Origin of the sequence: Salmonella sp. SAL03688 (genome assembly GCF_046551895.1) — a bacterium.
GTDB lineage: Bacteria > Pseudomonadota > Gammaproteobacteria > Enterobacterales > Enterobacteriaceae > Salmonella > Salmonella enterica.
Genome location: NZ_JBGDVI010000018.1, coordinates 57,672 through 104,695 on the forward strand (window position 1 = coordinate 57,672; position 47,024 = coordinate 104,695).

The 47,024-nt window shown below is 50.7% G+C and carries 50 protein-coding genes and 2 pseudogenes (1 of these 52 only partly in view); 19 read left to right on the plus strand and 33 right to left on the minus strand.

The annotated features are described in order from the left end of the window. Together astA and ACLJR2_RS17315 are read right to left on the minus strand one after the other, a co-directional pair. A protein-coding gene (gene astA, locus ACLJR2_RS17310; RefSeq protein WP_001263889.1) for an arginine N-succinyltransferase crosses the window boundary here: on the minus strand, nt 1–627 show its 5' portion. The gene continues 408 nt to the left of window position 1, outside the view; 627 of the gene's 1,035 nt are visible here — the first part of the coding sequence; its start codon is at nt 625–627; its stop codon lies off the left edge, out of view. Beyond that, nucleotides 618–1,844: an aspartate aminotransferase family protein gene (locus ACLJR2_RS17315; protein WP_001534648.1), complete on the minus strand. Its 1,227-nt coding sequence runs from the start codon at nt 1,842–1,844 to the stop codon at nt 618–620. Before ACLJR2_RS17315 ends, astA begins: the two co-directional genes overlap by 10 nt. A 445-nt stretch (nt 1,845–2,289) precedes the next feature. Here ACLJR2_RS17315 and xthA point away from each other — a divergent pair, with 445 nt between their 5' ends. Continuing rightward, the gene (xthA, locus tag ACLJR2_RS17320; protein ID WP_000673951.1) at nt 2,290–3,096 is read left to right on the plus strand and encodes an exodeoxyribonuclease III; all 807 of its coding nucleotides are present in this window, start codon (nt 2,290–2,292) and stop codon (nt 3,094–3,096) included. Between the two features lie 72 nt (nt 3,097–3,168). Next, on the plus strand, nt 3,169–3,585 hold the full coding sequence (locus tag ACLJR2_RS17325; protein WP_000592138.1) for a pyrimidine (deoxy)nucleoside triphosphate diphosphatase: 417 nt from the start codon (nt 3,169–3,171) through the stop codon (nt 3,583–3,585). Here the strand turns inward: ACLJR2_RS17325 and ACLJR2_RS17330 are convergent. Beyond that, on the minus strand, nt 3,545–3,820 hold the full coding sequence (locus ACLJR2_RS17330; protein WP_000336847.1) for a YnjH family protein: 276 nt from the start codon (nt 3,818–3,820) through the stop codon (nt 3,545–3,547). The two genes, ACLJR2_RS17325 and ACLJR2_RS17330, sit on opposite strands and share 41 nt — an antisense overlap. Nucleotides 3,821–4,058: 238 nt before the next feature. Between ACLJR2_RS17330 and gdhA the strand changes: the two genes are divergently transcribed. Beyond that, complete coding sequence (gene gdhA / locus ACLJR2_RS17335; protein ID WP_000372865.1) at nt 4,059–5,402, plus strand: NADP-specific glutamate dehydrogenase; 1,344 nt, start codon at nt 4,059–4,061, stop codon at nt 5,400–5,402. A gap of 29 nt (nt 5,403–5,431) precedes the next feature. Here the strand turns inward: gdhA and topB are convergent, their stop codons facing one another. From topB to ACLJR2_RS17350, 3 genes are all read right to left on the minus strand, one after another. After that, nucleotides 5,432–7,381 (minus strand): DNA topoisomerase III, encoded by a 1,950-nt coding sequence (topB, locus tag ACLJR2_RS17340; protein ID WP_001235859.1) that lies wholly within the window; start codon nt 7,379–7,381, stop codon nt 5,432–5,434. Nucleotides 7,382–7,385: 4 nt separating this feature from the next. Beyond that, nucleotides 7,386–8,429, minus strand: a complete 1,044-nt coding sequence (gene selD / locus ACLJR2_RS17345) for a selenide, water dikinase SelD (RefSeq protein ID WP_001294900.1) — start codon at nt 8,427–8,429, stop codon at nt 7,386–7,388. Nucleotides 8,430–8,546: 117 nt separating this feature from the next. Then, complete coding sequence (locus tag ACLJR2_RS17350; RefSeq protein ID WP_000339311.1) at nt 8,547–9,098, minus strand: NAD(P)H nitroreductase; 552 nt, start codon at nt 9,096–9,098, stop codon at nt 8,547–8,549. 173 nt (nt 9,099–9,271) lie between these two features. On the opposite strand from ACLJR2_RS17350, the gene sppA reads away from it, so the two are divergent. From sppA to pncA, 3 genes are all read left to right on the plus strand, one after another. Continuing rightward, complete coding sequence (sppA, locus tag ACLJR2_RS17355; RefSeq protein WP_001259874.1) at nt 9,272–11,128, plus strand: signal peptide peptidase SppA; 1,857 nt, start codon at nt 9,272–9,274, stop codon at nt 11,126–11,128. Between the two features lie 95 nt (nt 11,129–11,223). Then, nucleotides 11,224–12,240 carry an asparaginase gene (ansA, locus tag ACLJR2_RS17360; protein ID WP_001170134.1) on the plus strand — a complete coding sequence of 339 codons (1,017 nt, stop codon included), beginning with the start codon at nt 11,224–11,226 and terminating at the stop codon, nt 12,238–12,240. A 26-nt stretch (nt 12,241–12,266) separates the two neighbouring features. Beyond that, entirely contained in the window at nt 12,267–12,923 is a 657-nt protein-coding gene (gene pncA, locus ACLJR2_RS17365; RefSeq protein ID WP_001534675.1) for a bifunctional nicotinamidase/pyrazinamidase, read from the plus strand. 102 nt (nt 12,924–13,025) lie between these two features. Here the strand turns inward: pncA and ACLJR2_RS17370 are convergent, their stop codons facing one another. From ACLJR2_RS17370 to ACLJR2_RS17405, 8 genes are all read right to left on the minus strand, one after another. Continuing rightward, nucleotides 13,026–14,384 (minus strand): MFS transporter, encoded by a 1,359-nt coding sequence (locus ACLJR2_RS17370; protein ID WP_000389923.1) that lies wholly within the window; start codon nt 14,382–14,384, stop codon nt 13,026–13,028. Nucleotides 14,385–14,519: 135 nt separating this feature from the next. Beyond that, nucleotides 14,520–15,278 carry a DeoR/GlpR family DNA-binding transcription regulator gene (locus ACLJR2_RS17375; protein ID WP_000719105.1) on the minus strand — a complete coding sequence of 253 codons (759 nt, stop codon included), beginning with the start codon at nt 15,276–15,278 and terminating at the stop codon, nt 14,520–14,522. A 129-nt stretch (nt 15,279–15,407) separates the two neighbouring features. Next, on the minus strand, nt 15,408–16,391 hold the full coding sequence (locus ACLJR2_RS17380; protein WP_000782144.1) for an aldo/keto reductase: 984 nt from the start codon (nt 16,389–16,391) through the stop codon (nt 15,408–15,410). 9 nt (nt 16,392–16,400) lie between these two features. Further along, nucleotides 16,401–17,348: a sugar kinase gene (locus ACLJR2_RS17385; RefSeq protein ID WP_000343332.1), complete on the minus strand. Its 948-nt coding sequence runs from the start codon at nt 17,346–17,348 to the stop codon at nt 16,401–16,403. 4 nt (nt 17,349–17,352) lie between these two features. After that, complete coding sequence (locus tag ACLJR2_RS17390) at nt 17,353–18,189, minus strand: ketose-bisphosphate aldolase (protein ID WP_000878870.1); 837 nt, start codon at nt 18,187–18,189, stop codon at nt 17,353–17,355. Between the two features lie 21 nt (nt 18,190–18,210). After that, on the minus strand, nt 18,211–19,254 hold the full coding sequence (locus ACLJR2_RS17395; protein WP_000798075.1) for an NAD(P)-dependent alcohol dehydrogenase: 1,044 nt from the start codon (nt 19,252–19,254) through the stop codon (nt 18,211–18,213). 10 nt (nt 19,255–19,264) lie between these two features. Then, nucleotides 19,265–20,644: an MFS transporter gene (locus tag ACLJR2_RS17400; protein WP_000435317.1), complete on the minus strand. Its 1,380-nt coding sequence runs from the start codon at nt 20,642–20,644 to the stop codon at nt 19,265–19,267. A gap of 26 nt (nt 20,645–20,670) precedes the next feature. Then, nucleotides 20,671–21,747, minus strand: a complete 1,077-nt coding sequence (locus ACLJR2_RS17405; protein WP_000645180.1) for a zinc-binding dehydrogenase — start codon at nt 21,745–21,747, stop codon at nt 20,671–20,673. A gap of 292 nt (nt 21,748–22,039) precedes the next feature. On the opposite strand from ACLJR2_RS17405, the pseudogene ACLJR2_RS17410 reads away from it, so the two are divergent. Continuing rightward, a pseudogene (locus tag ACLJR2_RS17410) lies at nt 22,040–22,537 on the plus strand (glycosyl hydrolase family 18 protein); the annotation flags it as partial. 102 nt (nt 22,538–22,639) lie between these two features. Here the strand turns inward: ACLJR2_RS17410 and ACLJR2_RS17415 are convergent. Beyond that, nucleotides 22,640–22,918, minus strand: coding sequence for a YeaC family protein (locus ACLJR2_RS17415; protein WP_001046864.1), 279 nt, complete (start codon nt 22,916–22,918; stop codon nt 22,640–22,642). Between the two features lie 41 nt (nt 22,919–22,959). Further along, nucleotides 22,960–23,373, minus strand: a complete 414-nt coding sequence (gene msrB / locus ACLJR2_RS17420; protein ID WP_001519539.1) for a peptide-methionine (R)-S-oxide reductase MsrB — start codon at nt 23,371–23,373, stop codon at nt 22,960–22,962. A gap of 341 nt (nt 23,374–23,714) precedes the next feature. On the opposite strand from msrB, the gene gapA reads away from it, so the two are divergent. Beyond that, a complete protein-coding gene (gene gapA, locus ACLJR2_RS17425; protein WP_000153505.1) occupies nt 23,715–24,710 on the plus strand; it encodes a glyceraldehyde-3-phosphate dehydrogenase in 996 nt (331 codons plus the stop codon). A 334-nt stretch (nt 24,711–25,044) separates the two neighbouring features. Beyond that, nucleotides 25,045–25,929, plus strand: a complete 885-nt coding sequence (locus ACLJR2_RS17430) for a D-hexose-6-phosphate mutarotase (protein ID WP_000608659.1) — start codon at nt 25,045–25,047, stop codon at nt 25,927–25,929. Nucleotides 25,930–26,027: 98 nt separating this feature from the next. Here the strand turns inward: ACLJR2_RS17430 and ACLJR2_RS17435 are convergent, their stop codons facing one another. The 3 genes from ACLJR2_RS17435 to ACLJR2_RS17445 all read right to left on the minus strand — a co-directional run bounded on the left by ACLJR2_RS17435 (nt 26,028) and on the right by ACLJR2_RS17445 (nt 29,214). Further along, nucleotides 26,028–26,885 carry an aldo/keto reductase gene (locus ACLJR2_RS17435; RefSeq protein WP_000843752.1) on the minus strand — a complete coding sequence of 286 codons (858 nt, stop codon included), beginning with the start codon at nt 26,883–26,885 and terminating at the stop codon, nt 26,028–26,030. A 96-nt stretch (nt 26,886–26,981) separates the two neighbouring features. Next, entirely contained in the window at nt 26,982–28,178 is a 1,197-nt protein-coding gene (locus tag ACLJR2_RS17440; protein WP_000029241.1) for an anaerobic sulfatase maturase, read from the minus strand. A 289-nt stretch (nt 28,179–28,467) separates the two neighbouring features. Continuing rightward, nucleotides 28,468–29,214 (minus strand): MipA/OmpV family protein, encoded by a 747-nt coding sequence (locus ACLJR2_RS17445; RefSeq protein WP_000163762.1) that lies wholly within the window; start codon nt 29,212–29,214, stop codon nt 28,468–28,470. A 425-nt stretch (nt 29,215–29,639) separates the two neighbouring features. On the opposite strand from ACLJR2_RS17445, the gene yeaG reads away from it, so the two are divergent. Next, nucleotides 29,640–31,574 carry a PrkA family serine protein kinase gene (gene yeaG, locus ACLJR2_RS17450; RefSeq protein WP_219829033.1) on the plus strand — a complete coding sequence of 645 codons (1,935 nt, stop codon included), beginning with the start codon at nt 29,640–29,642 and terminating at the stop codon, nt 31,572–31,574. Between the two features lie 122 nt (nt 31,575–31,696). Beyond that, a complete protein-coding gene (locus ACLJR2_RS17455; RefSeq protein WP_000219713.1) occupies nt 31,697–32,983 on the plus strand; it encodes a YeaH/YhbH family protein in 1,287 nt (428 codons plus the stop codon). 144 nt (nt 32,984–33,127) lie between these two features. Here ACLJR2_RS17455 and ACLJR2_RS17460 read toward each other — a convergent pair whose 3' ends face one another. Further along, nucleotides 33,128–33,328 (minus strand): hypothetical protein, encoded by a 201-nt coding sequence (locus tag ACLJR2_RS17460; protein ID WP_024134150.1) that lies wholly within the window; start codon nt 33,326–33,328, stop codon nt 33,128–33,130. Between the two features lie 293 nt (nt 33,329–33,621). Here ACLJR2_RS17460 and dgcJ point away from each other — a divergent pair, with 293 nt between their 5' ends. Together dgcJ and ACLJR2_RS17470 are read left to right on the plus strand one after the other, a co-directional pair. Further along, entirely contained in the window at nt 33,622–35,115 is a 1,494-nt protein-coding gene (gene dgcJ, locus ACLJR2_RS17465) for a diguanylate cyclase DgcJ (protein ID WP_001048661.1), read from the plus strand. A gap of 49 nt (nt 35,116–35,164) precedes the next feature. Further along, entirely contained in the window at nt 35,165–35,683 is a 519-nt protein-coding gene (locus ACLJR2_RS17470) for a YbaK/prolyl-tRNA synthetase associated domain-containing protein (protein ID WP_161976003.1), read from the plus strand. On the opposite strand, the gene yoaI is transcribed toward ACLJR2_RS17470, so the two are convergent. Then, nucleotides 35,680–35,787: a small membrane protein YoaI gene (gene yoaI, locus ACLJR2_RS17475; protein ID WP_000272237.1), complete on the minus strand. Its 108-nt coding sequence runs from the start codon at nt 35,785–35,787 to the stop codon at nt 35,680–35,682. The genes ACLJR2_RS17470 and yoaI overlap by 4 nt on opposite strands. A gap of 205 nt (nt 35,788–35,992) precedes the next feature. Between yoaI and ACLJR2_RS17480 the strand changes: the two genes are divergently transcribed. After that, complete coding sequence (locus ACLJR2_RS17480; RefSeq protein ID WP_000460698.1) at nt 35,993–36,439, plus strand: DUF441 domain-containing protein; 447 nt, start codon at nt 35,993–35,995, stop codon at nt 36,437–36,439. Here the strand turns inward: ACLJR2_RS17480 and ACLJR2_RS17485 are convergent. Further along, nucleotides 36,419–37,213 (minus strand): AraC family transcriptional regulator, encoded by a 795-nt coding sequence (locus ACLJR2_RS17485; RefSeq protein WP_000579793.1) that lies wholly within the window; start codon nt 37,211–37,213, stop codon nt 36,419–36,421. The two genes, ACLJR2_RS17480 and ACLJR2_RS17485, sit on opposite strands and share 21 nt — an antisense overlap. A gap of 100 nt (nt 37,214–37,313) precedes the next feature. Between ACLJR2_RS17485 and ACLJR2_RS17490 the strand changes: the two genes are divergently transcribed. Next, a complete protein-coding gene (locus ACLJR2_RS17490) occupies nt 37,314–38,498 on the plus strand; it encodes a CynX/NimT family MFS transporter (RefSeq protein WP_001534685.1) in 1,185 nt (394 codons plus the stop codon). Nucleotides 38,499–38,616: 118 nt separating this feature from the next. Continuing rightward, nucleotides 38,617–38,964 carry a DUF488 domain-containing protein gene (locus tag ACLJR2_RS17495; RefSeq protein ID WP_001222530.1) on the plus strand — a complete coding sequence of 116 codons (348 nt, stop codon included), beginning with the start codon at nt 38,617–38,619 and terminating at the stop codon, nt 38,962–38,964. On the opposite strand, the gene ACLJR2_RS17500 is transcribed toward ACLJR2_RS17495, so the two are convergent. After that, nucleotides 38,950–39,261, minus strand: a complete 312-nt coding sequence (locus tag ACLJR2_RS17500) for a hypothetical protein (RefSeq protein WP_000487126.1) — start codon at nt 39,259–39,261, stop codon at nt 38,950–38,952. The genes ACLJR2_RS17495 and ACLJR2_RS17500 overlap by 15 nt on opposite strands. A gap of 68 nt (nt 39,262–39,329) precedes the next feature. After that, nucleotides 39,330–39,581, minus strand: coding sequence for a DUF333 domain-containing protein (locus tag ACLJR2_RS17505; RefSeq protein ID WP_000673490.1), 252 nt, complete (start codon nt 39,579–39,581; stop codon nt 39,330–39,332). Nucleotides 39,582–39,776: 195 nt separating this feature from the next. On the opposite strand from ACLJR2_RS17505, the gene ACLJR2_RS17510 reads away from it, so the two are divergent. Continuing rightward, nucleotides 39,777–39,875: a YoaK family small membrane protein gene (locus ACLJR2_RS17510; protein WP_001589065.1), complete on the plus strand. Its 99-nt coding sequence runs from the start codon at nt 39,777–39,779 to the stop codon at nt 39,873–39,875. Nucleotides 39,876–40,013: 138 nt separating this feature from the next. Here the strand turns inward: ACLJR2_RS17510 and ACLJR2_RS17515 are convergent, their stop codons facing one another. The 6 genes from ACLJR2_RS17515 to ACLJR2_RS17540 form a co-directional block, all read right to left on the minus strand. After that, entirely contained in the window at nt 40,014–40,262 is a 249-nt protein-coding gene (locus ACLJR2_RS17515) for a GlsB/YeaQ/YmgE family stress response membrane protein (protein WP_000512149.1), read from the minus strand. A gap of 313 nt (nt 40,263–40,575) precedes the next feature. Next, the gene (locus ACLJR2_RS17520; protein ID WP_001532438.1) at nt 40,576–41,217 is read right to left on the minus strand and encodes a hypothetical protein; all 642 of its coding nucleotides are present in this window, start codon (nt 41,215–41,217) and stop codon (nt 40,576–40,578) included. 229 nt (nt 41,218–41,446) lie between these two features. After that, nucleotides 41,447–41,629, minus strand: coding sequence for a DUF1869 domain-containing protein (locus ACLJR2_RS17525; protein WP_000513733.1), 183 nt, complete (start codon nt 41,627–41,629; stop codon nt 41,447–41,449). A 2-nt stretch (nt 41,630–41,631) separates the two neighbouring features. Further along, nucleotides 41,632–41,994 carry a DUF1971 domain-containing protein YeaR gene (gene yeaR / locus ACLJR2_RS17530; RefSeq protein ID WP_001248993.1) on the minus strand — a complete coding sequence of 121 codons (363 nt, stop codon included), beginning with the start codon at nt 41,992–41,994 and terminating at the stop codon, nt 41,632–41,634. Between the two features lie 172 nt (nt 41,995–42,166). Further along, nucleotides 42,167–42,805: a leucine efflux protein LeuE gene (gene leuE / locus ACLJR2_RS17535; RefSeq protein WP_000457190.1), complete on the minus strand. Its 639-nt coding sequence runs from the start codon at nt 42,803–42,805 to the stop codon at nt 42,167–42,169. A 198-nt stretch (nt 42,806–43,003) separates the two neighbouring features. Continuing rightward, a complete protein-coding gene (locus tag ACLJR2_RS17540) occupies nt 43,004–43,549 on the minus strand; it encodes a chorismate mutase (RefSeq protein WP_000617977.1) in 546 nt (181 codons plus the stop codon). 82 nt (nt 43,550–43,631) lie between these two features. On the opposite strand from ACLJR2_RS17540, the pseudogene ACLJR2_RS17545 reads away from it, so the two are divergent. Then, nucleotides 43,632–43,786, plus strand: a pseudogene (locus ACLJR2_RS17545) (hypothetical protein). 78 nt (nt 43,787–43,864) lie between these two features. Continuing rightward, the gene (locus ACLJR2_RS17550) at nt 43,865–44,113 is read left to right on the plus strand and encodes a biofilm/acid-resistance regulator YmgB/AriR (protein ID WP_000208086.1); all 249 of its coding nucleotides are present in this window, start codon (nt 43,865–43,867) and stop codon (nt 44,111–44,113) included. A gap of 254 nt (nt 44,114–44,367) precedes the next feature. Here ACLJR2_RS17550 and ACLJR2_RS17555 read toward each other — a convergent pair whose 3' ends face one another. From ACLJR2_RS17555 to aadA, 3 genes are all read right to left on the minus strand, one after another. Next, on the minus strand, nt 44,368–45,216 hold the full coding sequence (locus ACLJR2_RS17555; protein WP_000190263.1) for a MerR family transcriptional regulator: 849 nt from the start codon (nt 45,214–45,216) through the stop codon (nt 44,368–44,370). A 68-nt stretch (nt 45,217–45,284) separates the two neighbouring features. Then, complete coding sequence (locus ACLJR2_RS17560) at nt 45,285–45,878, minus strand: helix-turn-helix domain-containing protein (RefSeq protein ID WP_001534706.1); 594 nt, start codon at nt 45,876–45,878, stop codon at nt 45,285–45,287. Nucleotides 45,879–46,022: 144 nt separating this feature from the next. Further along, on the minus strand, nt 46,023–46,811 hold the full coding sequence (gene aadA / locus ACLJR2_RS17565) for a cryptic aminoglycoside nucleotidyltransferase ANT(3'')/ANT(9) (RefSeq protein ID WP_106086749.1): 789 nt from the start codon (nt 46,809–46,811) through the stop codon (nt 46,023–46,025). Between the last annotated feature and the right edge of the window lie 213 nt (nt 46,812–47,024).

Genomic DNA, 47,024 nt, shown 5'->3' on the forward strand with positions numbered 1-47,024 from the left:
TTTGGGCATCAGCTCGGCGATAAACGCTTTTTGCCCGGTACCGCATAAAAAATCCGCCCGGCTGAAATCCATAGAGAAAAAGCGTTTGCCGAGACTTTGCCAGAAGGGAGAATAACCGTGCTCGTCAATGACGCCGCGCATTTCCGCCACCACTTTCTCATTGAATTTATCGCGAAACGCGGCCATAAACATAAAGCGCGATTTTGACAACAGGTAGCCGTTACCCTCTTTACGCCATTCGGGATCGAGAAACAGCGTGCACAGCTCACTGCTGCCAGTGTGATCATTACTCAGGAATAATGTTGGCAACGCGTTATATACATTCAGCTCTTTGGAGGCATGAACCAGCGTACCGACACGATAGTTATACCAGGGGTCGTTAAGGCCGACCGCGACCTCAATGGCGCAGATCCCGCCGACCTCACCCGTTTCACTGTCTTCGAGAACGAATACATACCCTTGTTCGCCTTTTGGCAGCTCGCCGGACCAGGTTTTTAGCGCGCGTTCAATGCGGGCCGCCAGCGTCGCTTCATTTGCCGGTAGCGAGGTTAAGCCGCCGCCCGTTTTGCCTGCAAGCTGCATCAGCGCGGCGATATCCGCATGTTCGACAGGACGAATCACCCGCATGATGCGCCTCCCGTCTGAAGGCGTTCGCACGCCAGGGCAAAACGATCAAGCCCGGTGGCTATCTCCTCGTCGCTCACATTTAACGCTGGCGCAAAACGCACCACGTCGCCACCGGCAATGAGCACCATCACGCCTGCTTTTGCCGCTTCCTGGGCGATGAGTTTGGCTTTTCCGGCAAACTCCGTCTGTAGCACACAGCCAAGCAGTAGCCCCAGCCCGCGAATTTCACTGAACATGCCAAAACGCACATTAAGGGTATTTAGACGTTCAATAAACGCATCGTGGCGCTGTCTGACGCCGTTTTGCATCTCCGGCGTATTGATGATATCCAGTACTTTTCCGGCAACTGCCGTCGCCAGCGGATTACCGCCGTAGGTGGTGCCATGCGTGCCTGGCGTCATGACGCTGGCATAGTCTTGCGTGGTCAGCATCGCGCCGATCGGGAAGCCGCCGCCCAACGCTTTAGCGGTCGTCAGGATATCGGGCGTAACGCCATAATGCATATATGCATACAGTTCGCCGGTACGTCCGACGCCCGTCTGCACCTCATCAAAAATCAGTAACGCCTGATGCCGGTCGCACAATTCACGCAGCCCCTGCAAAAAAGCTTTCGTGGCGGGGATCACGCCGCCCTCGCCCTGCACCGGTTCTACGATCACGGCGCAGGTATTGTCATCAATTAGCGCGCTGGCGGAGTTCAGATCGTTATAGGCTGCATGACGAATATCCGGCGGCAGCGGCGCAAAGTCCTGTGAATAGGTGGGTTGACCGCCAGCGCTGACGGTAAAGAGCGTGCGACCATGGAACGCGTTTTTAAAGGCCACAATGCCGCTTTTATGATTGCCGACACGATCGTGGGCATATTTGCGCGCCAGTTTTAATGCTGCTTCATTTGCTTCAGCGCCTGAATTACAAAAGAAAACGCGTTCGGCGAAGGTCGCGTCGATCAGTTTTTTCGCCAGTCGCAGCGCCGGTTCATTGGTGTAACCGTTCCCGGTATGCCAGAAGCGATTCGCCTGTTCATTTAACGCCTCGCGCAGCGCCGGATGCGCATGTCCCAATGCGTTGACCGCGATCCCGCCAGCAAAATCAATATACTCTTTCCCCTGCTGATCCCACAGGCGTGAGCCTTCTCCGCGTACAGGAATAAAAGGCGCGGGAACGTATACTGGCACCATCCATTCATCAAAGTTTTCACGCGTAACTGACAGAGACATAGCGACCTCTTTTGGTAAAAATAAAGTTATTTATATGTTAATTAATATGAGTGTTTGCGCTGTAAATGTAGATTGCAGCATTCGTGCCAGCCAGCGTTAACATTGCATAAACAGAAGTGATAAACGGTAAATCAATGGGTTACAGCGTAGCGATATTCACTTTTACTGCATGAAAAGTGAATATTCCCGCATAATCGGTGGCTAAAAAGAGGAAAAAGCGAAATATTATTCAGTTGCCAAATATAATTCTGGAATTGTGATCTTATACGAAATTTACTGGAAATTACCGCCCCGTTCTGGCGCATCTGCACGCAAACTGTGCCATTTTCGCGCTATAGAAAACACCATACGCTTCCATTGGCCGAATCTGACGATGAGTGGCAGTCACCCGGTAAAATTTCTGCTACCATCCCAACACGATTCACCTTGCAAAGTGGCAGTGACTATGAAATTTGTCTCTTTTAATATCAACGGCCTGCGCGCCCGTCCCCATCAGCTTGAAGCGATTGTCGAAAAACACCAGCCCGATGTGATCGGTCTACAGGAGACAAAAGTCCACGACGAAATGTTCCCGCTCGAAGAGGTCGCGAAGCTGGGCTATAACGTTTTCTATCATGGACAAAAAGGCCATTACGGCGTCGCGCTGCTAACAAAAGCCACGCCCATTTCCGTCAGACGCGGTTTCCCGGATGATGGCGAAGAGGCGCAACGCCGCATTATCATGGCGGAAATCCCCTCGCCGCTGGGTAATATTACCGTCATTAACGGCTATTTCCCGCAGGGGGAAAGCCGGGATCATCCGTTGAAGTTCCCCGCGAAAGCGCAGTTTTACCAGAACTTGCAAAACTATCTTGAAACGGAACTCAAGTGCGATAATCCGGTATTAATTATGGGCGACATGAATATCAGCCCGACCGATCTGGATATTGGCATCGGCGAAGAGAACCGCAAACGCTGGCTGCGTACCGGTAAATGCTCCTTCCTGCCGGAGGAGCGTGAATGGATGTCGCGGTTACTGAAGTGGGGATTAGTGGACACGTTCCGTGAGGCGAATCCGCAAACGATGGATAAATTTTCGTGGTTTGATTACCGCTCAAAAGGTTTCGTGGATAATCGCGGGCTGCGTATCGACCTCTTGCTGGCAAGCGCTCCGCTGGCGGAACGTTGCGCAGAAACCGGTATAGACTACGACATTCGCAGTATGGAAAAACCCTCCGATCATGCGCCGGTCTGGGCGACGTTTCGTGTTTGATTCCGCTTTCTGATTAACCGTAAGGCCGGGATAGCGCGACGCTTCCCGGCAGGAATAACGACCTTAACGACAATGATAAAAAAACTCGATGTTGTTGCCGCCATCATTGAACGCGACGGCAAAATTCTGCTGGCCCAGCGCCCAGATCATGCGGATCAAGCCGGTTTTTGGGAGTTTGCCGGCGGTAAAGTCGAACCCGGCGAAACCCAGCCGCAGGCGCTTATCCGCGAGCTACGCGAAGAGTTAGGGATTGACGCCACGCCCGGCGTCTATATCGCCAGCCATCAACGCGACGTGTCTGGCCGACGAATTCATTTGCACGCCTGGCATGTGCCTGCGTTTAACGGTCTGATACGTGCGCTGGAACATCAGGCATTAGCCTGGTGTACGCCGGAAGAGGCGCTGGAATACCCCCTCGCCCCGGCGGATATTCCGCTATTGCAGGCGTTTATGGCTTTACGCGACGCCAGACTAACGGATTCGTGCTGATGGTTTTTTCGTCACGCTGGCACTGGAGCAAGACGCCTTCCACTTTTATTACCGCGCCTTCGGAGTAATTCTGATCCTGGTAAACGCAGCACTGAATGCAGGGCTGGGACGACTGACCGCGCGTGCTGAAAACTTCCGGCGGGACATTCACCTGAATATCAGGACGACTGTTCTGGTTTGCCAGCCCGACCATTGGCATTATCGCCATCACGGCGACCACGAGGCTTCGGCACATAGGAGTTCCTTATTTTTCTAAGTATATTCTCAGTATAACGGTAAGCCGCCGTGAAAACTTTAATCCTCTTTTGTCATCGCTTTTAGTTATGACCCTCGCCCCGTTATGAATTTACTTAGCAGCGTCATTTTTTTCTTGCTTACCGTCACATTGCTGATGGTATAGTCGAAAACTGCAAATACATATTCTGATAAAACGCAAATACAACCACATTAATATATAAGAGGTTTTTATATCTATGGATCAGACATGTTCTCTGGAATCGTTCCTCAACCATGTACAAAAGCGCGACCCGCATCAAACCGAGTTCGCGCAAGCCGTCCGTGAAGTCATGACCACCCTGTGGCCGTTTCTTGAACAAAACCCCCGTTACCGCCACATGTCTTTACTGGAACGTTTGGTTGAACCAGAGCGCGTAATTCAGTTTCGCGTAGTGTGGCTGGACGACAAAAACCAGGTGCAGGTAAATCGCGCCTGGCGCGTGCAGTTCAACTCTGCTATCGGCCCCTATAAAGGCGGTATGCGCTTCCATCCTTCGGTAAACCTTTCCATCCTTAAGTTCCTCGGCTTTGAGCAAACCTTTAAAAATGCCCTCACCACGTTGCCGATGGGCGGCGGTAAAGGCGGCAGCGATTTCGATCCGAAAGGGAAAAGCGAAGGCGAAGTGATGCGTTTCTGCCAGGCGCTGATGACTGAACTGTATCGCCATTTAGGGCCGGATACCGACGTGCCTGCCGGGGATATCGGCGTGGGCGGGCGCGAAGTGGGCTTTATGGCGGGAATGATGCGCAAGCTTTCCAATAACAGCGCCTGCGTCTTCACCGGCAAAGGGCTTTCCTTCGGCGGAAGCCTGATTCGCCCGGAGGCGACGGGCTATGGCCTGGTCTACTTCACCGAAGCGATGCTTAAACGTCATGGTCTCGGTTTCGAAGGGATGCGCGTCGCCGTGTCCGGCTCCGGCAACGTAGCGCAATACGCCATTGAGAAAGCGATGGCCTTTGGCGCGCGCGTGGTTACCGCGTCGGATTCGAGCGGGACGGTGGTCGATGAAAGTGGCTTCACGCCAGAGAAGCTGGCGCGTCTGTGTGAAATTAAAGCCAGCCGTGACGGTCGCGTCGCTGACTACGCCCGTGAGTTTGGCTTAACCTATCTGGAAGGCCAGCAGCCCTGGAGCGTACCGGTGGATATCGCCCTGCCATGCGCGACGCAGAACGAACTGGACGTTGACGCCGCGCGCGTACTGATTGCCAATGGCGTAAAAGCCGTGGCGGAAGGGGCAAATATGCCAACCACGATTGAAGCGACCGATCTCTTCCTTGAAGCGGGCGTACTGTTTGCGCCGGGTAAAGCCGCCAACGCGGGCGGCGTGGCGACATCGGGGCTGGAAATGGCGCAGAACGCCGCGCGGTTGAGCTGGAAAGCCGAGAAAGTGGACGCCCGTCTGCATCACATTATGCTGGACATCCACCACGCCTGTGTCGAGTACGGCGGCGACAATAAGCATACCAACTACGTTCAGGGCGCCAACATCGCCGGTTTCGTGAAAGTCGCCGACGCCATGCTGGCGCAGGGCGTCATTTAATCCCGTCGTCAGGCCAGATAGCTTTACGCTTATTCGGTCTGACGGCCTGTCTCCTCAGCAGGCGGGCTTTTTTTGCCCGCTCGCTTACGCGGCGCGCTCTTTTTCTTGTCTCCACCGCCTGGCGCGACTATCCCTCTGAAGCGCTTCACCGGCGTGCGCTTAGCCTGCTCGATCAGCTGATATAACGTGCCGACCAGCGGTTGCATAAAATCCTGGTAACGGCACTGTTTTTCGCTGATTTGCGTCAAAACAGATTCCCAGTGCGCGGTCATATCTGGACGGGCCGCCATTTCCGGCAGCGAATGTATTAACGCTTTGCCAGCATCGGTAGAATGAATGTAGCGCCCTTTTTTGGTCAGAAAGCTACGTTTGAACAGCAGCTCAATAATCCCGGCGCGCGTGGCTTCCGTCCCCAGCCCATCGGTCGCGCGCAGGATCTTTTTCAGATCTTTATCCTGCACGAAGCGGGCAATTCCGGTCATCGCGGAAAGCAATGTCGCATCGGTGAAATGACGCGGCGGCTGGGTTTGGCGCTCGACCACTTCCCCCTTTTCACACAGCAACTCATCACCTTTGGCGACAACCGGCAGTGGCGTACCGTCGTTTTCCTCGTCGCGCTCTTTACTGCCCAGTAACGTCCGCCAACCGGCCTCCGCCAGAAAACGCGCTTTGGCGACAAATTTTCCTTTGGCGATTTCCAGTTCAATAACGCATTTACGAAACACCGCGTCCGGGCAGAACTGCATCAGATACTGACGCGCAATCAGGGTGTACACTTTCGCTTCGTTTTCCGTCAGATGGACAGAAGAACTGCGCGCCGTCGGGATAATCGCGTGGTGCGCATCCACTTTTTTGTCATCCCAGCAGCGATTGCGCGTATCAGGATTAACCACAGGCTGCGGCAGTAAATCCGGGGCGTGGACGCTAATCGCGTTCATGACCGCCTGCCGTCCGGCAAAGTGTTCTTCCGGCAGATAACGGCAGTCGGAACGCGGATAGGTAATCAGTTTGTGGGTTTCATAGAGCTTCTGACAAATATCAAGCACGTTTTGCGCGCTCAGGCCAAAGCGTTTGGCGGCTTCAATCTGTAGCGCCGAGAGCGAAAACGGCAGCGGCGCGGATTCTGATTCCCGTTTATCATTATAACTGGTTACCAGCGCGGGCTGACCGTTGATTCGGTTCACTACATGCTCCGCCAGCGGACGATGAAGCAAGCGCCCCTCTTCATCCTGATAAGGTTCGCACGCCTCGCTCGGCTGCCAGATAGCGGTAAAACGCTCGTCGGCAGGCGTAACGATGTGCGCCTTTACTTCAAAGAAGTCTTTGGCGACGAAGTTCTCAATCTCTTCGTCTCGCCGCACCACCAGCCCCAGTACCGGCGTCTGCACGCGTCCCACGGATAACACGCCCTGATAGCCGGCATTCCGGCCCAGGATCGTGTAAGCGCGGGTCATATTAATGCCATACAGCCAGTCCGCTCGCGCTCGCGCCAGCGCGGAGACGCACAGCGGCACGAAGTCGCTGTTCGCTCGCAGCCTGTCAATAGCACGCTCGACCGCCTGCGGGTTAAGGTCGTTTATCAGACAACGCCGCACCTGCTGGCGCTTTTCGGCAGGAAGCTGGAGATAATCCAGCACTTCATCAACCAGAAGCTGCCCTTCGCGATCCGGGTCGCCGGCGTGAATAATTTCACCGGCTTGATGCAAAAAGCGCTTAATCACATTGAGCTGTTTGGTGACGGAAGGACGAGGCTGAAGCTGCCATTTTTCCGGCACGATAGGCAGGTCAGCCAAATTCCAGCGCGCATAACGGCTGTCATACGCATCCGGCTGCGCCTGTTCCAGCAAATGACCAATACACCAGGTGACGACCTGCCCATTTCCGCACTCAATAAAACCATCGCCTTTACGGTGCGGTTTTGGCAGCACATCCGCAATGGCGCGCCCCAGACTCGGTTTTTCGGCAATAAACAACCGCATCAGGTTAACGAATCTCAACCATAGCGCGACCGCCGCGGGCCTCGACCAGTTCACCAATCGCGGTCAGATCGATACCAAATTCCGCCGCAGTGGCTTTAACATCGTCTTCGGCGTCCGGCGTTACCGCCAACAACAGACCGCCTGACGTTTGCGGATCGCACAGCAGGCTACGAACTTCACGCGACATGTCGCCCATCAGATGACCATAGCTGGCGAAGTTGCGCTCTGTGCCGCCCGGTACGGCGCCCAGAGCAATATACTCTTCCACGCCCGGCAGTTTAGGGATGTCCTGATAGCAAAGTAGCGCCTGCACGCCTGCGCCCTGGCACATCTCGCTCAGGTGCCCCAGCAGGCCAAAACCGGTAACGTCAGTCATGGCTTTTACGCCATCGATATTGGCAAACGCCGCGCCAGCAACGTTCATCCGACACATGACTTCCGTCGCCAGCCCCTGATGTTCAGGTTTAAGCAGCGATTTTTTCTCGGCGGTGGTCAACACGCCAATCCCCAACGGTTTGGTCAGAAAGAGTTTGCATCCCGCCTGCGCGGTACTGTTTTTCTTCACCCGTTCGGTCGGCACTACGCCTGTGACCGCGAGACCAAAGATCGGCTCCGGGGCGTCAATAGAGTGTCCGCCCGCCAGCGCGATACCGGCCTGACGGCAGGCAAAGCGCCCCCCCTCGGTCACTTCACGCGCAATATCGGGCGACAGGGTATTAATCGGCCAGCCAAGGATCGCGATCGCCATAATCGGTTTGCCGCCCATCGCAAAAATATCGCTGATGGCGTTTGTTGCCGCAATGCGGCCAAAATCAAACGGGTTGTCGACTATCGGCATAAAGAAGTCGGTGGTGCTGATAATACTGGTGCCATTACCCAGATCGTAAACCGCCGCATCATCGCGGGTTTCATTACCCACCAGCAGGTTCGGGTCGACGAACTTCGCCTGCTCGCTATGCAGGATAGTCTCCAGCACTTTAGGGGAAATTTTACAACCGCAACCAGCGCCGTGGCTGTATTGCGTTAAACGAATGGCTTGCTCGCTCATGGACATCTCCTGTCATTGCATTCGCGCTATGGTAGCGCTCATTCCCTGATGTGGTAAGTATCACTGTCTGAATTACCGCGCCTTTGCTCAGAATCCAGACAGTTTTATCCCTCAGCGTCAGAAATAACGCACAAACGGCGTGGGGTCGGGGGTACTGATCGTCGTTGACGCTTTGAGCTGCGGCGTGCCGAGATAGAGAAAACCAACAATTTTATCCTGAGGGCGGCACTCAAAGGCTTCCCGCACGATAGCGCTCTCCGTTAATGCGCCGCTACGCCAGATACCATTAAACCCTTGCGCAATCGCCGCCATTTGCATCGCCATCACCGCGCATCCGGCAGACATCTCCTGTTCCCACATCGGAACCTTATGGTTTTCTTCGCATTTCGCCACCACGGTAATGATCAGCGGCGCGCGAAACGGCGCATTACGCGCTTTTTCGATCGCTTTCTCATCGCCCCCGGCAGCGACAGCGCCTTGTTCAAGCACGGCGCTGAAGCGGTCGCGCCCCTCTCCTTCAATCACAAAAAAACGCCACGGCTGTAGAGATTTATGATCGGGAACACGCATTCCCGCCCGCAGAATGTTCTGTAATTGCTCTCCGACAGGCGCCGGTTCTGCGAGACGAGAGGCGCTCCGACGGTTGACCAGCAGTTCTAGTGCATCCATTTGATTAACTCCAGCAATGATATTTATTCACAAAATTAACACGGGAGCAGATTTTGTTACAGCGCAGGCAGTGATTCCTGCTGACAACTGCCTGATGGGTCATTACGATAGCCACATCTTAATGCTTTATCCTCACCAAGGTATAAGCGTTGTTACTCAGATAGGGAGAATACATGCGAACCCTGTGGCGATTTATTGCCGGATTTTTTAAATGGACGTGGCGAGTGTTGAACTTCGTCCGTGAAATGGTACTCAACCTGTTCTTTATTTTTCTGGTCCTGGTGGGCGTTGGGATCTGGATGCAGATCGGTAACGGCAGCAACAGTGAGCAAACGGCGCGCGGCGCTCTGCTGCTGGATATTTCCGGCGTCATTGTGGATAAACCGTCCACCAATCACCGTCTGGGCGCGCTGGGTCGCCAGTTATTTGGCGCCAGCTCCGACCGTCTGCAGGAAAACTCCCTGTTTGACATCGTCAACGCTATTCGTCAGGCGAAAGATGACCGTAACATCACTGGTATCGTTCTGGATCTGAAAAACTTCACCGGCGCCGATCAGCCGTCAATGCGCTATATCGGTAAAGCGCTGCGCGAATTCCGCGACAGCGGCAAACCGGTTTTCGCCGTGGGTGAAAACTACAGCCAGGGTCAGTATTACCTCGCCAGTTTCGCCAATAAAATTTGGCTTTCCCCACAGGGTCAGGTAGATCTTCACGGCTTCGCTACGAATGGCCTGTACTACAAAACGCTGCTGGATAAACTGAAAGTCTCTACCCACGTTTTCCGGGTCGGCACCTATAAATCCGCCGTCGAGCCGTTTATCCGCGACGATATGTCGCCCGCCGCCCGCGAGGCCGACAGCCGTTGGATAGGCGAACTGTGGCAGAACTACCTGCATACCGTTTCCGCCAATCGCCAGATTTCGCCGCAACAACTCTTCCCCGGCGCACAGGCTATTATCGACGGGTTAACCAGCGTGGGCGGCGACACCGCCAAATATGCGCTCGACCATAAACTGGTGGACGCCCTCGCCTCCAGTGCAGATGTTGAAAAAGCGCTGACGAAGCAGTTTGGCTGGAGCAAAACCGAAAATAACTATCGCGCGATCAGCTATTACGATTATTCGCTGAAAACGCCTGCGGATACCGGCGGTACTATTGCGGTAATTTTCGCCAATGGCGCGATTATGGATGGCGAAGAAACGCCAGGGAATGTCGGCGGCGACACTACGGCATCGCAGATCCGCGACGCACGTCTTGATCCTAAAGTGAAAGCGATTGTGCTGCGCGTCAATAGCCCAGGCGGGAGCGTCAACGCCTCCGAAGTTATCCGCGCCGAACTGGCGGCGGCAAGAGCGGCTGGCAAACCGGTGGTGGTCTCAATGGGCGGTATGGCGGCCTCCGGCGGTTACTGGATCTCTACGCCAGCAAACTATATCGTGGCCAGCCCCAGCACACTGACGGGTTCAATTGGCATCTTCGGCGTCATCAATACGGTAGAAAACAGCCTGTCGTCGATTGGCGTACACAGCGACGGCGTTTCCACCTCGCCGCTGGCGGATATTTCGATGACCAAAGCGCTGTCACCGGAAGTGCAGCAGATGATGCAACTCAGTATTGAGTACGGCTACAAACGCTTTATCACACTGGTGGCAGACGCGCGTAAGCGTACGCCGGAGCAGATTGATAAAATCGCACAAGGCCATGTCTGGACCGGAGAAGACGCGAAAGCCAATGGTCTGGTGGACAGTCTCGGCGACTTTGACGACGCCGTCGCCAAAGCGGCGGAGCTGGCGAAACTGAAACAGTGGCATCTTGATTACTATCAGGACGAACCGACGGTCCTTGATATGGTCATGGACAGTATGACCGGATCAGTACGCGCCATGCTGCCGGAGGCCATTCAGGCGATGCTCCCGGCGCCGCTCGTTTCCGCCGCCAACACGGTGAAGGCCGAGGGGGATAAACTGGCGGCATTTAACGATCCGCAAAACCGTTATGCGTTCTGTTTGACTTGCGCGAACGTTCGCTAATGCTTCATCAATAGCCATACCGGATGGCGGCGTCTGCTCATAGCCGCCATCCGATAATCATTAATACGTCCTTCGCGACACGACTGAACATTATCATGCAAAAGAAATCAATTTACGTTGCCTATACCGGCGGCACTATCGGTATGCAGCGCTCAGATAAAGGGTATATCCCGGTGTCCGGGCACCTTCAGCGTCAGCTGGCGCTGATGCCGGAATTCCACCGCCCGGAGATGCCGGATTTTACCATCCATGAATATGCCCCGCTGATGGATTCATCAGATATGACGCCGGAAGACTGGCAGCATATCGCTGCAGATATCAAAGCGCACTACGATGAGTATGACGGTTTTGTTATTCTGCATGGCACCGACACGATGGCGTTTACCGCATCGGCGCTCTCTTTCATGCTGGAAAATCTGGGTAAACCGGTTATTGTGACAGGGTCACAAATTCCGCTGGCTGAGCTGCGCTCCGACGGGCAAATTAATTTGCTGAATGCGCTTTATGTCGCCGCCAACTACCCTATTAATGAAGTAACGCTGTTTTTTAATAATCGTCTGTTCCGCGGTAATCGCACGACCAAAGCCCATGCGGATGGGTTTGACGCTTTTGCCTCTCCCAATCTGCCGCCCTTGCTGGAAGCAGGAATTCACATTCGCCGTTTAAATACGCCTCCCGCGCCCTACGGTTCTGGTGAATTAATCGTTCACCCTATTACGCCGCAGCCGATAGGCGTAGTGACGATTTATCCGGGGATTTCCGCCGAGGTAGTACGTAACTTTCTGCGTCAGCCGGTAAAAGCGCTGATTCTGCGCTCTTATGGCGTAGGCAACGCGCCGCAAAATAAAGCGTTTTTACAGGAGCTGAAAGAGGCCAGTTCGCGCGGCATCGTGGTGGTTAACCTGACGCAATGCATGTCAGGGCGAGTCAATATGGGCGGGTACGCTACCGGTAATGCGCTGGCGCACGCTGGCGTGATTGGCGGTGCCGATATGACTGTCGAAGCCACCTTAACCAAACTGCATTATTTGTTAAGCCAGGGTCTGGACACTCAGGCGATTCGTAGCGCGATGGCGCAAAACTTGCGTGGTGAATTGACGCCGGATGATTAAAAAATCCCGACGACAAGGAGAAGATAATGACAAACCGGGCCTTATTACTGGTCGACTTGCAAAATGACTTTTGCGCCGGCGGCGCGCTGGCTGTAGCGGAAGGCGACAGCACCATCGACATCGCCAACGCTCTTATTGACTGGTGCCAGCCCCGGCAGATTCCGGTGCTGGTCAGCCAGGACTGGCATCCCGCGCAGCATGGCAGCTTCGCCAGCCAGCATCAGGCGGAACCCTATAGTCAGGGAAAGCTGGACGGGCTGCCGCAAACGCTCTGGCCGGATCACTGCGTTCAACATACCGACGGCGCGGCGTTACATCCCCTGCTTAACCAACATGCGATTGACGCCTGCATCTATAAAGGTGAAAACCCGCTGATTGATAGCTACAGCGCGTTTTTTGACAACGAACATCGGCAGAAAACTACCCTTGATACCTGGCTTCGCGAGCATGACGTTACCGAGCTTATCGTGATGGGGTTGGCGACCGATTACTGCGTAAAATTTACGGTGCTGGATGCGCTAGAGTTGGGCTATGCCGTTAACGTTATCACCGATGGCTGTCGCGGCGTGAATATTCACCCGCAGGATAGCGCACACGCGTTTATGGAGATGGCGTCGGCAGGCGCGACGCTGTATACGCTGGCAGACTGGGAAGAAACGCAGGGCCAGGCTGTCGCCAGGTAGCGGAGCAGGTATCGTATCCGGTCAATACATCACGCAACGGTGAGACCATTGCACAGATCTTTGGGCCGGATACGTCACGTCAGCGTCGCTACCAGGCAAAGCTCAACGCAGGCTGGAGAGCGCTTCTAACGAAACTCTTCTCGTTTCAATGCCAAAACAAAATAATATCAGCGCGCACGCCGCCAGCAGCATACCCAGCACAACAAAAACGGTGACAGATCCATACCGGGTCAATAAAACCGCCACGCCGTAGGGGGTAAAGACAGCGACGATCCGCCCTACCGCATTCACAAAACCCGATCCGCGTAGTCTAAGGTGCGTAGGCCATAATTCGGGAACGTAAACCGCCGAGGCAAAGCAGACGTACATATACAGAAAGGAAATCATGACTAGTCCATAAACCAGAATGGCCCATTCCTCAGTCTGTATTGAATAAAAATATCCTACTACCGCAATAACGATAAGCAACAGCGAACCAAATAACCGTCTGGGGAAATGGTCAATAATGAGCGCGGCGATAAATATGCCCACTGGCGCGCCAATCATAATGATGGCGGTCATGAAAATAGATTTTGTAACATCAATTCCTGAATTAACAAAAATTGTCGGGATCCATACCGTAATGGTATAAAGCGAAATGTTCATTGCAATCAATACAGTGATCGCCACTAACGTGCGCCGCAGCATTTGTCCTTTGAATAAGAGCCAGAATGTACCGTTTTCAAAGCGCGATTCCATGGATTTATTGCTTTCCTGATGCGGCGGCAAAACAATACTTTTTTCTTTTTCTATTTGCGATTCAATCATGAGAAGCTGCTGTTCAGCCTCGCGTTGCCGCCCTTTACCCGCTAACCACCTGGGCGATTCGATAAAGTACTTTCCTGAAAGAGACCACGCCAGCAGCATCCCTATCCCGCCAAGAAGAAACATCATCCGCCAGCTTAAAAACGCAATGACTACTACGCCAATCCCCGCAGACAGCATCGGTGACCAGTTCCCTACAAAAGAGAGACGCGCGGACCATTTTCCTCGTACAATGGGAGGGATAAACTCGGTAAAAGAAGCATACCCTACCATAATCAATGCCCCCATGCCTGTCCCCATCAGACAACGAAAGAAAATCAGCCAGTACATATTGGGAACAAATGCGGCAGCCGTTGCGGAGATGCCCACAAGCAACAAATTAATGCGAAACGCTTTTCGACGCCCCAGGTAATCCCCAATAAAACCGCCGGTAAGCGAACCAATAAAATAGCCAAGCATCAGTGCCGATGTGAACGCGGCATTAAGATAATTATTCGACCAGCCATTGTTTATCAATTTGGCCAGAACCACATTTCCTGAATAACTCAAAAACCCCGTTAATAGCAGGCCAAAACTAATTATTCCAAAAATACGAAAATGAAACCGGGATAAAGGTAAGCGGTCTAGTCTGGCGCCGATATGATCATTGTCTTCCATCTGGATGGCCTCTAACGCAGCAAAATAATAAATTATTGTCTCGCGGCAAAGGGGTATTTGCCGCACTTGCTATCATCTGCCGTTTTTTTTGGCATAGTCCAGGCGAAAACAATCCAGTCAAGGATAATCTATCGATTAATAGACAAGCTGGATATTATTTTTATCGCAAAATGCGATCCATTCATCACCTGGCGTTTTATTCGTTATCAGGTAATGGATATGACTAAAATCGACCAACCGCACGAACGCTTTACGATCAAATTTTGAGTGGTCCACCAATAACGCCACCTCTGTGGCCTGGCGAATCATCGTTTTTTTGATTTCAGCTTCCGCCTCGTTAGAATCAAGCGCCCCGCTCGCCATATCCAGCCCTTTACAACTCATTACCATAATATCAACATGATAACGGCTGATTATTTCTTTAGTGATACGCCCCTGCAGCGATAGCGTATTTTTATTTAACTCACCGCCCGTAGAAACAAGATTAATGTCCGATTGCGGCAGTTCATGGAAAGCTTCCGCTGAATTAGTTAACAAAGTAAGATCGTTTCGGTCTTTCAGGAGTTTTAGCAATTCCATTACCGTACTGCTGGAGTCGGCGGCCATCGTTGTTTTGTTTTTAATAAACGGAAGCGTATTACGGGCTATAATTTGCTTCTCTTCATAGAACGATTTTGCACGCTTATAAAAATGGATATTGTCAGCCAGCACCGCCGAATTTAATACCGCACCGCCATAAGTTCGAGTCAAAAAGCCTTCATCTTCGAGTTTTTCCAGATCGCGTCGAATTGTCTCTTCGGTTACCTGAAAAATTGAACTCAAGTTAGAGACTGTTACTTTTTTATCATTAGCGACCATTTGTTTGATCGCCTGAATCCTGTCTTTCGCCGCCACGATTACACCTCTGTTTTCGACGTCATGATAAACGTTGAGTATCTCACAGACTATGTTTACTTTCAAAATAAGCCGTTTGAATAACAGATTTTATCTGCATTTCGCCAAAAAAGAGGTGTAATGTATTGCTTATGGATTGTCCAGCGCTTCCGCCATTTGTCTCATCAATAACGCATCGTCATCCGTTAAGGTGATGGACAGCGCAGCGATATTCTCTCGTACCTGCTCCGGCGACGTGGCGCCGCTCAGTATCGAAATCAGTTCGCTTTGTCGCAATATCCACGCCAGCGCCAGCGTCGGGACGGCGCAATGGTATTTGTCGCACAATGGCTGCCACTGCTCCAGCATATCAATAACCCGCAACATATTCTCACGCTGGAACCAGAGTTTATTCACTCGCGCCCCGCCGGGAACATAGTCACGGGTAATGGTGCCGGTTAACAATCCCTGCTCCAGTGGCGAATAAACCTGTACCACGATGCCGTGCTCGCGGCATAGAGGCAGCAGCTCCGTTTCCAGCGCCCGGTCAAGAATGCTGTATTTCGCCTGTATGATGTCCAGCTCGCCATGTTTAAGGTATTCGCGGATATGGCTGACATCTACATTCGCCGCCCCGATAGAACGGATTTTCCCCTCTGCTTTCAGCTCATTGAGCACGCCAACGGTTTCTGCAATCGGCGTAAAAAACGGCGGTACCGACTGCCAGTGGGTCATATAGATATCGATATAATCAATCCCTAGTCGCTGGAGACTGGCATCGACTTCTTTACGAATAGAGTCCGGAGAAAGATTTTTATAAAGCTGGCGATCGCCGACTTTATTGAACAGGCTCCCTTCCCGCTCCCAGACGATCCCGCATTTGGTCTCCACCACCATCTCGTTACGCGGTAATTTTTTCAGCGCCTGGCCGACAATCACTTCGCTATTGCCAAAGTTATAGCCCGGCGCCGTATCAATCAGGTTAATACCGCAACGGTGCGCCTCAACGATAGTATCGATGCAGACCTGCATATCGAGGTTGCCATTCCATGCCGGACCGCCGCCGATAGCCCAGGTGCCGAGTCCCATACGGGAAAGCGCTATATCTGTATTACCTAAAGGTATCATTTTCATCTGCCGCTATTACCCTTCGTATTCATTCAGGAGTTGTTCCACTAGCATTCTGTTTTTCACGCCCGTTGTGGCGCCCACGCTGAGTACCGATATCGCGGCCGTCGCATTGGCGAACCGTGCGCATTCACGCAGCGTTTTTCCCTCCAGCAGCGCGGCGATAAATCCCGATGCAAAATTATCGCCGGCGCCAATAGTGTCGATGGCGGTAATGCCTGCCACCGCAGGCACCTCCATTTTTATATCGGCGCTTTTGATAAAGCAGCCTTTCTTGCCAGTTTTAATCACCACTGTTTTTACGCCACATTGCAAAAAACAATCGGCAATATCATCCAGCGTCTCTTTCCCGGTCAGTTTTTTGGCTTCATCAATATTAGGAAACAGATAATCGACAAAACTTAGCGCTTCGCGAATATCGTCCAGAGTTTCATTCAGCCGCGGTTTGATCATGTCAGCGCAGATAACCAGTTGATGCGCTTTCGCCTGCGTAAAAATAGCCGTTAATGCTTTGCCATCCAGTAGCGGGCTGTTAAAGATACTTGCCAGTGATAACAGCCTGACCTGAGAAAAACGGTCAAAATCGACATCGTTAATATTTAGCTTCCACAGACTGCCGTTACGGTTAGTGACAAAGGTGCGCTCACCATCATCAGTCACCAGCCCAACATTAATTGAGGTATCAATATCAGCATCCTGCTTCAGGCTCTGAATATCGATATTCTCCTTCCGACAGTGGTCGAGAATAAAATATCCTGCCGCATCGTCGCCAACGCGACTCATTAGCGCAGTGCGATGCCCGAGACGCGAAATAATCGTGGCTTCATTAATCGCATCCCCCCCTGTGGTCATGGCAATGCGTTCTAATGGATACGAATCGACATCAAAGATATTTTTACTAACCGGTTGCAAAGGAATGTCGACAATGGCCGCCCCTATGCAAAGAACTTCGATTTCGTCCATATCATCATTCCGCTTTACCATCTGAACCAAACAGTTTGATTTTTTCCAGTGCGCGGGCTTTTACCGCTTTGCGTACTTCGCGTTCCAGATGCAGGAACGGCTGATCCTGATTCTCTTTTACCGCTACCATCGCGGCCTGACACAATTCGGTGTGGATATTGATTTTCGAGATGCCCAGCGAAATGGCTTTTTTGATATCCGCGTCGCTAATACCGGAAGCGCCGTGTAACACTAGCGGTACGGAAACTGCCTGGCGCACGCGCTCCACGACCTCAAAATTCAGTTTTGGTTCAGAGGTGTACACGCCATGCTGGTTGCCGATGGCGACCGCCAGCGAGTCACAACCGGTGCGCGCTACAAATTCCGCCGCCTGATCCGGGTCGGTATAGTGATACCCCGCCAACGCCTCTTCATACACCGTTTCGTTCCCTACGTGCCCTAACTCCGCCTCTACCGGAATACCCAGCGGATGAAAGAAATCAACGGCTTCTTTGGTCAGGCGAATATTTTCTTCAAAATCAAAGGATGAAGCGTCACGCATCAGCGAGTTCATGCCGTGCGTCCAGGCATTATGGATAATGTCCATGCTACGTCCATGATCCCAGTGGGTAATTACCGGCACAGAGGCTTTTTTAGCCATGGAAACCATCATATGAGAGAAGTCTTCAAATGAAGTATTGCCCACAAATCCGGTTCCAAAGGAGATAATAACCGGCGAATTTGCCTCTTCCGCCGCATCAATCACTCCCATCAACATTTCCGCATTCCACACATTAAAGTGCGCAATCGCGTAATGTTTATTTTGTGCATCATTTTCCCAATATTTTATATCTGCCAACATCGCTGTTTCTCCCGTTTTTTATTAATCACAAACTTTAATAACGCCTTTAATAATGTCGCGTTTGTTATTCACCGACTCTTCAAATGCACGCTGTACGTCTTTGTAATCGTAAATATGCGTCACCATTGATTTCACATCGAAACGCCCGGAGGAGATGGCATCAATAGTCACCGGATAGCGGTTGGCATAGCGGAATACCGTCTGGATGGAGACTTCACGGTTAATTTTGAGGAAATTAATCGCTGAATCTCCCGCGACAGTGCCGACAATCATGATCTTCCCGCCGCGCATGACCAGATACGGCGCTTGCTGAGTTGTAACGGCGGAACCGGCGGTTTCAAACACAATATCGGCGCCCATATCGTCGGTGAACTGCTGGCAGCGCGCGACAGTATCTTCTTTCGCCCCATTGATAACGGTTGTCGCGCCCAGTCGTTCAGCCATTGCCAGCCGTTTTTCCAACACATCCACTACCGCGATATTGGTCGCCCCCAGACACTTACACGCTTGCAGGGTCATTAAACCAATGCAGCCCGCGCCGAGAATGACAATTTTCTTACCCGGTCTAACATCCGCCAGCATTGCCGCGTGCATTCCAACCGCAGCGGGTTCCACCAGCGCACCTTCCATAGTGTCCATATTGTCCGGAAGCTTGTACGTAAAACTTTCCGGATGGCACAGATAGTGAGTTAAGGCCCCGCGATAATTCGGCTGCGTCGCCATAAAATCAACATCCGGACAAATATTGTATTTTCCTTCCAGACAATAGCGGCAGTGGCCGCACGGCACGCCCGGCTCGATATTAACCCGATCGCCTGGCTTAAATTTGCTTACCCGATTGCCGACCGCCACAACCGTACCGGCACACTCATGACCGAGACCAATTTCCTGATTTGGATCTTTCGGTGGGATAAACGGGCCTGATTCAAAACCATGAACATCAGAACCACAAATCCCCACATATTCCACTTTAATCAGCACTTCGTTATCTTTTGGCACCGGAATATCCGCTGCGATAATTTTCATGGTGCCCGGCGTTTTTAATATCGCTTTTGAATTTTTCATTTTTATTCCTTTATTTACTCGTGACCCTATCAATGCTCAGACTTTCAACCGAAACACCCTTGGTCTCGATTCCGATAGTCGCTATTGCGACGGCGACGATAATCGAGACAGCGCCCAGCAGGACGAAAACGCCCGTCACGCCATAACCGTTGAGTAATACCGCCACCGCATAGGGGGCAGCGATACCGCTGATTCTGCCGACAGCGTTCGCCAGGCCGGAACCGCGAAGTTTCGCTTCTGTTGGCCAGATCTCCGGCACATAGACCGCCGAGGCATAACAGACATACATATAGACAAAGGTAATCAGGAAAAAGCCAATTAAGGTGATAAGCAACATGCTGGTTTGCAGTGAATAAATATATCCCAGCACAGCAATCAGAATTAATAAACCGACACCCATGGTTTTGCGCGGAATTTTATCCATTACCAGCATAGCGATAAATATGCCAAACGGTGCGCCGAACATACTCATGGTATTTAAAACGATCGAATCTTTGAGGTTGATGCCCTGCGTCATAAAGATGGTGGGCAGCCAGTTAATTAACGTGTATTGCACAACATTCATGGCAATCAGCACGCAGGAACCCAAAATAACGCGTTTCAGTAATACGCCAGTGAGCAACGCTGAATACGGTACGGAACGCGGCGGCTTGCCGCTGTTTTCAATAACAACCGGCGGCAGCGGTTTTCCTGTCTGACGCTCGATGCCTGCTTCAATGGCCTGCATAACCTTTTCGGCTTCCTGATAACGCCCGCGCGATTCCAGCCAGCGGGGAGATTCAGGGAAGTATCGCCAGGCAAGCGCGGTAGCAATCAGCGACAGCACAGCCGGGATCAGTAACTGCACGCGCCAGTTCCATTCCGCGCTAATTAGCGGCGTCAGCCCCATTGCAATCAGGGAACACAATGGATATGACCAGTTGCCAATAAACGAAACGCGACTCGACCAGGTTCCCCGGTTTCTGCCGGGCATGTACTCGGTAAATCCGGCGAACAGCGTGACCAGTAGTGCCCCTAATCCCACGCCCATCACAAAACGACAGGCAATCAGGAACATCATATTCGGTGAAAATGCGCCCACGACCATCGAGGCAATGTGAATCGCTTCATAAAGAATAAAGGCGTTCCTGCGTCCGGTTTTATCGCCGATAATGCCGCCCACCAGCGCGCCGAGAAACATCCCCGCCGTGGTAATGGCGGAGAAGGTGGCTGTCGTGGAATTATCGGTCCAGCCTAACTCCTTGAGCTGGGCAAGAATTAATCCGCCGATGGCATTACTCCAGCAAACAAGCAGACCAAAGGCGACGACGGCAAACATTGATGAATGCCAGCGGCAATCCGGCAGGCGATCCAGCCGGGCGCCGCAGTGCGGTTTTGTTATCTGTTCCATGCGATAACGTTCCTTTAGCAGAAGGGTTATTCATCAAAGTCGTAGGTCATGATCACTTTAATGGCTGTCTTATCGACCATTGCGTCAAACCCTTCGCGCCACTGAGAAAGACCGATACGATGGGTGATCATTGGTTTTACTTTGATAGCGCCGCTGGCAAGCAGGCGAATCGCATTGCGCCAGGATGTGGAGTCATAGGCCATATGCCCAATGATGCTTTTGTTCCAGGAAGTAATGTCGTTAATGGAGAAATCGAGCGGCTTAAATCCCATACCGACGCGAACCACTTCACCATTTGGCCGCAGCATGTCGATGGCCTGTTTAAGCGCAATGTTGGCACCGGAGCATTCGATCACCAGACCGAGGTTGTCTTTGCCGCAAATCTCCCGGCAGCGTGCGACGACATCTTCCGTGGAGCCGTTAACAAACGCCGTCGCGCCGAGTTCTTTGGCCACAGGGAAACGGACAGGAACATCCTCATCCAGGCCAACCACCACGATATTTACCGCCCCCATAATGCGGGCCATTTGGACCGAAAACAGACCTAACGGACCGGTGCCGATGACTACCACGTCCTGGCCGGGTAAAAATTTGGATTGCTGGGCGATAGATTTATAGGCGTTGCAGATAGGGTCCAGTACTGCGGCTTCCTCGTAATCCACGCCTTCCGGGATCTCCCACAGGGCATGGCGATGGATTTTCAGGATTTCTCCCGGAACCAGGCAGTATTTGGAGAATCCACCGCCCCAGGTGTTGTTATCCAGACCCAGATTCACTTTTTCTGCACAACACAGAAAATCGCCTTGTTCACAGGCAGGGCAAACGCCGCAAACGTGTCCGCTGTTGTCAGAAACCACGCGCTGGCCGACTTTCCAGTCTTTCACTTTTTCGCCCACCCGTGCGATACGCCCGGCGAATTCATGACCGCGAACGGAGTTAAATTCGTCGGACCCGCTGTCAACGTTATAGTGCTTCATATCCGCGCCGCAGATCGCCGCCGCTTTGATTTCGATAATCACGTCTTCCGGACCGCATACCGGCTCCGGGACATCAATCATTTTGTAGCCGCCAAAGGCCTTGCCAAATCTCGCCAGTGCTTTCATTGCATCTTCCTTTGTGTTTGGTGTGCATCAATGCTCATCATACTTAACCATAAAATCTTTAAGGTCAACGACAAATCTTTAAAACACAGATAATGATCTGTATTTGCCAACCAAGATCACAAACTCAACGAAACAAACGGCGATAAAGCCAAAAAGATGGAAGCCGTATCGCGAAAGACGGCGTGAACACCTGCGCAGGTTTCCATGGATGAAGATGCTAATCTGCTGCGGTTATTTTTTCGCCACCCCATTCTGTGGCGTGTTTCTGTTTTAAATGCCAAAGAGGATCGTTAAAGAAGCCCGCGCGGTGTTTATTCAACCGGCGCAGAAGATTGTCGACAAATATGGTTTCGATGGGATCGATCTTGACTGGGAATATTCGGTTAACGTCGCATTTAAAAGCGCTTCGTCAGCTAATGGGCCCCAAAAACGGGTCACCCTCACCGTCGGCGCGAATGCGGAAAGTCCGAAAAGCTGGCTGGACGTGAAAGCTATAGCCCCGTAGCTCGACTTTATCAATCTGATGACTTACGACATGGCCGACGGCACGCAGTATTTCAACGCCAATCCATATGACTCAAACGCCTGGCCTGCTGCTGACAGTGAAGTCTGCCGGGGGAAAGCGATGTTTGCCCTCCCTTATGAAAATCCGCGCCCGGTGGCGATCAACGCGGAACAGATTAAAAAGCGCGAGCTGGCCAGCGCAATGTTCTGGGAATAGGCCGCCGATGACAATAACCAGTTAGCGACACAGTTGGCGGACTCGCTGGACATTAAGCGTTATTCGTAAAAATATGGCGGGCCTGTGCCTGGCAGCAATGAGCAGGCCCGGTAAGCACAACGCATTGGCAATTAAACCACCGAATGGCGGCTACCTCTTATCCGGCTGCCGTTACTGCATTTTCAATGTCGCAATCGGCTTTGACGTAATACCGAAATCCGCTTTGAGCTGCTGCTTGCTTTTCATCACCATCTGACCGTGAGTATCGATCGTCATATGTTGCGCTTCGGTATTGTGCCGCGCCTGCCATAGCATCACCAGCTGTAGGCTGTTTTCTTTCTGTTCCGGCGTCAACGCCACGCCATCCGGCCATTTACCCAGCTCAACGGCGGTGGATAAACGTTGATACACTTCCGGCGTCATGCTGTTAATGATCTCATCAAGATTCATGATGTGTCCGCTCCTGTGGAATAATTTGCTGAATCGTTTTTTCAGCCTTTCAGTTGATCGCCGTTTTTCTCGTCAGAAAAGGCCAGCGAGGCCGAGTTAACGCAATAGCGCTCACCGGTTGGCTGCGGACCATCCGGGAAAACGTGTCCGAGATGCGCATCGCAGTTACCGCAACGAATTTCGACACGCTGCATTCCATGAGAAAAATCGTCTATGTAACGAATCGCCTCTTCGCTGACAGGCTGGTAAAAGCTAGGCCAGCCGCAGCCTGAATCGTATTTGGTGTGGGAGTGAAAAAGCGGCGTATCACAGACCAGGCAGTGATAAACCCCATCGCGTTTATTATGTAGCAGGCGTCCGGTAAATGGCGGTTCTGTGCCACGATCCTGCGTCACATAGAATTGCATTTCGGACAGTTTTTTCTTGAGTTCTTCTGCTGAAGGTTGGTTAGCCATTTGCTCACATCTCACTTTAAACGTGCTCACATTGCCTGACCGATTCTAACAAAACATTAACACCTCAGTACCAACTTTTGTTCTAAACTTGATCATTGCGAAATGGCGGCTCACGAATCGTGACTGATGTCACATTATTATCTCGGTTGCCCTTTAAAATTCGGGGCGGCGCCCCCATGTGGTTTCAAGCCGAAAGGAAGAGTGAGGCGAATCAGCCGCGCAAAGGTTGTGCAGAGGATTGATTTGTCGCAATGATTGACACGATTCCGCTTGACGCTGCGTAAGGTTTTTGTAATTTTACAGGCAACCTTTTATTCACTAACAAATAGCTGGTGGAATATATGACTATCAAAGTAGGTATCAACGGTTTTGGCCGTATCGGTCGCATTGTTTTCCGTGCTGCTCAGAAACGTTCTGACATCGAGATCGTTGCAATCAACGACCTGTTAGACGCAGAGTACATGGCATACATGCTGAAATATGACTCCACTCACGGCCGTTTCGACGGTACTGTTGAAGTGAAAGACGGTCATCTGATCGTTAACGGTAAAAAAATCCGTGTTACCGCTGAACGCGATCCGGCTAACCTGAAATGGGACGAAGTTGGTGTTGACGTAGTGGCTGAAGCTACCGGTATCTTCCTGACTGACGAAACCGCGCGTAAACACATCACCGCTGGCGCGAAAAAAGTGGTTCTGACGGGTCCGTCTAAAGACAACACCCCAATGTTTGTTAAAGGCGCTAACTTTGACAAATACGAAGGCCAGGACATCGTTTCCAACGCTTCCTGCACCACCAACTGCCTGGCGCCGCTGGCTAAAGTTATCAACGACAACTTCGGCATCATCGAAGGTCTGATGACTACTGTTCACGCGACTACCGCAACCCAGAAAACCGTTGATGGCCCGTCTCACAAAGACTGGCGCGGCGGCCGCGGCGCATCTCAGAACATCATCCCGTCCTCTACTGGCGCTGCTAAAGCGGTAGGTAAAGTACTGCCAGAACTGAATGGCAAACTGACCGGTATGGCGTTCCGCGTTCCTACTCCGAACGTATCCGTTGTTGACCTGACCGTTCGTCTGGAAAAAGCGGCTACCTACGAGCAGATCAAAGCTGCTGTTAAAGCTGCTGCCGAAGGCGAAATGAAAGGCGTTCTGGGTTACACCGAAGACGACGTTGTATCTACCGATTTCAACGGCGAAGTATGCACTTCCGTGTTCGATGCTAAAGCAGGCATCGCGCTGAACGACAACTTCGTGAAACTGGTCTCCTGGTACGATAACGAAACCGGTTACTCCAACAAAGTACTGGACCTGATTGCTCACATCTCCAAATAAGTTGAGATGACACAGTCATTGGTAAGAGCGACTCAGGTCGCTCTTTTTTTTGCTTAAAGATATACCCGTCATACTTCAAGTTGCAGGTGTGTTGGCTATGCTTTCTCACCCGAATCACTGACGGAAGTCGAACTTATCGGGATGAATCAGGGATGTCCATGTCCCTGGCCGGAGATGACCTACGGTTGTTCAAATTCGTTCCCGATGAATTTGTCGTTCACTTGCCGCGTTACTCGGCCTGCGGCCTCGCCTCTACGGGCCAGCGCAAGCACTGGTCAAGGCACAAGCGCCTTGTCATGCAACTCGAATTATTTAGGGTTAAGAGGATTGCGTAATGATTAATAAAATTTTTGCCCTCCCGGTTATCGAACAGCTTACCCCTGTCCTTTCCCGTCGTCAGCTTGATGACCTGGATCTGATCGTCGTTGACCATCCGCAGGTTAAAGCCTCTTTTGCATTACAGGGCGCGCACCTTCTCTCCTGGAAACCCGTTGGCGAGGAAGAGGTATTGTGGCTCAGTAATAATACGCCTTTCAAAACCGGCGTGGCGCTACGCGGCGGCGTACCGATCTGCTGGCCCTGGTTTGGACCTGCGGCTCAACAAGGTCTGCCGTCACACGGCTTTGCGCGTAATCTACCGTGGGCGCTAAAAGCGCATAATGAAGATGATAATGGCGTAATGCTGACATTTGAGCTGCAAAGCAGTGAGGCCACCCGGAAATACTGGCCGCACGATTTCACGCTGCTGGCACGTTTTAAAGTGGGCAAAACCTGTGAAATTGAACTGGAAGCGCATGGCGAGTTTGCAACCACATCCGCGCTCCACAGCTATTTTAACGTTGGCGACATCGCCAACGTTAAGGTCAGCGGACTCGGCGATCGGTTTATTGATAAAGTTAACGACGCTAAAGAAGGTGTCCTGGCCGACGGTATACAAACCTTTCCGGACCGTACCGATCGCGTTTACCTCAATCCTGAAGCATGTAGCGTGATCCACGATGCGACATTAAACCGCACGATTGATGTGGTCCACCACCATCACCTTAACGTCGTAGGCTGGAACCCTGGCCCGGCGTTGTCCGTCAGCATGGGCGACATGCCGGATGACGGCTATAAAACGTTTGTCTGCGTTGAAACCGTTTACGCTACTGCGCCGCAACAAGCCACAGAAGAAAAACCCTCTCGTCTGGCGCAGACTATCTGCGTCGCTAAACGCTAAAAGTGAATGGATAACGGCGTTGCTATAGGATCTGAAAGGCGCCAGCCGCCATCAGGCATGACCTGCCGGATGGCGGCACTTACACATTTTATCCGGCGTCACACCATATCCAACGCGGTTTTCCCTTTTGGCGCAGGCCAGGCGTTGTCCAGTAAGGCAAGTTCGTTTGCTGACAAGGTAATCTCAAGCGCCGCCGCATTTTGCTTCACGTGTTCTGTACTTCCGGCTTTCGGGATCGCCATCACGCCCGGATGCGCAATCACCCACGTCAGTAAGATTTGCGCCGCCGTTGCGTTATGCGCTTGCGCAATTTCATTCACCACCGGATGATTCAGTAAACCGCTACGTAACCGGCCAGCCTGCGCCAGCGGGCTATAGGCCATCACTGGCATTCGCTGTTGTTGACACCACGGCAATAAATCATACTCAATACCGCGTGACGCCAGATGATAGAGCACCTGATTTGTCGCGCATTGCTGTCCCCCGGGGATGCGCCACAGCGCCTGCATATCGTCATAATCAAGATTAGAGACTCCCCAACGGCGAATTTTTCCCTGCGCGATTAGCCGCTCCATACCTTCAACGGTCTCTTCGAATGAAAAGCTTCCGGCCCAGTGCAATAGATAGAGATCGAGATAATCTGTTTTCAGACGACGCAGGCTTTCTTCACAGGCGGCAACTATCTTCTGGCCGCCAGCGTTCCACGGGTACACTTTTGACACCAGAAATGCCTCATCGCGTCGCCCTGCTAACGCCTCGCCCACGACCTTTTCCGCCCCGCCGTCGGCATACATTTCCGCTGTATCAATAAGGCGTAACCCCAAATCCAGCCCCGCGCGCAACGCCGAAACCTCGCGCTGACGTTGATCCGCGCGCTCGCCCATATACCATGTTCCCTGTCCGATGGCAGGAAGCGTCACCTGCCCGCAAAACGTTACGTTTTTCACTGATTTCATTTCCTTTTCAATGTCACTCGACGGTAAAACAATACAGGACTCTTAGACCCTACGGTAATGTCCGGCATCATACCGCGCAAGGGGGCGATTTTCTTGTCACTGACGAACGTCATCCGCAATCATGTCGACGATGCGGGTAATATGCGCGGCGGGTCGCTGATTCAGTAATAATTGACGCATCACATTCATATAGGGCGTCACATGTTGAAAGAACTCCAGATATCCTTTACAGAGATAATTTTGCCGTTCGCCGCCGTCCATACAAATTCGATGTTTCGGACAACCGCCGTGACAGGCAAAGCGCCACGTACAGTTCTGGCAGCGTGAGGAAAGGTTTGCTTTAGCCGCGCCAAACTGCTGCTGAAAAGGAGAGGCCGCCATTTCTTCTAAAGAGTGTTGCTGCAGATTGCCCAGTTTATAGGCGGGAAAAACAAAATGGTCGCAGCTAAACACGTCGCCATTCTGCTCCACCAGCAAACTTTGTCCGCAGGTCGACTGCATCGTACAAAGCGTGGCGGGCTCCCCCATCCAGACGCCAAGTAAGTTGTCAAAAAGCTGTACGAATATGCGTCCGACATCGTGATGTATCCATTGATCAAAAACATCGCACATAAAGGCCCCCCACCCTTCAGGCGTGACGGAAAAGGGCATCAGCGAAGGCGAATCTTCATTATCAGATAACGTCAAAGAACGCTGCGCTTTTTGCGCGAGCGGCTCAACAATGGGAATAAATTGCAGGTGTTTACTTTCCAGTTCCTGCGTCAAAAAATGATAAATAGCGTTGCCATGACGGCATGACGCATCATTCACGACAGTGAGCGTGTTGAACTCGACATCATTTGCCTGCAGAAGGCGGATAGCATTAACGACTCGGGAAAAAGACGCCCGCCCTGACGGCGTTTTCCGGTAATTATCATGAACGACTTGCGGCCCATCAATCGATATACCAATCAGGAACTGGTGCTGCGCAAAGAAAGCCGCCCACTCTTCATTGATTAATACGCCATTGGTTTGCAGACTGTTGTAAATAGTTTTGCCGTTGGCATAGCGTTGCTGCAAGCACACCACTTTTTGATAAAAAGAAAGACCGCATAGCGTCGGCTCTCCCCCCTGCCAGCAAAACGAGACCTCTGAGGATGGCGTATCATCAATTACCCGACGGATATACGTCTCCAGCACATCGTCAGACATGACGCGCTGGCCCCGGGGTTTATCAAGATAGAAACAGTACTTGCAGGATAAGTTACACAGACTGCCGCTGGGCTTGGCTACGGTATTGAATACTATGCTCATTCGTCTTACTCGCTGTGAAGAATGGGTATAGCATAAGCGGGACGTGACAGGGCGATATCAGCCAGCATTGCAACAATTATTACGCTAATTGTTAGCGCAGTTGTAATCACCTGGATTTTTCATATAAAAGGCTAGTTTTTTAAATTGATGTAACAAAGTATAAATCACGTAAGGCTGCGCCATCCCCGGTCAACAGCGCATTTATGCAAGCCGCCATGTTCGCGTTTCAGTTAGCACAAAGCCTGCATAACGCAGGCTTTGTCATGGTTTTTCCGGCAAATTCAATCAATCAGAATCTATAGGTCACGCCAGTAGAAAGGATACCGGTCCAGGATTTATCCACCATCGGGCTGTCGGTAATTTCATCCGACAGACGGGTGTAGCGCGCAGTACCATATACGCTCCAGTTACCGGCGAAATTATAGTTAGCGCTCAGTTCAAGATACGGGTTCCAGCTATCGTTCGGGTTATAGCCGCGCAGGCCGCTACGCGAAGATTCTTTACGTGATACGCCGTAATAGTAATCGTTCTGGTTCTCGCTATTCCATTCAACCCCGATACCAGGCGTTAAGGTCAGCCCGCCATTGGTATACCGATACAGCCAGGCCAGATCCCAGACAATACCGTTACTGTTATCCAACGTATCCCCTGCCAGTGAGGTACGCAGGAATCCATACTGGGTGTGATGCGCGTAAGAAACGCCCGCCATCATAGTACTTTTACGCCTGTCCAGACGACGCAACTGATGGTCATCGCTGTCGCCCGGTTTGAAGTACATCGGGGACCAGTATGCCATGATTGACAACTTATCGGCATTGTCATTCCACAAGTAGTACCCGCCGCCCAGACCACGGAACCAGAAGTTTTCGCTTTCATAAGCGATGACCGGTATCGGATAAACATCGCTATCGTAATCTTTATAAGGGTGTTCAACCACACCAACGCCTGCGCCCAACGTCAGGTTGCTTTCAGCGTGCGCGACGCTGGCGGATGTTGCAATAAACACGCCAAGAGCCAGAAGTTTAAGTTTGGTCACAATCCATAATTCCTTATTCAAATGTTCTGCGGCAAAAGTGTAACCGCCAATACCTGTAAGCCCAACTATTTTACACAATGTAACCGTTTAATATCACCACCACCGATTATTTTCAGATGATCGGCTGATGATCGTTATGTGACCGGGAACGCTTTTTCTGATATCCACCAGCCTTTTCTACCTGATGAGTTATTGATATGTCATCGAAATCCACTGACGCGTACAGGCAAGTTTTGCAAATGCCATCTACGCTTAATGTTAAGAAGGTGTATCACCGGACACGTTGATCTTCTGACCAATAAAATGGCATGAGAGTTGCTTTTTTTCCTTAGCAGAGACGGCGTTCAGTCTACCTCTTCCGGGAGCCTCTACTATTCATATGAACGGCTCTTAACATGTGCGAAAAAACGAAAGGATGGCATATCATGAATATATTCGATCACTATCGCCAGCGTTACGAAGCTGCCAAGGACGAAGAGTTCACACTGCAGGATTTTCTTACCATTTGTCGGCAAGATCGCAGTGCTTATGCCAACGCGGCAGAGCGGCTATTAATGGCTATCGGCGAGCCTAATATGGTCGACACTGCCCAGGAACCCCGACTTTCCCGACTCTTCTCCAACCGGGTTATTGCTCGCTATCCTGCGTTTGAAGAGTTTTACGGCATGGAAGACGCGATTGAACAGATTGTCTCTTATCTGAAACATGCGGCGCAAGGGCTGGAAGAGAAGAAGCAAATTCTCTATTTGCTGGGACCTGTGGGGGGTGGCAAATCATCGCTCGCTGAACGGCTGAAATCGCTAATGCAGCGCGTGCCAATTTATGTTTTAAGCGCCAACGGCGAGCGTAGTCCGGTCAACGATCATCCGTTATGCCTGTTTAATCCGCAGGAAGACGCGCAGATTCTGGAAAAAGAGTACGGTATTCCGCGCCGCTATCTCGGTACGATTATGTCCCCGTGGGCGGCCAAACGCCTGCATGAGTTTGGCGGCGATATTACTAAATTCCGCGTGGTGAAAGTCTGGCCCTCCATTCTGGAGCAGATTGCCATCGCCAAAACGGAACCCGGCGATGAAAACAACCAGGATATTTCGGCGCTGGTCGGCAAGGTGGATATTCGTAAACTCGAACATCACGCCCAGAACGATCCGGATGCGTATGGTTACTCTGGCGCGCTGTGCCGCGCTAACCAGGGGATCATGGAGTTCGTCGAGATGTTTAAAGCGCCTATTAAGGTGCTGCACCCCTTGCTGACCGCAACTCAGGAAGGTAACTACAATGGTACGGAAGGTATTTCCGCCCTGCCCTTTAATGGCATCATACTTGCCCACTCAAACGAATCTGAATGGGTGACTTTCCGTAACAATAAAAATAACGAAGCGTTCCTCGACCGTGTCTATATTGTGAAGGTGCCTTATTGCCTGCGAATCTCCGAAGAGATCAAAATCTACGAGAAACTACTTAATCATAGCGAGCTGGCTCATGCGCCCTGCGCGCCGGGCACATTGGAAACGCTTTCGCGCTTCTCGATTCTTTCCCGCCTGAAAGAGCCGGAAAATTCCAGTATTTACTCGAAAATGCGCGTTTATGACGGTGAAAGCCTGAAAGATACCGACCCCAAAGCTAAATCGTACCAGGAGTATCGCGACTATGCGGGTATGGACGAAGGGATGAACGGTCTCTCCACCCGATTCGCCTTTAAGATCCTCTCCCGCGTATTCAACTTCGACCATGCGGAAGTGGCGGCAAACCCGGTACATCTGTTCTACGTTCTGGAACAACAAATCGAGCGCGAGCAGTTCCCGCAGGAGCAAGCTGAGCGTTATCTGGAGTTCCTGAAAGGCTACCTGATCCCGAAATACGCCGAATTTATCGGCAAGGAGATCCAGACGGCCTATCTCGAATCTTACTCTGAGTACGGGCAGAACATTTTTGATCGTTACGTGACTTATGCGGATTTCTGGATTCAGGATCAGGAGTATCGCGACCCGGATACCGGTCAACTGTTCGATCGCGAGTCGCTGAACGCCGAACTGGAAAAAATTGAAAAACCAGCGGGTATCAGTAACCCGAAAGATTTCCGTAATGAGATAGTAAACTTTGTCCTGCGCGCCAAAGCCAACAATAGCGGCCGTAATCCAAACTGGACCAGTTACGAGAAGCTGCGCACGGTGATTGAGAAAAAAATGTTCTCTAATACTGAAGAGCTGTTGCCGGTCATTTCTTTTAACGCCAAAACGTCGACTGACGAGCAGAAAAAGCATGACGACTTTGTCGATCGGATGATGGAGAAAGGGTATACCCGTAAGCAGGTTCGTTTGCTGTGCGAGTGGTACCTGCGCGTGCGTAAATCGTCGTGATGTTAATGCCCGGTGGCGCTTGCGCTTACCGGGCCTACAAAGTAATGTTCTGTAGACTGGCTAAGCGTTAGCGCTATCCGGCACTGACAGAACAGGCGCTCAGTTGGCAGTACGGGGGGCATATGACCTGGTTCATAGACCGACGTCTTAACGGCAAAAATAAAAGCACGGTGAATCGCCAGCGCTTTTTGCGCCGTTATAAAGCACAAATTAAGCAGTCGATTTCCGAAGCGATTAATAAACGCTCTGTGACCGATGTCGACAGCGGAGAGTCCGTCTCTATTCCAACCGATGATATTAGCGAACCGATGTTTCATCAGGGGCGCGGCGGTCTGCGCCATCGCGTCCATCCGGGTAACGATCACTTTATCCAGAATGATCGCATTGAGCGTCCGCAAGGCGGTGGCGGCGGCGGTTCCGGCAGCGGTCAAGGTCAGGCCAGCCAGGACGGCGAAGGCCAGGATGAGTTTGTTTTTCAGATTTCAAAAGATGAGTATCTGGATCTGCTCTTTGAAGATTTAGCGCTGCCTAATCTGAAGAAAAACCAGCATCGCCAGCTTAACGAGTATAAAACTCACCGCGCCGGTTTCACCTCAAACGGCGTACCGGCCAATATCAGCGTGGTACGTTCGCTACAAAACTCTCTGGCGCGCCGTACAGCAATGACGGCAGGAAAACGCCGCGAACTGCACGCGCTGGAAACGGAACTGGAGACCATCAGCCACAGCGAACCAGCGCAACTGCTTGAAGAGGAGCGGTTACGTCGGGAGATTGCCGAACTGCGGGCTAAAATCGAGCGGGTGCCGTTTATCGACACCTTTGATTTACGCTATAAAAATTATGAAAAACGGCCTGAACCCTCCAGCCAGGCGGTAATGTTCTGTCTGATGGACGTCTCGGGTTCGATGGACCAGGCAACCAAAGATATGGCCAAGCGTTTTTACATTCTGCTCTATCTGTTTTTGAGCCGAACGTATAAGAACGTAGAAGTGGTTTATATCCGCCACCATACCCAGGCGAAGGAAGTGGACGAACATGAGTTCTTTTATTCGCAAGAGACCGGCGGGACGATTGTCTCCAGCGCGCTTAAACTCATGGATGAAGTAGTTAAAGAGCGCTACGACCCCGGTCAGTGGAACATCTATGCGGCGCAAGCGTCAGACGGTGATAACTGGGCCGACGATTCACCGCTGTGTCATGAGATTCTGGCGAAAAAGCTGCTGCCGGTAGTGCGCTATTACAGCTATATTGAGATTACCCGCCGCGCCCACCAGACCTTATGGCGCGAGTATGAACATCTACAGGCGACGTTCGATAACTTCGCCATGCAGCATATTCGCGATCAGGAGGATATTTATCCGGTATTCCGCGAATTGTTTCAGAAACAGAGCGCCAATCAAAACGTATAAATAAACCCGCCCGTTCATATGTCGGGCGGGTTTTAATAAACCTGGTGTTCGGTTTTTATGACTGAAGCAATTACCCGCGAATAGTCTGAATGAAGGTATTCCGGCATATCGGGTAATTTAACCCATTAATAGAATTCCATCATGTTAATAACACCAAGGCCAAGACCAAGGCCCCAAATGTCCTGGTTGCTCCACTCCAGGAGGAAGAATGTGACAGGCATGGACTGTATCAAAAACATGATCCAAAACATGTGAAAAAGGATCATCCGCCATCGCCGACGACGTAAAACCTGCTGCCAGTAATGCAAAAAATAAAATCACAGCCATCTCTTTAAATCGTTTCATAGCGCCTCCGAACGGAAGTACATTATTATCCTTACCACTTCACACTCCTTTCATCATCATAATAAAGGTTATTTTCTTTTTGTCACAAATAGATCAGTATTATTGATTAAAAATTTAGTTTTTATCACAATAGTCACACATGAAAATATAAACACAGCGTATTAATTGGTTTATTAAACCGAGAATGAGTTTTATTCCTGCATAGCACACGTTTTATTTTTAAACAGTCTATTAGAGGAATTCTCATCGCTATGGTAAACTAACGCATCCGACTTTCAGGGCTGTAGTTCATCATGAATTTGCATCATAAAGCGCTCAGGCACTTTATCTCAGCAAGCGTCATCGTTTTGACATCGTCCTTCCTGATTTACGAACTTATTGCCAGCGACAGGGCAATGAATGCCTATATGCGTTATATCATGGAGAGAGCCGATTCGTCGTTTTTGTACGATAAGTACCAGAATCAAAGCATCGCCGCACATTTGATGCGAACTTTTGAAGCGCCGGGAGATCCCGTCACTGCAGAAAAACGCCGCGCGTTTTGCGACGCCTTTGAGGCCATTAACGGTACGCACGGCGTCAACCTGACCCGGCATAATTATCCGGCGCTACATGGTACCCTGCAAACCGCCGCTACACAGTGTACCGATAATCTTGATGACGCCCTTTTACTGCCTGCATTTGATCAGGCGGTAAGCATCAACCGTTCGCAGGACGACCACAGTCACGGGCTGGGCACACTGGAGCTTAAATTCCGTTATTACGTTGATTTAAATAAACATTATGTCTATTTCTATGATTTAATCAACTCACGGCGCTTCGCCATGCATCGTTGGACTTTTTTACAAAAAGGCACAATGGGTATTAACAGAAAAGATATAGATAAACTTTTTACCGGCCGTACGGTTATTTCAAGTATTTACATGGATGATATTACCCAGGAAAACGTCATGAGCTTTTTAACGCCAGTCTATCTGGCGGGAACGTTAAAAGGTATCGTGATGGTGGATGTTAACCAGGATAATTTAAAAAATATTTTTTATACCCAGGACCGTCCGCTGGTTTGGCGTTATCTTAACGTAACACTAAAGGACATGGACTCCGGAAAAGAAATTCTTATTAATCAAAGCAAAAATAATCTGTTTCAATATGTGAATTATAGCCATGATATCCCTGGTGGACTGCGCGTTTCGTTGTCCCTTGATTTAACCTATTTCCTTGTCTCGTCCTGGAAAGCGCTGGCCTTTTACTTACTGGCAACGGCGCTCCTGCTTAATATGGTACGGATGCACTTTCGGCTTTATCGCAACGTCACACGCGAAAATATTAGCGATGCCATGACCGGGCTTTACAACCGTAAAATATTAACACCGGTGCTGGAACAGCGACTGCAACGCCTGGTCAATACCGGGACGCCGGTGACATTTGTCGCTATTGATTGCGATAGGTTAAAACTGATCAACGATACCCAGGGGCACCAGGAAGGCGACCGAATTATAACCCTGTTGGCGAAAGCGATTAAAACATCGATTCGTAAAAGCGATTACGCCATTCGCCTCGGCGGCGATGAGTTCTGTATTATTCTTGTTGATTACGCGGCGGATTTGGCTATCCATCTGCCGGAGCGTATTATTCGTAACCTGCAAATTATCGCACCGGATAAGACAGTCCATTTTTCTGCCGGGATTTATAATATGCAGCCCAATGATACGATTAATGATGCCTACCAGGCTTCCGATGCGCAGCTCTATCTGAACAAACAACAAAAACAACATCGTTCATCATAGTGCTTCGCAGTAAATGTTCATATTGCACCAGGAGTGAGAAATGGCCGAAATGACTGAAGTCGCGAAGGGTGTCGCTACACACCAACGTTTAGTGGTTTTATTAACCCAGGAGAACGCGCGCTATCGTGTGGTGAACCATGAAGCGGTAGGAAAATGCGAAGCGGTATCTGAAATACGCGGTACTGCGCTGGGCCAGGGCGCAAAAGCGCTGGTCTGTAAAGTCAAAGGCAACGGCGTCAACCAGCACGTTCTTGCTATTCTGGCGGCCGATCAGCAAGCCGACCTCTCTCAGCTTGCTTCACATCTGGGCGGCTTACGCGCTTCCCTTGCCAGCCCGGCGGAAGTCGATATGCTGACCGGCTGCGTTTTTGGCGCGATCCCGCCTTTCAGTTTTCACCCTAATCTGAAACTGGTCGCCGATCCGCTCCTGTTTGAGCGTTTCGATGAAATTGCCTTTAATGCCGGCCTGCTGGAAAAATCAGTCATTATGAATACACAGGACTATCTGCGCATCGCCCGACCAGAACTGGCAGTCTTCCGCCGCTTTCAGTCATCGCCAACGGCTTAGTCCCCTCCCTCTTCAAGGAGCAATACCGACACAACGATAATGATAAAAATGGCGAAAAACGACGCCGTAATCATCAGCGCTTCAAGAAACGGTGGATCGTACATAATTGTATCCTCAGGAAGACAACAATGACGGTTCACCTGTTAGCAATACGCGGCGTTGATGACAATTTAATGATAACGCCGTTTTTCACGTAGAGATTGTCTTTCAGGCAGTTGCCTGAAATCCGCATCAATCGTTAAAAAGGCCTGTGCGCTTTGCCGTTTGGGCGTAAAGTAGTCAGGCTTACTTTTTGGCAAGGAAACCATAATGTTTGATGTCACTCTGCTGATCCTGCTCGGACTGGCAGCTCTGGGATTTATCAGCCACAACACCACTGTCGCCGTCTCAATTCTGGTGCTGATTATTGTCCGCGTAACCCCGTTGAATACCTTTTTTCCCTGGATTGAAAAACAGGGACTCACCGTCGGGATTATCATTCTGACCATCGGCGTAATGGCTCCCATCGCCAGCGGAACCCTACCGCCCTCCACATTGATCCACTCTTTTGTGAACTGGAAATCGCTGGTCGCGATTGCCGTCGGCGTTTTCGTCTCCTGGCTGGGCGGTCGCGGCATTACGCTGATGGGAAACCAACCGCAGCTCGTCGCCGGGCTGCTGGTCGGTACGGTACTTGGCGTCGCGCTGTTTCGCGGCGTGCCGGTCGGCCCACTGATTGCGGCGGGGCTGGTCTCTTTAATTGTGGGGAAGCAGTAACTCGCCCGTCAGATACTGGCCTGGCGTCTGCCCCAGGCCTTTTTTAAACATGGTAATGAATGCCGTGGTGGAATCATAACCCAGCATTTGCGCCGTCTGCTGTACATTACGTCCCGCGATCAGCGCTTGTAGCGCCAGGATTAATTGCAACTGATGACGCCAGCGACGAAAGCTTAGCCCCGTCTCTTTGACGACCAGCCGGGCAAGGTTACGCTCGCTCATCGCGAATACGCTGGCCCACTGCCCTAATGTATTCCATCGCGCGGGCTCCTGCGCCATTGTCTCAACCATTTGGCGAATTTTAGGATGCCCTGATACCGGTAATTGCAATTGTTCCTGCGGCTGCTGCGGCAGTTCATCAAACAACACCTGAATAAGGCGCTGCGTTGGCATTTGCGCTCTTTCGGGATCGGTTCTGCGCGCCAGCGATAAAATCAACTCCCGGCATAACGGCGAAATTTTCAGCGTGCAGCAACGCTCCGGCATGACGACCGCTGCAGGTTCAATAAATAAAAAGCACAGTTCCGCCCCTGCGGTCACATGATTACTGTGCGGCAGCGAGCCGGGGAGCCAGACGGCATACTGGGGCGGAACCATCCACATCGCATTTTCCACCTCGCAGGTAATCGCGCCGTGCAGAGCGAGAATCAACTGTCCCTTGCGATGCTGATGGCGAGGGCTAAACAGTTCATCATCCCTGGCGCGAATACAAAAGGCCACAGCGGCATCGTGGTGAAGGTCGGGATCGTAACCGTCCAGTCTCAGGCCAATCATTATATTGTCCGATTTTAGCGATAAATTGTCATTTTAGCTTGATTCATCCAAACAGTAAAAACTGTTAAGGTATCGCCTCGCCTGACGAGATGAGAAAACGATGACGACAGCCCTTTCACCACGCGGCAAACAGGGCGCTTTACTGATTGCCGGTATTTTGATGATAGCCACTACGCTGCGCGTAACATTTACCGGCGCTGCACCGTTGCTGGAGACAATCCGTTCGGATTACGGTCTTTCCACCGCCCAGACGGGCCTGCTAACAACCTTGCCGCTTCTGGCGTTTGCACTGGTTTCGCCGCTGGCGGCCGGTATTGCCCGCCGGTTTGGGATGGAACGCAGTCTGTTTGCCGCAATGCTGCTGATTTGCGCGGGTATTGCCCTCCGCTCCCTGCCCTCCTCTGCATTGTTGTTTGCCGGAACTGCCATTATTGGGTGCGGGATAGCGCTGGGTAATGTGCTGCTACCAGGATTGATTAAGCGCGATTTTTCACAACATGTCGCCAGGCTGACGGGCGCGTATTCATTGACGATGGGCGCCGCCGCCGCGTTGGGGTCTGCGCTGGTGGTTCCGCTGGCGTTGCACGGTTTTGGCTGGCGCGGCGCGCTGTTAATGCTAATGCTGTTTCCGCTGTTGGCGTTTCTTATCTGGTTGCCGCAGTGGCGCACTACCCGCTCAGCTAACCTGAGTAGCTCCCGGGCATTCCATGAACGCGGTATCTGGCGTTCGCCTTTAGCCTGGCAAGTTACGTTGTTTCTGGGACTTAACTCACTGATTTATTATGTGATTATCGGCTGGTTACCAACAATACTCATCAGCCACGGTTACAGCGAAGCACAGGCAGGATCGCTACATGGCCTGCTGCAACTGGCGACCGCGGCGCCTGGGTTAGCTATTCCGCTTATTTTGCCTCGCTTTAACGATCAACGCTGGATTGCCGCGCTGGTCTCACTATTGTGCGCGGTGGGCGCGGCGGGGCTTTGGTTTGTGCCGGGCCAGGCGATCATCTGGACGCTACTGTTCGGCTTCGGTTCAGGCGCGACGATGATCCTCGGCCTGACGTTTATCGGCCTGCGCGCCAGTTCGGCGCATCAGGCGGCGGCGCTTTCCGGCATGGCGCAGTCGGTCGGGTATTTACTGGCGGCATGTGGGCCGCCCGTCATGGGAAAACTTCATGATGCCAGCGGTAGCTGGTATCTGCCGCTATCGGGCGTAACGGTTCTGGCTATCATCATGGCGATTTTCGGCCTCTACGCCGGACGCGATCGAGAGATAGCGTCATAAATAAACCTGATACCCACTTGAATGCCTGATGACGCTTCGTTTATCAGGCCTGATCCATTAAAATCATTACCGCTATCCGACAAAAGTACCGTAAGCGACACCATCACAGGAGGGAAAAATGCGAATCCAGTGTAAGCGCGTCTATTTCCCGGCGGAAAAAGACGATGGTTATCGGGTATTGGTTGACAGGCTATGGCCACGCGGCATTAAAAAATCGGCGCTGGTCTATGATGAATGGAATAAGGCCATTACGCCATCCACCGAATTGCGCAAAGCCTTTCATAGCGAACTGATTGATTTTAACCACTTCGCGCAGCAATACCGGGCAGAACTTGCGCAACAGCATCACGAAGGCAAACGGCTGGCGGATATTGCCCGACACCAGCCGCTAACGTTGCTATACGCCGCTAAAGATACTCGCCAGAACCATGCCATTGTGCTGGCAGAGTGGCTACGAGAGCTGTGATTGTCGTGCCGCCGCCTGGCCTGGTTGTCTGTCCGGGGACAACGGCATCAAATGTTCTGCTCGCACCCAGGCAAAACCGTGCTGACCATCGGCGGAGGCTACGTCGCCCGTAACCAGCCACAGCGCCCGAGGCGCTTCTTTCGGCAGTAAGGTGACGTGTCCATTTACTGGATTAATGAATTCATCTCCGGGTTGGCACAGGCAAAATAGCTCAACCGATTTACCAATATTCTGCCGTCCGGCGGGTGTTTTAGCGCCAATAACTATTGCCAACGCGCCCGGCTTTAACTGAAACATATTTTCTTGCGCCGCATGAAACTCATTATCAGATTGTTCTTAATCATATCCCGTCGGACCGCAGGTTGTCACTTTTTCGTATCAGGGTGCTCTCTGCGCCATAATGTCCACTCATCAATGATTTCGCCATTGGGCAATTTGCAATCGGAACGCACGCCTTGTGGGGTCTGCACCGGCATCAGCGTACCGCCCTGTTGCTCACAGTAGACGGCTGCCGGATTAGGCATCCCAATAAGCGGCGGCCTGGGGGCGTTGGGTTGCGACGATGAACAAGCGCTCAGCAGCAATACGCCTGGCAACGCAATCCACGTAAATTTCATAACAACTCCTTAAAGCGATATTTTATCCAGGATAACCTGGCGGGTACGCTATTTCCATACTTTCTGTCAGCGCTTTAGCGGGTGTTTATCCCGGGTTAAGTCAGTAATAGCCACGCCCTGTCACAAAGCAACCGACCTTTTGTCGCTGAGAAAACCCTGCTATTCTGGCGCCCCCTGAACAGTGAAGGTAATAGCATGAGAGTGGGTATCCTCTTCCCTGTCGTCATTTTCATTACGGCAATATTATTTTTGGCATGGTTTTTTATTGGCGGTTACGCCGCGCCGGGAGCATAACCATGAGGAAAACAACGATGGTGTTGATGGGCATCGCGCTAATTGCGGTGGCGGGTACCGAACTGGGCTGGTGGTAAATTCATTTTGAATAATAAAGGCTACCTGTCGTAGCCTTTATTATCTCTGAAAGTTCTGCGTTTAGCTTTTGATTTTTCTGTAGATTAACAGCACGACAATCGCGCCGATCACCGCGACTGCAAAGCTGCCGAAGTTGAAACCATCCACTTTGCCAAAGCCAAAGAACGTACTGATCCATCCTCCGACTACCGCACCAACGATCCCCAGAATGATCGTCATAAAGAATCCGCCGCCATCTTTACCTGGCATGATCCACTTAGCCAAAATACCCGCAATAAGTCCAAAAATAATCCATGAAAGAATGCCCATTTTTTCCTCACTTATGTCTTAACGTTAGCGGTTTATTTGCCGTTAAAAAGAATAGCACATCGTCAGGAAAGTGAAGTTTGTGATATCCATCACCTTTTAGCGCCATGGATAAAAGCGCATAAATATCAGGGTTGCAATCATTAATGATAACGATTATCTTTATCAACACCGAGTAGTTGAGTTTATAACCCACCTGTTCGGTACGACATTGCTCACATTGCTTCCAGTATTATTTGCCCGCCTCACCGAGTGCGGGCTTTTTTTGCTAACTGCTATCTATCCCATGCCGAATTCATGGTCTTTTTCAGCCGCGCTATTTTGCGTGATACGGGGTCATCTCCAGCGCAGTACATTCATCCTGCTTGTCCTGCTGCATAAACACCACGGTCACCATAAACAAACCGATCATAAATGGCACTTCATAAAGCTCTTCAATCAAATCTGTGTAACGAGCGTTATGCAGGAATATCGGCGACAACCACCGATGATGCTCGACAGTGTCGGAAATCAGATATGAACATGCCGTCACGGTAAACAGCCACAATGGCAGAGGAGCGTCCCGTAGGCGACGAACAATCTCCTTACGGAGCCCGGCAGAAAACAGGACTGGCAAGACTAACGCAGCAATTAATATCACTGAAATCGTTCTGAACAGCATACGCGGCTCGTCAGGGAAATAGTCACGCCCCCAACTGGTGCTTCTACCCAATAGCACCACCCACCAGACAACAGCCCATAGCCAAAACTGCTTTGCCCCTTCGGGACGGGAAAGTGGCCGTATATACCAGGCGGTAAATAGCGCCCCAAACAGTAACCATAACGCTTGTCCGTTTTCAATCCATCGGACCACCACGCCGTTAAGCAAAGGCAATTGCCAGTCCGCCGTAAACGGGATGACCACAGCGGCAAGCGCAAGAGTAAGTGCTGACGAAGTTAATCGGGTATCGAGTTTCATGATTATAAGACTCTTCTGGTTTTTAATACCCAATCATAAGTTTTATGAATACGCTCTCATTAGCAAACAATGCGATATTCTTAATGTTTTCTTAATGTTTCTTTTCAACCCATGTCTGATGTAAATAAACAGCGCTTTTCAATACGCAAAAACCGCATCACGTTGGCGACGCGCGATGCGGCTTCTGATTTAAAAAATCACTTTATATCAAATAGATACTACAATATCCTTACCAACCGCAAACGTCGTGTTCGTTTTCGGTATCGTAGGAACGCACGGTATTGACCAAATCCTTCACAACTTCTGCTGCAACTTCAGGTACCAGCAACGTCATCGGTGCTTCCGTTTCATAGTCCACAGAGACGCCGTTGCTATTATTCGTGACCGTGACAGTATAAGTAGCTTTTCCCATTATTATTCTCTCCCGGCATGAATGACTTTTCGTGAGGTCGCCCCTTCCATCAGTACTTCCGGCGCGACAAAAAAGTCGATGTTAAAATAGGTATCATCCGTCATGACCTCAATATTGTGCCACTTTTCCGGAGGAAACACGCCAAACTCGCCGGCATTGATCACCATGATCTCTTCCGGCTCAGAGCAATGTTCATCAGCGTATCCGAGATATTTGACCGCCCCCTGCATCACCGAGAGGCGAGGATAAACGCCGGGTCGCGTTCCCTTATCAAGGTGGCGTTCGAAAATTCCGGCAGGCGCCGTCTCTTTGTTCCAGAAGGGCGTGGAACGTGTATGGATATGATTTTGTGGAATTTGCCGCATTTGCTTCCCTCTTCCCGCAGGTTACTCAGCGATAATCTCATCGCTGTCGTAAAAAGGTTACGCTCCAAAAACAGCATTTTAAATACCATTTATTGGTTACTATTTTGCTGTTTTCCACGCAATAAAACCGAAAGGAGAGCAATGACCCGCCGTTGACGACGGGTCCAGGGGGTTAAGACTGGAGCGTTGCCAGCCGGGCGGCAAATCCGACGAAAAGAAGGCCAATCAAAGAATTGCCCACTTTTGCCAGTTTCTTTTTGGTACCAATATAGTGGGTTACAAAAGCGCCAGAAAGAATTAAAAAGCTCAGATAGCAAAAACTGACGATTTCAAGGGTGGTGGCCAAAATAAAAAATGACACGCCAGTATGCGGCGCAGTAACGTCAATAAATTGCACAAAAAAGGAAACATAAAAAAGTATGGCTTTAGGATTCGTCAGGCTAAGAATTAAAGCACGCTTAAAAATAGCGCCAAAAGGAACTACCGTTTCCGTCGCCGCACGCCCTTTTGAGGTCAGCGTGGCGTAAAGGATTTTTGCGCCAAGGTAGAGCAGATAAAACGCGCCGAGATAGCGAACAATGTTAAACAGAACCGGCGTTGTTTTGATCAGCGTCGCCACGCCCGCATACGCCAGAAACATTAATATCGCATCGCCGATAAACACGCCGCATGCGGCAAGATATCCTCCTTTAACCCCGCGTCCCACGCTGTTTTTAAGCACAAAAAGCGTATTCGGCCCCGGCACCAGAACGATAAAAATCGCCCCGACCAGGTACGTCCAATAATTCAGAACACCATACTCCGCGAACACATTAACCTCTTCCTGAAAACATTTACGCTTAGCTGCGAAACAGTATGCTAACGAATGCACCGGAAGATGGGAAGCGAAACCACGTCTCTCCAGGCCGCTATTCCGCCACGCTTATATCCACATCACCCAAAAACGTTCTTGTATCGCGCCCCCCCGCAGGCAATCACCAGGTATTGGCCCACGTTTCCTCATGGGGAATTAACGCGCGCGTCGCACCAAAGACAGAGATGCCAACACATCACTGATATCGCTCTCATTCAGATTCGGCGCATTAAAGTGCGTTCTCAGCCACACCATATCCTCATGGCTGAAAGCGCCGACCATCAGGCGCTGGCTGATAATGATCAACATTTGATTATCAAGTTGTCGAATACGTTGCCGGGTGACCGACAAGGTTTGTATCGGAAAGGAGGGTTCTGAGCCGGTTCGCCACTGCGCTAAATAGCGGTACTGTATCGCTTTACTGGCATCCATTAGCGAACGAATAAAAGGGATTATCGAATGCGGGTCCAGACCGTTATTTTTCGCTTCTTCTTCAGCCTCGGCAAAAACATTTTGTTCACGCGTGAAATCCTCTATCGGCAGATGGTGCTTCATTTTATAAGCAGCCACATCTTTCATTAATAACATGCGTTCATTGAGCGCGGTTAAGAGCGCGCCAAGCGATACCGACGTTACCGAATCGGCAAAAGTGGTGCTGCACATCAATAAAGAACAAAGAAAAATGGCGATATGACGAATCATTAATCAACCTCCTTTTACGGAGGCCTGACAGTAATTTACCTTTATTAAGATAACATTAAGTAATTATTACAGATGGGTATTAATGCTTATTCGTTTAAACTGGAGTGATAAAAAGAACAGGCCGTTGATTCTACGGAATCTTCACCTTCACTTAAAGTGTATAAAATATACAACAAATCACACAAATGTGATGCACATCACGTTTTTATGATTTTTTATTACGGTTTTATGATATAGGTCTAATTTTAATAGGTCACTAATTTCTCTCCCCCGCTCAGGGAGATCGGCTTCAATTTACATCGAATATGGTGAAATATGACTACCATTACACTAGTCAACGAACAAAATAGTACTGGCAATCCTTTTTCTGCACATATGTTATGTGAACAGCGAGCTATTCAGGAAATTACTTACGAACTATTGCAATCGCAGCAGCATGTCTCAAATAAGGATATCATCGCCAAACTTATTGAAAAACTGGAAACAGAAAAAGACGTAGTGCAGCTTGATATTTACCGTAATGCCTTAGAAGCCGTTTTGTTTCAGACACCTGACGACATCTAATATATACCCAAAATAATTCGAGTTGCTTAAAGGCGGCAAGGGAGTGAGTCCCCAGGAGCATAGATAACTATATGACTGGGGTGAACGACAAATCTGCCGGGAGCAGATTTGAACGTCGCGTGCGACGGCCCGTCAGGGCGAGGCCCATGGATGGGCCGAGTAATCCGTAGCCAACACATAAGCAACTTGAAGTATGAAGGGTATAAACAAGGGAGGGGGTTACTCCTCCCCTGTTCGTTAATAATGCAGATGCCTCAACGTGCGGTGCCTGATTTTTCGTAGCCGTTTGCATGGATTTGCGGTGCAACATGCTGCATGCTTTCTGGCATCTCATGCTGCCGGTATACGGCTGGCAGTAATGTTAAACCTGAACCATTTTTCACATGAAGACTAAATTTACCCGATTCTTTTAAAGCCTGAATAAGATTTTCCTGCGCGGGAGTTAATGTCTCATCATGCCACAGAACAATATGCTCGAAAGACGTTGATAAAAGATCGGGCATCGGCGCCTGCCAGGGGATGACTTCAACTCGCATACCTTCACTACAATATTTAATCGTTTCCAGCCATAGCTCAATGGGGTCGTTCAGCGAAAACGCAGCAATAAGCATTGTGCCTGCTGGCGCCTTTCGTACGCTACTTAGCTGGAATGTGGCGTATTCAATAATCGCAGTATCCAGTAATGCCTTTTCAAATCGGCGTGCATCATCATCGCCTGCGGACAACCACAGCCGTAAAGGACGCAGTATTGACTCAATTACGATACACGGCGGAATTTCCCGACCATAACGCCAGAGTAATTTTCGCAATTTGGCGGGTTCGAATTTTCTACACTGCGCTAAAATCTCTTCCTGGTAGAATAACCATCCCGAGCGGCAATGCGTTTCTTCACCATAGAGGGCAGGTTTAATCTCTTTTAATGAGAAGCCTTTGCTTAACGCGTCGATAATATGCTGTATTCTGATAGCATCTTCTATGCAATAAAAACGATTGCCAGCTTCATCTTTGGTAGGTTGAAGCAGGCCATAGCGTTCCCAGGACCTGATATTTGCTGTTGTGACACCACACTGCGCCGCCATTGCGCTAATACTAAAAGTAGCCATGCCTGTCTGGCCTCATGATGATGTAAGAAAGCATAGTGAACCTAAACGCCATCAGAAGCAAATCATTATTAAGCAATGACCTTACTATTTACGCGGGAAATTACATTATCAACATTATTTATTGTAAGCCAGTGCATAAAAGCTTTAGAGACGGACAGTATTTGATAATCCAGAACTGTTCTACAACCTAATTTAGTCAGAACATGGTAGCGTACTGAGTAAATAGTTTTTAAATGTACATTTAGCTCACAGCTTATTTGTCGGATATCCATTCCTTTAACAAGCATCGCCAAAACATTTCTTTCATTCGCCGTTAATCTGACTTTCTCTGACCTGGGAAAAAATTGACCAGCAGCGGCCAAAATCAGTAACTCACGCCACTCAGCAATAGAGGCATCGACCTTTATTCGATATATAGCATGATGTTCATCAATAAAGTTATATTCATTGTGGGTAACAATTCCAATGAGTACCGTTTTAAATGTGGAAGTAATATACTGCTGTACGGTGTAGTAATCGTCGATATCAAAAATAATATAATTTACGTTGCCAGCTATTATTGCGACGTCCTTAAATAAGGACTCCAGACCATAATTAAGAAACAGGTTTTCGCTCAATAGTCTTGTATCTGTCTTTAAAACAGATGATGCGGAACCAGTCATATCCACCTCAACAAAACGAGAGCCATGTGGGAATATCCATTCGATGGCCCGCATAAGATCATCTGCTTACTTCAGCGATGAGAACCTATTAAGTAGTAGTTGAGGAACGCCGTTTGCGCAACCTGACAGACGTCCTGGGGCATCTTATGTGAACTGCGTGGGGATGTGCGCTTTGGCAAAATCCACAAAGTGTACGACCGCAGTCAGCAAAATATGCCAGTCCTGTTGCTCCAGACCTAAATATTCACGCTGCGCCGCACGCAACGTAGCAGCATACTCTTCTGGCAACTGAGGTAACAGCCAGTCAGCCGCCGCATCCTTAGAGGTAAATCTCCCGGTAGAAAGGGTGTACCAGATACGCGCCAGGGTTAAAACGATATGATACTCATCTCCCTGCACATCTGCCGTGGATTGCCAAAGGTCGAGGGGATAACGCAAGGCCTTCAGCAACTGCGCCGCAGGGGCTGGCGTGAACAGCCGTTCCGCGCGTTCTCCCTTTAGCGGTATACTGGTTTCCAGAATCTGGGTTATCAATAACACAATGTCCCAGTCCTGTTGCGCTGGTTCATAAATCCCCTGATAAATGTCCTCTCTTAGCCACTCGCCAAATTGCATTTCCCGGGAAGGTGGAAAACACCAGGGAACCAGCTGCGAATAAAGCACGACAGTGACCTCCAGAGCGCGTTTTTCTGCTGACGCCCCCGGCGGCGATGAAAGCGCCAGCAATTCCTGCATCAGCGTTGCGCGTTGGGTCTCCGTCAGCGGCTGGCATATTGTCACCAGCAGATCAATGTCGCTGTTTGGCTTCAGACCGCCCGCGACAGCGGAACCATATAAATGAATAGCACGCAACGTATCGCCTGTGACACGAGTAATCAGGCGACACGCCGCTTCCGTTTGGCATTGAATCGAGGGCGGTATGGGCAGCGTCATCATCGCTCCGGGGGCGCAGGTATTTTTTATATTGATTGCCAGAAATATGGCATAACGGCAGAATAAATATCCTCCGGCATAGCCGGAGGTTTTTCTGATGCGCCTGTAAGGCTCTCTTACCAGCCGCGCCCTAACAGGCGCATACGATCTGACATTTGCATCAAACTTCGTTACTTACGGCCCGTAAACGGGCTGCCCGGATAAGGGATCGAT

Excerpts from the sequence above, each read along its gene's own strand:
- ACLJR2_RS17315 (WP_001534648.1), bottom strand. The coding sequence starts at position 1,844 with ATGTCTCTGTCAGTTACGCGTGAAAACTTTGATGAATGGATGGTGCCA.
- xthA (WP_000673951.1), top strand. The coding sequence starts at position 2,290 with ATGAAATTTGTCTCTTTTAATATCAACGGCCTGCGCGCCCGTCCCCAT.
- ACLJR2_RS17325 (WP_000592138.1), top strand. The coding sequence starts at position 3,169 with ATGATAAAAAAACTCGATGTTGTTGCCGCCATCATTGAACGCGACGGC.
- ACLJR2_RS17330 (WP_000336847.1), bottom strand. The coding sequence starts at position 3,820 with ATGTGCCGAAGCCTCGTGGTCGCCGTGATGGCGATAATGCCAATGGTC.
- gdhA (WP_000372865.1), top strand. The coding sequence starts at position 4,059 with ATGGATCAGACATGTTCTCTGGAATCGTTCCTCAACCATGTACAAAAG.
- topB (WP_001235859.1), bottom strand. The coding sequence starts at position 7,381 with ATGCGGTTGTTTATTGCCGAAAAACCGAGTCTGGGGCGCGCCATTGCG.
- selD (WP_001294900.1), bottom strand. The coding sequence starts at position 8,429 with ATGAGCGAGCAAGCCATTCGTTTAACGCAATACAGCCACGGCGCTGGT.
- ACLJR2_RS17350 (WP_000339311.1), bottom strand. The coding sequence starts at position 9,098 with ATGGATGCACTAGAACTGCTGGTCAACCGTCGGAGCGCCTCTCGTCTC.
- sppA (WP_001259874.1), top strand. The coding sequence starts at position 9,272 with ATGCGAACCCTGTGGCGATTTATTGCCGGATTTTTTAAATGGACGTGG.
- ansA (WP_001170134.1), top strand. The coding sequence starts at position 11,224 with ATGCAAAAGAAATCAATTTACGTTGCCTATACCGGCGGCACTATCGGT.
- pncA (WP_001534675.1), top strand. The coding sequence starts at position 12,267 with ATGACAAACCGGGCCTTATTACTGGTCGACTTGCAAAATGACTTTTGC.
- ACLJR2_RS17370 (WP_000389923.1), bottom strand. The coding sequence starts at position 14,384 with ATGGAAGACAATGATCATATCGGCGCCAGACTAGACCGCTTACCTTTA.
- ACLJR2_RS17380 (WP_000782144.1), bottom strand. The coding sequence starts at position 16,391 with ATGAAAATGATACCTTTAGGTAATACAGATATAGCGCTTTCCCGTATG.
- ACLJR2_RS17385 (WP_000343332.1), bottom strand. The coding sequence starts at position 17,348 with ATGGACGAAATCGAAGTTCTTTGCATAGGGGCGGCCATTGTCGACATT.
- ACLJR2_RS17390 (WP_000878870.1), bottom strand. The coding sequence starts at position 18,189 with ATGTTGGCAGATATAAAATATTGGGAAAATGATGCACAAAATAAACAT.
- ACLJR2_RS17395 (WP_000798075.1), bottom strand. The coding sequence starts at position 19,254 with ATGAAAAATTCAAAAGCGATATTAAAAACGCCGGGCACCATGAAAATT.
- ACLJR2_RS17400 (WP_000435317.1), bottom strand. The coding sequence starts at position 20,644 with ATGGAACAGATAACAAAACCGCACTGCGGCGCCCGGCTGGATCGCCTG.
- ACLJR2_RS17405 (WP_000645180.1), bottom strand. The coding sequence starts at position 21,747 with ATGAAAGCACTGGCGAGATTTGGCAAGGCCTTTGGCGGCTACAAAATG.
- ACLJR2_RS17415 (WP_001046864.1), bottom strand. The coding sequence starts at position 22,918 with ATGAATCTTGATGAGATCATTAACAGCATGACGCCGGAAGTGTATCAA.
- msrB (WP_001519539.1), bottom strand. The coding sequence starts at position 23,373 with ATGGCTAACCAACCTTCAGCAGAAGAACTCAAGAAAAAACTGTCCGAA.
- gapA (WP_000153505.1), top strand. The coding sequence starts at position 23,715 with ATGACTATCAAAGTAGGTATCAACGGTTTTGGCCGTATCGGTCGCATT.
- ACLJR2_RS17430 (WP_000608659.1), top strand. The coding sequence starts at position 25,045 with ATGATTAATAAAATTTTTGCCCTCCCGGTTATCGAACAGCTTACCCCT.
- ACLJR2_RS17435 (WP_000843752.1), bottom strand. The coding sequence starts at position 26,885 with ATGAAATCAGTGAAAAACGTAACGTTTTGCGGGCAGGTGACGCTTCCT.
- ACLJR2_RS17440 (WP_000029241.1), bottom strand. The coding sequence starts at position 28,178 with ATGAGCATAGTATTCAATACCGTAGCCAAGCCCAGCGGCAGTCTGTGT.
- yeaG (WP_219829033.1), top strand. The coding sequence starts at position 29,640 with ATGAATATATTCGATCACTATCGCCAGCGTTACGAAGCTGCCAAGGAC.
- ACLJR2_RS17455 (WP_000219713.1), top strand. The coding sequence starts at position 31,697 with ATGACCTGGTTCATAGACCGACGTCTTAACGGCAAAAATAAAAGCACG.
- ACLJR2_RS17460 (WP_024134150.1), bottom strand. The coding sequence starts at position 33,328 with ATGAAACGATTTAAAGAGATGGCTGTGATTTTATTTTTTGCATTACTG.
- dgcJ (WP_001048661.1), top strand. The coding sequence starts at position 33,622 with ATGAATTTGCATCATAAAGCGCTCAGGCACTTTATCTCAGCAAGCGTC.
- ACLJR2_RS17470 (WP_161976003.1), top strand. The coding sequence starts at position 35,165 with ATGACTGAAGTCGCGAAGGGTGTCGCTACACACCAACGTTTAGTGGTT.
- yoaI (WP_000272237.1), bottom strand. The coding sequence starts at position 35,787 with ATGTACGATCCACCGTTTCTTGAAGCGCTGATGATTACGGCGTCGTTT.
- ACLJR2_RS17480 (WP_000460698.1), top strand. The coding sequence starts at position 35,993 with ATGTTTGATGTCACTCTGCTGATCCTGCTCGGACTGGCAGCTCTGGGA.
- ACLJR2_RS17485 (WP_000579793.1), bottom strand. The coding sequence starts at position 37,213 with ATGATTGGCCTGAGACTGGACGGTTACGATCCCGACCTTCACCACGAT.
- ACLJR2_RS17490 (WP_001534685.1), top strand. The coding sequence starts at position 37,314 with ATGACGACAGCCCTTTCACCACGCGGCAAACAGGGCGCTTTACTGATT.
- ACLJR2_RS17495 (WP_001222530.1), top strand. The coding sequence starts at position 38,617 with ATGCGAATCCAGTGTAAGCGCGTCTATTTCCCGGCGGAAAAAGACGAT.
- ACLJR2_RS17500 (WP_000487126.1), bottom strand. The coding sequence starts at position 39,261 with ATGTTTCAGTTAAAGCCGGGCGCGTTGGCAATAGTTATTGGCGCTAAA.
- ACLJR2_RS17505 (WP_000673490.1), bottom strand. The coding sequence starts at position 39,581 with ATGAAATTTACGTGGATTGCGTTGCCAGGCGTATTGCTGCTGAGCGCT.
- ACLJR2_RS17510 (WP_001589065.1), top strand. The coding sequence starts at position 39,777 with ATGAGAGTGGGTATCCTCTTCCCTGTCGTCATTTTCATTACGGCAATA.
- ACLJR2_RS17515 (WP_000512149.1), bottom strand. The coding sequence starts at position 40,262 with ATGGGCATTCTTTCATGGATTATTTTTGGACTTATTGCGGGTATTTTG.
- ACLJR2_RS17520 (WP_001532438.1), bottom strand. The coding sequence starts at position 41,217 with ATGAAACTCGATACCCGATTAACTTCGTCAGCACTTACTCTTGCGCTT.
- ACLJR2_RS17525 (WP_000513733.1), bottom strand. The coding sequence starts at position 41,629 with ATGGGAAAAGCTACTTATACTGTCACGGTCACGAATAATAGCAACGGC.
- yeaR (WP_001248993.1), bottom strand. The coding sequence starts at position 41,994 with ATGCGGCAAATTCCACAAAATCATATCCATACACGTTCCACGCCCTTC.
- ACLJR2_RS17540 (WP_000617977.1), bottom strand. The coding sequence starts at position 43,549 with ATGATTCGTCATATCGCCATTTTTCTTTGTTCTTTATTGATGTGCAGC.
- ACLJR2_RS17550 (WP_000208086.1), top strand. The coding sequence starts at position 43,865 with ATGACTACCATTACACTAGTCAACGAACAAAATAGTACTGGCAATCCT.
- ACLJR2_RS17555 (WP_000190263.1), bottom strand. The coding sequence starts at position 45,216 with ATGGCTACTTTTAGTATTAGCGCAATGGCGGCGCAGTGTGGTGTCACA.
- ACLJR2_RS17560 (WP_001534706.1), bottom strand. The coding sequence starts at position 45,878 with ATGACTGGTTCCGCATCATCTGTTTTAAAGACAGATACAAGACTATTG.
- aadA (WP_106086749.1), bottom strand. The coding sequence starts at position 46,811 with ATGACGCTGCCCATACCGCCCTCGATTCAATGCCAAACGGAAGCGGCG.